Here is a 48,281-nt window from a genome sequence, read left to right as displayed (position 1 = left end):
CATCTCAACAAATTGATTTAGTCAAAAGCGCGTAGAATATCACATAAAATCAATAACTTTTAGACGCCAGGGTAATAATAAAACAAATACGAATATAACAGGATTTTCTAAAGTCTTATCTTTTTTAAATAAAAATTATAAAGAAATCGAACCTTTTTTAACAGATACACAGAAGGAGCGATGTCTCGAAATTCAAGTAGAACTAGATAAATCAATATATGAAAATTCAAAGGGATCTAATGTACAACGATTTAAAAGCCTTTTGTCTCATATCAGAAAAGAAAAAGAAGAAGTACCAGTAGAATTACCATCTTTTGAAAAAAAGTGAACTGGATAAAGCCTATCCAAAAAACACTTTATTATGACGAACAGTTTTACCCTATGGTATAAGCGTTTAAAGAAGGTAACTGAATCAGGGTAATAGGTCACGGGTGTGGGTAGAAAAATTCAAAAATTTTTGACTGGAAAATAAGAAGTTAATATCCGAGAAATCGCATCAAAAACACTTATAGAAAACCCGTGTTACGCTGCGTTTCAACCCAGGCTGCATTAACTATTCAATGACTTCCTTTTTCTCTTCAGGGTTACGTGAGAGCCCTAATTTCTCTTTCAAACGAGCTACAACATCAGGATCATATTGTCGGGTCGCTTTATTTTTCACCGTTACCGCGGTAGCCCTAACGGGTGGCGTTGGTGCATTTAAGGTATTGTAATTTGAGGAACGTACAGGATAAGTAGGGAAGTGGTCTTCAGGAGGTAGGGATGGTTGGCTTGTTTTCGGGAAACTTGTATTTTGCTGACTTGAAGCGGGTTGGTTTGTAGTTTTTTCTGTCAGGATTTTGCGCGCATTTCTGACGCTTTTCTCAACACGTTTTTTAATCTTAGCAGTAGCGTGTTCTGCTTCTTCTGCACTTACTTCACCCACTTCATTACCATGCAAATCAATACGCATTTCTCGTTGCTTGAGGCATGCCAAATAATCAAGACGGCGTGTGAATAAAACCACAGCTTCTCTTAATTTACTTTTGGAAATACCTATTTCTGCAGCGCGCTCTGCATGAAGCAAAATATCATCCATAATCCCAATTTTTAATGGACGGATTCGTAATGAATTATCAAATGCCTCTGGGAAGTGTGCAGCGAGCCACAATAATGCATCGGTTCGTGCTTTTTTAGACTTATTTTTTTGAGCTTTATTTATAACAGCGGTGCGTGGGTGCAGCTCCTGTTTTCTCATTAGAGTACCTTTGTTAGATATTAAAATGTCATATCCAGAAAATAAAATCATTTGCATTTAAGAATGAGCGCACAATGTACAATGTTTAATGATTGTTTGCAAGTACCCTTAATCATGTTCAGTTACTGTGCATAAAAATAGAAACCAAGCTAGAAAAATAAATGATGATGACCCTATAATAAAACAGGTCTTTTTTTGCATTTGGCCATCGTTTTTTGGCCTACGCATTTATATGATACCATTAACGGGCTGATTTACCGTATCGATTGAGACTTATGGGAGCAGTATATGATAGGCTTCATACAAAAAACGTTTATATTCCTTCTTGCTTTATTCTTTCCATGGATCGTTTTCCTTATGAATGATAATCCTGGAGGCGCCTTTGTTGCCTTAGCCTTACAAGCAACAGTGATTGGATGGCCTTTTGCAACCATTTGGGCTTTGCGAACACACTATCCCCCACCCAAAAAAGAAAAATCATAACTCATTTCGTGAGGAGAACTATGTTAACGCGTGTTATTGTTAATGGGGCCAATGGTAAAATGGGCTCTTTAGCTTGTGAGACTCTAGATAATCACAAGGAATTTGAATTAGTTGCGCAACTCGGCAAAAAAGATGATTTAGCACAAGCGATTCAAGATACTAAAGCACAAATTGTTGTTGATCTCACTCGTGCAGATTGTGTTTACCGCAATACCCTTACTATTATAAATCATGGCGCACACCCGATTATTGGAACATCAGGACTCCTTCCTGATCAAATTAAAGAATTAACTTCATTATGTGAAAGCCGCCGCCTGGGTGGAATCATTGTACCTAATTTTTCGATAAGTGCCGTCTTGATGATGCTCTTTGCAGCTAAGGCTGCCGAATACTTGCCTGAGGTAGAAATTATTGAGGTACATCATCAACAAAAACTTGATGCGCCATCAGGAACTGCGTTAAAAACTGCTGAAATGATTGCTGCAGCAAGAAAAAATCCTAAAAATAAACTAAATCTCAAAGAATTAATCCCTGGCGCTCGTGGTGGAACACATTGTGACGTCAGTATCCATTCTTTACGTCTTCCAGGAGTTATTGCCCGCCAACAAGTCATTTTTGGTAGTGAAGGTGAAACATTAACCATTACCGATAACTGTATTGACCGACGTAGTTTTATGCCGGGGATTATCTTGTCCTGCCAAAAGGTGTCAGGATTATCTACATTAATTTATGGACTTGAGCATTTACTTTAACTTCTAGAATCTAAAGCCCGGATAACAAAATGAAACCGGGCTCTTTGAATTTAATTATGAACAGGTATCTCACTATGATGTGATTCTTTGGACTTATTAAACAAGCCGGCCCATTCTTCTACTGTCTCGTCTACCAATCCAGTATAATTGACGTGGTCTTTATTCGATTCTAAAAATGCGCGGAAACGCCCGTAAACAGACTTGGTTGCATCAGAGCGGCTTGAACCTGTTGGAGGTCTATCTAATACAATTTGCAATATTTTTTCGATCCGCACAAGATTATCTTTTCCAGAACTAGGGCTTAACATGAGGTCGGAAATCTGCTCTATTCCTTCAGGAGTTGTTGGCGACGTGTCAGGAAAAAACAGTGCAGACCATGAACTTGATTCTACTGGAGCAAATAAACTTTTCTCGTTGATTAAAGGATGGAGGGCATCGTAAAGTCGATTGCAATTTGCATTACCTAATTGCCGAGCAACCAAACGACATTGCAATGTGTCTTTTGGTAATAAATATTCTTTTACTTTTTTATGGCCACCAATAAAAATATTCTTTACCTCATTATTCGTTGCGACCCGATCCTCTTCTTTAAGGGCTCTATCATTATCTAGACGCTTTTTAATTTCAGTGGCAATATCCTCTGGTAAATACCAATCAGGAGTTTTGCAGGCCTCAGATCCTGGCGCATTCTGTCCGGCATGTTCCTGTTGATGGCGACTCATATAAAGATCGGCTACTAGCGAAACAAAACGAATGCGATCTTTAGCTTGAGGTTCATCGAATATGGGCCAGCATCCATAAAGTTCTTTATAAAGAATCATCGCATCAGTATGGATAAGCTCTATGGCTTTTCTATCCTTACCGCTCACACAAGAACCATAAGGATGTCCGTCAATGGCCAAAATAATTAACTGTTCCAAAGAGCTCAAAAACAATTCTCTGCCAGCATAATCAAAAACCGTTGCAGAACCTGCTTTCGACTCCAGAACACTTTTGTATTGATCCAGAAGTGTCTGTAATCCTGGTGTCGAGGAAGCGTATTTCTTTGCGACAGCCAATAAACTTAAACTGTCTTTATCATTTGACTGGGTATAATACAGCCGTTTTGCTAAATTATAAGGATGATTATTCTGCTGGATGGATTGAATCTTTGCCCGCCGCTCTACCGCAGCACGCGCTAATTTGTACAACTCCAAATCTGGAGGTAATGTTGGTAAATAATCTGTAATCCAAGTCGGTACATAGTCTACAGCATGAATTGGACTAATCAGCGTTTGTAATAGTGCAAGTTGTCCAGATTGCGCGTGCTCCATCACTTTAGCCAAATTCGAATCGCTATGCCGTTGTTGCACTGCTGCTGGCCACTCCAACCCATCCCGGGTTGCAATGTGGCTGGAACGATATCGCTTTTTTGAGAGCTCACGGATTACTTTTCCATTGTGACTTATTCCCAATAAACTATGAGCTGCATAATTTGCAGGCAAAGGTAAAGTACGATGACGGCTGGATAAAAAAGTAACCGCATCTTCTACTTTATCAACACCTTTTAGTACATGCTCCAAAAAAAACTGTTGGTGATGCGGCAATACCCAATACCATTGTGGCAAGCTTGAGATGTGTGCCAGCGTATCAGCACTCTCTTTCTTAAAACTCTCAGAGATAATCAGCTTTTTAAATTGTTTTAGATTTTCGTCCAGGTTAACCGGATCAGCTGCCAAAACGCGGATCATTTCTTGCAAATGAGGTTTCAGCTGCTTAAACCATTCAGGAAGCACAGAATTAGCTGCAATTTGTTGCAGTTCCATACTTAAGCTCAGCGGACTCAGCGCTTTCTTATTTATTGATGACCAAGTAAGTAAAAAATTATTAAAATCCTGAACCACTTCAGTAGGACTGCTAATCTTTCGATCCAGATTGCAAAAATAGGCTTGTTGATATTCATTAAGGTTGGACAGCCAGAGTGGAGTTTTCGGATATTTCTTGGCTTTTATTTGTTTTAATTCATTAACTAATTGCTCGTAGTAAGGAGGAAGTGATTCGTCGAATTGGATAACATAGTCTATATCCTCTCCCAGCTTCATAGGCATTAATGTTGCTAGATCATGACGACCATGCCCCATTAATTCATATTGTTCCGCCTCATTTAACAGCTCAATCGCTTCTTTGTTAGAAGTACCCCAAACTAAAGCAATTACCTCAATTAATTTGGCAGTATATTTTTCTAATTCTTTATGTAACTCATCTGTTGAACCTTTTGCATCTAAAGCAGAATCTTTACACTCATCGACATAATCATGGAGTGTTTCCTTAGTTAAAAAACTGCTCTTTAAAGGTAATGGATAAGCATCAAGAAGGAATTTGAACGCTTTGTTAAGGCTATTAACCCGACGTCCAAAACTGCGACGATAATCAGGTTTCTGATGGTAAGTTTCTAGTACATAGCCAGGAAAGCGAACTTCTAATGCTTGAAGTAATTCTGGTGATAATTCGGTACCATAAGGTACACGTAAAGTAATTCCTTTTCCCATAGATTAATTTCCTTAACTACTTACCTCAGTTCAAAATAACTCCAATGAGCGATTCAAAAAGAGGTTATTTTAGTCCTAATCTCTTCGTTATTATTGTATAAATAATTCCATGAAACAATTACAATAATCACTTAATTTGATAAAAAATAATAAAAAGGAGTTTACTAATGAGCTACATTGTACAACATTATATTGGTGGCCAATTAATCAGTGAAACGAATACTACAGCTCACTCTATCTATAATCCGGCTTTAGGAGAAGTGATTGGTCAGGTTCATTTTGCGTCGAAATCGCTTTGCGATAAAGCAATTGCTGCTGCTAAAGAAGCAGGGATATTATGGGCACAAACTCCTGCCATAAAAAGAGCACGAATACTTTTTAAGTTCCGAGAACTATTAGAAAAAAACCAACTGGATCTGGCACGCATCATTACTCGTGAACATGGAAAGACTTTGGATGATGCCAAAGGTTCTGTGGCACGTGCTATAGAAGTAGTGGAATTACATTGCGGTCTGGTCAATCAACTTCAAGGCGATTTTTCTGCCGATGTAACCAATGGGATTGATTGTCATACATTAAGACAACCCATAGGAGTGTGCGCGGGAGTCTCTCCTTTTAATTTCCCAGTCATGGTTCCCGTGTGGATGATGATTCCAGCAATTGCTTGTGGCAATACGTTCATCTTAAAACCTTCCGAACAAGACCCTTCTGCTCCTGTCCGCTTATTGGAGTTATTAAGTGATGCAGGATTACCAGCTGGCGTTGCCAATTGTGTCCATGGTGATAAATCAACCGTAGACTATTTACTGGCACATCCGGACATAGCTGCCTTTACTGCAGTTGCTTCTACACCGGTCGCCCAACATATTTATTCTACGGCAACATCTCATGGAAAACGTGCCCATACTTTTGGTGGTGCTAAAAACCATTGCATTGTGATGCCTGATGCTGATCTGGATCAAGCCGCTTCTGCGATTGTAGGGGCAGCTTATGGTTCTGCTGGTGAACGATGCATGGCTATATCTGTTGCTGTGACTGTGGGTGAACACACAGCGGATGCTTTAATTGAAAAAATGATGCCGCAAATCAAAGCGACTCGCATCAACGCTGGGGATCTGCCTAACACAGATATGGGACCGTTAGTTAGTGGACCCCATAGAGAAAAAGTCCTGGCCGCGGTAGATAAAGGGATAAGCGAAGGCGCCAAATTAATCATTGATGGCAGAGCATTTAAACATCCTGAACATCCACAAGGTTTCTTCATGGGTCCATGTCTGTTTGATCATGTGCATGAAAACATGTCCATCTATCAAAATGAAATTTTTGGCCCCGTTCTGGTCATTGTTCGTACCAATAATTTCGAAGAAGCGCTCGCTTTGGTCAATAGAAATCAATACGGTAACGGCACTGCAATCTTCACACGGGATGGATTTAGTGCTCGCGAATACAGCCAACGCGTACAAGTTGGGATGGTTGGGATTAACATCCCTATCCCTGTTCCTATTGCCAATCATCCCTTTGGAGGCTGGAAACATTCTTCTTTTGGTGACACCAATATGCATGGACAAGAAAGCATCAATTTCTATACTCGACGCAAAACGGTCACCAGTAAATGGCCAGTCACTGAAATTAAAGAAAGTGCTTTTATTATGCCAACGCATGATTAATACAATAGAATAATCAATGTAGCCTGGGTGGAGGCGTAGCCGTAACCCGGGAAATTTATTATTAAAAAAATAACCCGGGTTACGGCTACGCCTCCACCCAGGCTACATTACTACATTTTTGTACATTACATGGAGAACTCAATGGCAAAAATAGGATTTGTGGGACTTGGACATATGGGCTTACCCATGGCCATTAATCTCGTTAAAGCAGGACATGAAGTAACCGGTTATGACTTACAACAAACCGCCTTGCAGCATTTTTCCCAAGCAGGTGGGCTGATCGCGCAAAACACACATGAAGTCGCCAAAGAAAAAGATGTATTGATTACGATGCTGCAAAACGGCCAACAAGTATTGAACGTTTGTCATGGCAATAATGGCTTATTCCAAGCAGCAAAAAAAGGCGCTTTATTTATTGATTGCTCGACTATTGATGTCAACAGTTCGCGCGAGGTGCATCATCTAGCCAAACAATACCATCTCCAAGTTGTCGATGCCCCGGTATCTGGTGGCGTCGCTGGAGCAGGAGCAGCCACATTAACCTTCATGGTGGGTGGTGAAGAAAAAGCGTTCCATGCTGCCCAACCTATTTTGGCAACTATGGGACAAAAAATCATTCACACTGGCGGTGCAGGAAGCGGACAAGCAGCGAAAATATGTAATAACATGATCCTAGGAATCTCCATGATTGCAATTTCAGAGGCATTTACCCTCGCAGAACAACTGCAATTATCACCCCAAAAACTTTTTGAAGTTGTCAGTAATGCATCAGGACAATGCTGGGCAATGACCAAATATGCACCAGTTCCCGGGGTTTTAGAAAACGTTCCAGCCAATAATGATTACAAACCTGGATTTGCAGCAGCAATGATGCTCAAGGACTTACTGCTTAGTCAGGACTCAGCTCAGTCAGTCAATGTAAACACTCCTTTAGGCGCAAAAGCAACCATGATTTATCAGCATTTCATCGATAAAGGTCTAGGTAATTCTGATTTTTCTGCAATTATTAAACTGATTTCCCAAGGCGAAGAGGTATAACATGCATGCTCGTTTGCGTAATCCAATATTAACTCCAACAGAAGATTCAATCAGTGAGTTTTGGTCTGAAGTGGCCCAACAAACTGTAGATTGGCTTCAACCTTGGGATACCGTACTCGCTGGTGGATTAAAACATGGTGATGTCACCTGGTTCAAAGGTGGAAAATTGAATGTCAGCATGAATTGCTTGGATCGGCATTTACCTTACAAAGCGAATCAGCCAGCAATTATTTGGGAAGGCGATGAGCCAACCCAAAGTAGAACCCTAAGCTTTGCTGAGTTACATGCTGAGGTGTGCCGCATGAGTAATGTGCTCAAACACTTAAAGGTAAAAAAGGGAGATAAAGTAGCGATTTATTTACCCATGATCCCTGAAGCAGCAATTGCCATGCTTGCTTGCACACGTATTGGCGCCGTGCATACGGTCATATTTGCCGGTTTTTCTGCCCATGCATTAAGGCAACGCATACTTGCTTCTGAATGTTCTTGTCTGATCACTGCAAATCATTTTAATCGGGGTGGTAAATTAATTACTCTTAAGGAACAGGTTGATGAAGCATGCCATGATCTGCCCTTACAAAGGCTTCTGGTCAAAACAAGTGATACTCCTACTCCTTTTGATAAAAATAAAGATCATTGGTGGCATGAGCTCAAAGAAAAAGTAAGCACGCACTGTGATCCCGAACCCATGGATGCGGAAGATCCTCTATTCATATTGTATACCTCTGGAAGTACTGGCCAACCAAAAGGAGTGGTTCATACAACAGGAGGTTATTTAGTACAAACCGCTTACACCCATCAACTCATCTTTAATTGTCAAAAAGATGAAGTTTTTTGGTGTACCGCTGATATAGGCTGGGTTACAGGACATAGTTATGTAGTATACGGTCCGCTTTGTAACGGAATTACAACCCTAATTTACGAAGGAATTCCTACTTGGCCTGATTTTTCTAGGAATTGGCACATCGTAGATAAGCATCAAGTCAATGTATTTTATACTGCGCCCACAGCCATACGTGCCTTAATGCGTGCCGGCGATGAATGGTTAGACTCCAGCTCTCGGCGTTCCTTACGATTACTTGGCTCTGTTGGCGAGCCTATTAATCCCGAAGCATGGCAGTGGTATTATCAAAAAGTAGGTCAAAACAGATGCCCTATCGTAGATACTTGGTGGCAAACTGAAACTGGGGCTGTGATGATTAGCCCTAGAGCGGATGAATCCATCCACAAACCAGGCTCAGCACGCCAACCTATTCCAGGCATCGTTCCTGTGTTACTCAATGAACATGGTCATGAAATCATGGGCGCCGGGGAGGGATTTTTAGCGATAAAATACCCCTGGCCTTCTATGGCAAGAACGATTGCCGGCGATCACCCACGTTATTGTATGACCTATTTACACCACGGTTATTACATTACGGGAGATGGTGCGAGACGAGATGAGGATGGTGATTATTGGATTACGGGACGAGTAGATGATGTGATTAATGTTTCAGGACATCGCTTAGGGACTGCAGAAATCGAAAGTGCCTTAGTGAGTCATCCTGCTGTTGCTGAAGCAGCGGTAGTAGGTATTCCCCATGATCTTAAAGGCCAAGGCATTTATGCCTATGTCATTTTAAAACAGGATTACGTGGCTGATGACAAATTAGAGACGGAATTAATCCAGCAGGTCAATAAAGAAATAAGCCCTATAGCCAAGCCTGATGTCATTCATGTTGTTAGTGATTTACCCAAAACCCGCTCAGGCAAAATCATGCGTCGTATCTTACGTAAGATTGCAGGCAAGGAAATAGAGAGTCTTGATGAATTGGGGGATATATCCACTTTGGCAAATCCAAAAATCGTGGAGAAATTGTGGAAGGAGTCAAATCAATCTTAATACATTCATTTCTTTATTAAATGTAGCCTGGGTGAAGGCGCAGCCGTAACCCGGGGCTTCGGAAATACAAATTAATTTCTTACCCCGGGTTCCGCTACGCTGCACCCAGGCTACAAAAATGTCACGCCTAAAATTTGTAAATTTTTGACCAGATTGTTAAGTAAATGCAAAAAATGTGTTGCTTTACATGCAAAAAAACATTAAAATTAGGCACGTTTTAGCCAAAGGTCAGATCCCCTAAAATGCAAGATGCCCCGGATTGTTTTGATTTCTCTCAGCTGTCCTTGGAGGAAATAGCTCATTTACTCCAACGTTTTAGCTTGCGCCTAACTCCCGATGAAGCCCTCACCATTCAGAATACCTTATTAAAAAGACCACCAACCTATGCTGAATGTGTCTTATGGTCAATTCAGGGCTCGGAACATTGTTCCTACAAAAGCAGTCGCAAACACCTTAACCAATTTAATACTAAAGCACCGCACGTTATTCTCGGTCCCAAAGAGGATGCAGGAATTGTGGCAGTCGCTACGGACAAACAAAATAGACGTTATGGTATTGTAGTAAGCCATGAATCACACAATCATCCCTCACAACTAGTACCTTTCGAAGGCGCAGCAACAGGAGTGGGTGGAAATGTACGTGACGTATGCTGTATGGGAGCAGAAGTCATTGCCGTTGCTGACAGTTTGCGCTTTGGAGATATTAATCGTCCAAAAACAAAGTGGATACATCAGGGAGTAGTGCAGGGAATTGCTGGCTATGCAAATCCACTTGGCATCCCTAATCTCGGTGGCGACACCTATTATGACGAAGCTTATAATGAAAATTGTTTGGTCACTGTAGTCACCTTAGGTGTAGTCCGAGAAGATCAAATTATCCATTCCTATGCACCCCCTAACGCAGAAGATTATCAGTTTATATTAGTCGGTAAACCCACAGACAACAGTGGTTTTGGTGGTGCAGCCTTTGCTTCGGCAACCCTTGTTGAAGAACAACAAGAGCAAAATAAAGGAGCAGTACAAGAGCCTAATGCGTTTTTGCAACGACATATTCTTAAAGCCAATTATGCTATGTTTGAATTCCTGCGTGAAGAAAATCTAATTGATCGCGTCGGCTTCAAAGATTTAGGTGCTGGCGGAATTGCTTGTGCCAGCGTTGAGTTGGCAGAGGCCAGCGGATATGGAGCAGAAATCAACCTTGATCTTGTGCCTACCAGTATGGACAATTTATTACCCGCTGTTGTCTTATGTTCTGAAACTCAAGAACGTTTTATGTGGGTTGTTCCTAAAGAATTGGTTGATACCTTCTTAAAACATTACAACGAACGTTTTGCGCTCCCAGAAATCTGTGATGGAGCACAAGCAACTGTTGTGGGCAAAATAAGAAATGATGGTTTATATGTCGTTAACGCTCAAGGGAAAAAAATTGTCTCTGCACGATCAGAAGACATTACTAAGGGAATTCTTTATGATCGCCCCTACAGTATAAAACAACAGACACATAGTGAGCCAAAGCACATCACTGTGAGTGATTTCAATGAACAATTATTGAGTTTACTTGCTCACGAAAACATAGCCTCGCGTGCTCCGATTTATGAAAGTTATGACAAGCAGGTTCAAGGTCGTTCTGTTGTGGAGCCAGGCTGGGCTGATGCTGGAGTGATTGCCCCGTTTAATGAGGATAAATACCCAGAAGAAATTCAGCGTACTGGCGTTGCTTTATCCGTCGATCATAACCCGCGTTATAATAAAATTGACGCCTATTGGGGCGCGGTGAATGCAGTCATCGAATCAGTGCGTAATATCGTAGCAGTAGGTGCCTGGCCTCTTGCTTTGACCGACTGTTTGTGTTTTGGTAATCCTGAAAATCCAGAACAAATGGGCGAATTTGTTGACTCAGTGCGCGGCATAGTCGATGCATGTCATGCGGTAAAAATGTTTGCCGATCGCAGTGTGAGCCTCCCTATTATTTCGGGTAATGTGTCGCTTTATAACGAATCAGCTCAAGGCGCCATTCCACCAAGCCCTATAATCAGTTGCATTGGCGCAATGAATGATTCATCTCAAACAATCACTTATGATTTCAAGCAACCTAATTCAGTGCTCTTGATGGTGGGTGCACGTAAAGATGAATGTGGTGGTAGTGTGTATTACCAGTTACACAACCAGTTGGGCAGTCAACTCCCTAAACCCGATCTTGCTGCATTTGCAGATGAAATCAGCGCCGTACATGCAGCAATGCAAGCAGGCCTGGTATTGTCAGCGCATGATATTTCCGAAGGAGGTATCGCAGTTGCCCTGGCAGAAATGAGTTTTAAAAATGAAATTGGAGTGAATGTTTTTATTTCCGGTGATTTACCCAATGATAAAAAACTGTTTTCAGAAAGCGGTGGATTTATCCTCGAAGTGTCCCCGAAAAACATAAGCATGCTGGAACAAATATTCCACAAATATTCTGTATCGTTTCAATCTATAGGTGAAACAACAGTAACCCCAACCTTGATAATGAATTCGGTTATCAATCTGTCAATCAGTGCAGCCAAAACTGCCTGGAAAAATGGTTTAGTTGAGAGGCTCATATAATGTCAATTATTGATTATAAAGCTGCAGGTGTAGACATAGAAGCAGGCAATGAAGCAGTTCGTAGTATTAAAAAATCGGTGGAAAGCACCTTTTCGCCGCAAGTACTTACTGGAATTGGCAGCTTTGGTGCCATGTACGATCTCAAAAACCTGCTGCAGGATTATGAGCATCCAGTTCTTGTGCAAAGCATTGATGGTGTGGGGACTAAAATGATGGTCGCCAAAATGATGCAAAAATTCGATACCATCGGGATTGATTTAGTCAGTGCCACGACCAATGACATTATTGTTTTAGGGGCAAAACCACTTACTCTGCTTGATTACATCGCAAACGATAAATTAAAACCAGAAATTGTTGAGCAGATCATTAAGGGTATGGTCAAAGCCTGTAAAGAAAACCACATTTCTTTAGTCGGTGGTGAAACTGCAGAAATGCCGGGAACTTATTTACCGGGCGAACTGGATTTGGTCGGAGTGATTACCGGGGTAGTTGAAAAAAATAAAGCAATTGAAGGCAAAGCAATCTGTGAAGGCGATCTGGTTGTTACCTTCCCTTCAAGTGGCTTGCATACCAATGGTTATTCATTAGCAAGAAAACTGCTCTTTGATGTTGCAGGCTATAAAGTAGAATCACAATTTCAAGATTTTTCCCATAGCATTGGCGAAGAACTTTTAACACCGCATATTAATTACACCAGACCGATTTTGAGTATTTTGGAAAAAAATATCCCCATTAAAGGAATGGCACATATCACAGGTGGCGGTTTACTGGAAAACATTCCCCGTATTTTACCGAAACATTGCGGTGTAGAAATTCATAAAAAACAAATTCCCGAGCTACCTATATTTAATTTATTACGTAAATTAGGTCATCTGGATGATGAGCATATGTATCGTACGTTTAATATGGGTGCAGGTTTGGTTCTTTTTATCGCACCAGAAACTTTATCTGCCGTACGCGAGGTACTCTGTGATTTTCCATCGTTCCCTCTTTATGAAATTGGCCATGTCGTAAGAGGAGATCAAAAGGTGCAACTGTTATGATACGCATTGGTTTAATTCAATTTCCAGGTTCCAATTGTGAACGAGAAACAGCGCTTGCTGTAAAACGCGTTGGCATGGAGCCCGTCGAGTTTCTGTGGAATGAGCCTTTAGAGAAACTACGTCAATTAGATGGTTATATCCTTATTGGGGGTTTTTCTTATGAAGATCGTTCCCGCGCAGGAATTATTGCAGCACTTGATCCAGTAATTCAAGAAATCAAGGCACAGAGTGAACAAGGCAAACCGGTATTAGGGATCTGCAATGGCGCACAAATACTGGTCGAGTCAGGTTTAGTACCCGGCTTTAATCCTGATGACATTAGTATGGCACTTACCGAGAATAAGCGCATTGCCAATGGAAAAATAGTAGGAACCGGTTTTTATAATGCCTGGGCACACATGCGATTATCAGAAAATCACCAACATAATGCCTTTACACGTCATCTTAAAACGACTGATATAATTCATCTTCCCATTGCCCATGCGCAAGGACGTTTTTTAATGCCCGATTCTTTGCTAAAGAAGATAGAACAGCATGGTTTAAATTTATTCCAGTATTGTGATGCAGAAGGCAATATTATTGATAATTTCCCGATTAATCCGAATGGCTCTGCAGGTAATATAGCTGCAGTGACCAACCAAGCAGGAAATGTCATGGCCATGATGCCACACCCTGAGCGCACGATAAATGGGGACCCTATTTTTGCGTCCATGCGTGATTATATAGAAGAACACAATGACTTTACCGCATTACCCCGGGTTACGGCTACGCCTGCACCCAGGCTACAAAATATGGCACATCAAAACCTCAGTAATTGTAGCCTGGGTGCAGGCGTAGCCATAACCCGGGATAGTATGGATCACAAACCCAAAAACTTTAGCAAAATTCCTAGTAGCCAAATTTGTCTTGTTAAGCTCATTATCACGGATAACCAAGCATTGACGGTACAAAAAACCTTAAGACGCTTAGGTTTTGCAGTCACTGTAACTCGTTTAGAGCACTGGGAAATTGATTGTGATTCTGCAGAGGATTTTGCACAACTCAAAAAAACAGGACTTTTGTATTCAGATCGCAAAGAACGTGAAGTTTCCTTAAATGAACTTCATTCTAAAAATTCTTTAGCGTTTCTCGTGCGTGCTAAAGAAGATTTAAAGGGACAGCAAACGCTGCAAACCCTTAATACCCACTATGAAGTACCAAAAATAAATAAAATAAATCACGGTGTTTTATGGCAGTTTACTAGCGAGGAAACTAATGTTTCTACGTTAATAGACCCTATTTTATTAACTCACATTATTGGGAACCCCTATGCTCATGAATGCTACCGCTACGACAACTCGTTATGACAATGAAATTCGAAAAGCTTTAGCTTATTGCTTGGATCAAACGAATTTGCCTGTAGGCAAAAAATATCAAGGGAAAGTAAGAGATTCATATGATCTGGGTGATTCCATCATGCTCGTTACTACCGATAGGCTTACCGCCTTTGACAGACACCTTGCCCTAATTCCTTATAAAGGTGCAGTACTTAATTTAACCAGTGCATGGTGGTTTGAACAAACCAAAAACCTTGTTCCTAACCACATCATTGCTGTACCCGATCCCAATGTAGTTATTGCCAAAAAGTGCACCGTTTTTCCAATTGAATTTGTAGTAAGAGGCTATATTAGTGGTACAACAAGCACTTCGCTTTGGACTCAATATCAAAGTGGGGTGCGTGAATATTGTGGGATTACTTTTCCTGAAGGATTAAGAAAAAATCAACAATTAGAACAACCTGTTTTGACACCAACGACTAAAGAAAAAATTCATGACCGCCCTATTGCACCGGCAGAAATTATTTCTGAGGGATGGATGGCTGAAGGGGATTGGCTAGAAGCCAGTGCTTTAGCGCTGAAACTTTTTCAACGCGGTTCTGAAATCGCTAAAAATCATGGCTTGATTTTAGTGGATACCAAATATGAGTTTGGCCGTGATGCCGATGGAAAGATTATTGTAGTTGACGAAATCCATACCCCTGACTCCAGTCGTTACTGGCTTGCCGACAGTTATCAAGCACGTATTGAAGCTGGATTAGAACCAGAAAATATTGATAAGGAATTCTTACGACTCTGGTTTGCAAAAAATTCAGATCCTTATCATGATGAGCAACTTCCGCAAGCACCACAAGAATTAATTGAAGAGCTCTCATCACGCTACATTCAGTTGTATGAACGAATCACGGGTAAAAAGTTCAGTTTTGCAGAGCATAAAGAACCTGCTGAGCAACGGATCATGCGTCATATTGCAAATTACTTGGGGTAACATAACCAATGTGTGGGATAGTAGGTATTTATAGTCATGAACCAGTAGCCTCTGAACTGTATGAGAGTCTCATCCATTTACAACACCGAGGACAGGATGCTGCTGGCATCCTGACTTGTGATCAGCGGTTCTACACAAAACATGGCTTAGGTTTGGTACGCGAAATTTTTACTCCTGATAATGTCTCACCACTCATGGGAAATATAGGCATTGGTCATGTTCGTTATCCTACCGCAGGTGGCTATACAGAAACGGATGTCCAACCCTTATGGATTGGTAGCCCACGTGGTATTGCGCTTGCACATAATGGCAATCTGTCGAATTACCAGGAACTGGCCGATGAGATTCGTATAAAACAACATCGACATCTTAATTCCTCCCTTGATTCTGAAGCACTATTACTGATGCTTGCGGATAATCTGGCCAGCAATGCCTCCAGTCATGAGGAAAACAATGACAGCTTTTTCGAATTGCTGACCCAAGCAGTCTCACATATTTTTGAGCGCATAGAAGGAGCCTATTCTATTGTTTCTGTGATTATTGGCAAAGGACTTGTTGCCTTTCGTGACCCCCATGGTATTCGCCCCTTAGTTTGGGGAACACGTGAAAATCCTGATGGAACTGTAGATACAATTTTTGCATCAGAAACGACCCCTTTTTATGCTTTAGGCTTTGAACCCAAAGGAGATATTTTACCCGGTGAAGTCGCTTTTATCGATTTAAACGGTACGATGCATCGTCGCGTTCTGAAGATGGAAGAATTCAGACCTTGCGTTTTTGAATACGTTTATTTTGCCCGTCCAGATGCAACGCTCAATAACGTCAGCGTATACCGTTCGCGTTTACGCATGGGCCAAAATTTGGCAGTCCAATGGAAGAAAAAACACCCTGATCTCATTCCGGATATTGTAATCCCTGCTCCGTTCACAGCGAATACCGCCGCTTTGTCTTTTGCCAGCGAATTAGGAGTCCGTTATTCTGAGGGACTGTATAAAAATCCTTTTATAGGCCGTACGTTCATTATGCCTAATCAAAAGGCAAGAAGTCGGAATATTCGTTACAAACTAACCCCACAACAAACTGAAATTAAAAATAAAATCGTCATGATTATCGATGACAGTATTGTTCGGGGCACAACCTCTCGCGAAATTGTCAAAATGGTAAGAGAATCTGGTGCAAAGCAAATTTATTTTGCCTCCACATCTCCAGCACTTAAAAATCCCTGTTTTAGTGGAATTGATATTCCATCCCGCAATGAGTTGATTGCTGCGAATCTAAGCGAAGATGAAATTGCCAATTATCTTGGTGTAGATGCATTATTATATCAAACACATGAAGACCTGATTGAAGCAGTAACGCGTCGTGGAGAGCATCAAATCAAGAAACCCTGCATGGCATGTATGGATGGTGATTACTTTTGTAAAAAATTAACTGCAGAAAAAATGAAGCAACTTGAACTGCAGCGCGAAACAAGTAGAAGTACCCCCCCAAAGAAAGAGGACATCATTGAATGAAAATTCTTGTTATCGGTTCTGGTGCGCGTGAACATGCACTCATCAAAGCACTACACCGTTCACCACAGCAAACCACGCTATTTTGTTATGGTACAGCAATTAATCCAGGCATCCATCAACTAACCGATGAATATTGCGCCGGGGATATCACGGATTGTGCTGCCGTAGTATCTATGGCAAAACTCTGGGGAATTGAATTAGCGATTATTGGCCCTGAAGCTCCTCTTGAAAAAGGCATGGCTGACGCGTTATGGCAAGCAGGAATCCCCACCATAGGACCGAAAAAAGAATTAGCACAAATTGAAACGTCTAAAGAGTTTGCTCGTGATTTAATGAAAAAACATCATATCGCAGGACTCCCACGTTACCAAAAATTTGCGACGCTTCATCACGTTGAAACATTTCTCACCGAACTTGGTGAAGGCAACTACGTCATTAAAGCAAATGGCTTAATGGGTGGAAAAGGAGTTAAAGTCGCTGGGGAACACCTGAACTCAATTGATGAAGCATTGAGTTTTTGTCAGGAAATTCTTAATAAAAAACAGACCATTCTCATTGAAGAAAAACTCATTGGTCAGGAATTTTCTTTCATGTGTTTTGCTGATGGCAAAAAGCTCATTCCCATGCCGTTAGTACAAGACCACAAACGTGCTTATAACGGCGACCGAGGTCCCAATACGGGGGGTATGGGCAGTTATTCAGATACGGATCATTGTTTGCCATTTTTAACTGCCAATGACGTACAAGAAGCCCTTTCGATCAACAACGCAGTCTTTCAGGCTTTGTCTTCTGAATATGGTGAACCGTATATTGGCATTTTGTATGGCAGCTTTATTGCGACCAAAAACGGAATTTATGTCATTGAATTTAACGCCCGTTTTGGCGATCCCGAATCATTAAACGTGTTATCAATTTTAGAGTCTGATTTTGTTGCCCTATGCCAGGCAATGATTCATGGTGACTTAAGTGAAGATAAGGTCAAATTTTCCAAACAGGCTACCGTGTGCAAATACACAGTCCCTGAAGGCTATCCAGACACCCCAAAGAAAAACTTTGTTGTTGATTTCTCAAAGGTAGTTTGCCAAGACCATTTATACCTTTCTTCAGTAAATCAGATTGATCTTCAAATCATTGCTGAAGGTTCGCGCACCGCAGCTTATGTAGGAATTGCTGACTCCATTTTTGCAGCAGAGGTAAAAGCTGAAGATGAAATTTCATTAATTGAAGGCCCTTTATTTCATCGTGAAGACATAGGTACAAAAGAATTAATTCAGCAACGCATTGATCATATGCAAAGGATACGCGCCTCATGATTCGCATCGCCGTACTTGGCTCAACTCGAGGGACTAATCTGAACGCTGTTGTTGCCGCAATAAAGCAACAGCGTTTACCTGCATCTATAGAACTGGTTCTAAGCAATAAAGCAGATGCTCCCATTTTGGAAAAAGCAGAAAATTTCGGGATCAAATCAATGTTTATTAATCCTCAAGGATTAAGTCGCAGCGATTTTGATAATTATTTATCCGAGATACTCACACAGCATCACATAGAACTGATTGTTTTAATTGGCTATATGCGTATCTTATCTGCTGAATTTGTCTTGAAGTGGGAAAATAAAATAATTAACATTCATCCTTCTTTATTGCCTGCTTATGCAGGATTAATGAATCTGGATGTACACCAAGCCGTTTTAGATGCCGCTGAAATCGAAACCGGTTGCACCGTGCACTTTGTTACTGAGCAGGTAGATGCAGGCCCGATTATTTTACAAAAGAAATGTCCTGTTTTAGCAGGTGATACTCCAGAATTGTTGAAAGCCAGAGTACAGGAACTGGAAGGAGAGGCCTTGATTGAAGCAATATACACCATTGCAACGTCGGACAAGGCGCCCTATAAATAATAGACTTTTTATCAAACTCTACTGAGGAAATGAATATGTCAAATATACTTGTATCAATACTGATGGGTTCAAAATCAGATTGGGCCATTATGGAAGAAGCCAGCTTAACTCTGGAAAAATTTAACATTCCTCATGAGGTACGCGCTTTATCAGCACACCGCACCCCCGATGCGTTATTTGATTACCTCAAATCTGCAGAACAACGTGGCGTGGAAGTCTTTATCGCTGCAGCAGGTGGCGCAGCGCATTTGCCTGGTGTTGTTGCTGCTAAAACCATAATACCTGTTTTAGGTGTGCCCATGCCCTCATCGACGTTCATTAATGGTCTTGATGCACTTTTATCCATAGTTCAAATGCCCGCAGGAATTCCCGTAGGGACTCTTGCTGTAGGTAAAGCAGGCGCAATCAATGCGGGTATCTTAGCTGTAACGATTCTAGGAAATAAATATCCAGAGTATCGGGACGCAATTAAAAATTATCGCGCAGAACAATCTAAAAAAGTATTAGAAAATGCAGAAATAAAAGGATAAGTTATTTTCCTGCTTTCCAAATTTTATGACTCTCATTAGATTGGGAAACAGATTCTTTACGAGGCGCGTAGATTGAGCCTATGAACTCAGTATTGTAAGGCTTATATCCATAGAACTTTATGATTTTAAGGCAGAAGAAGGGTTTCCTGGCTCTTCTTCGACTTCTTCGATTTGTGACTCGCTGCTTGTTACTATTTCTAACATTGGATTTTTAGTTAGTTCCTTAACTATTGCTTTTTCATGTGCTTCATCAAGCTCTTGAACAGTTCCTTTGAGCTCTTCAATCATATCTAAATAGAATTTTTTTTGGGCAACTTCGTATTCTTTTATTACTTGCTCTTCACTTGAAGATAATTTTAAGGGCAATCCTTTTGTTCGTATAAAAGAAGAAATATTATAGAATTTTTTTAGAACTCCCCTATACTCCTGTTGTAGTTCCTTGGTTAATATATCTTGATCTACATAAAGAGGGTTATGCTCTATAGATACATTCCATCCTTCTCGATTTATCCGACATAAAGCACATGAGCGATGGAAAGCGGGGGGTGTTGTTTCTTTTTCATAAGTATAATTAAGCTCATCGTCCCTAGTCGTATATCCTATGAAACCTGAATAATCTTGTCTCAGGAGATGTTTTTTAGGTATATTTCGTTCGTCTACAATAAAAACTTCATGCCCCTTACCTAAGAACGCAGAAAATGAAAGCCCTCTTCTGAATTTTTTTGTAAGAGATATTCCTGCAATATGACCTGATTGATGCTCCTCTAAAGTTTCTCTCACAACGTCAGGATCCTTATGTTGTAATAAGTGAGCTCTTCGTCCTACAAGACCTCCTAATGCTTTATTAATTGGCTCCTCATCACTTTCAGCTTTACTCATACCTCTAAATAAAAACTCATATATTGAATTATCCCAGAAGAGGGTACGGAAAGGGTTTCTGGTGAAGTCAAAAAAAGGAGCGCCTCGCACAGTAGAAGACTTAAAACAATTTGTTTGAAATACTATTTGCGTTGAATTTTTTTGAGAGTATTCTAGGCTTCTAGTCCATAACTGACGGCTTCCTAAATGTCTTCCTGCATGAGTTGGATTTCTAAAAAAGACTGAACCAAGACCACCTTTGCTACGCATAACTTCACTCTCATTTTAAATGATTATATATTTATTATAGTGCTGAAATTAGAAATATGATTAATATATAATCATAATGTATTTTTTATAAACATAAATTTCAATGAAATTATCTTTTTAAAGAAATGGTTTATTACGCCGTATTATTTATGCGCCCATGATTTCTAGCCCTGAAGTCACTATGAAATGAAATATGCGTGGTTTGTTTGCAAGTAAGGTGAATGTTGTTTTAATTTATGAGTTATATGAAGTAGAGTAAGAGAATTATTCCCTTTATTATAAAACTGCCTCTTAAAATCATCGAGGCCATAGACTACCTAAGACATTACTTAAGTCCTCCTTTCTTAATATCTTGAGTTTTTAAATTCGTCCCAAAATTATATAGGAGATAGAGATTTTTCCTTATGAATATCAGTACTGTAATCCTCATGAATGTCAATTCCAACATAATGAGCCGAATCTAAAAGCATTGGATTGGCATGAGAAACCTGATCCAAACGTAAAGAACTATTAAGGCCAATCATCGCCTCAACACTTCCATAACCCCATTCATTGCCTGTATAAGCAAAAGCATCAGAAGGGTTTATGACGCTAATGAAATATTTTTTTTGCTCTTCCTCAGTAAATTTTAATACATCACGGGTACTTCTGGAGACATCAACCGCACCCTCGGAGGTATCGAAAATATCATCAAATTGCATTTGTTGCGTTTCATCGAAAACAGGAAATTCAATTTTTGCTATCCAGGAATAAGAGTTTTCAGTAATCAATTTTTTAAATGCACGTACATAGTAAGGGAAAAGGATATGCTGGATGCTATAAGAACCATCGACCTTAGCAAAAAAACCCATACCTACAGCTGTTGCTTTTAAGAAAGCAGGCTTTCCAGCTTCTTTAGCCGATTCATTTATCGAGGTAAGGAGTAATGAGATGTCTTCCAACTGATGTTGAAAATAGGCGCTTGTTAAAAAAATAACTGCATTTGCCTTACCAAATGTAGGATAATAAAAACCAGATGAAGTACGGCCGAGTAAAGGAAATCCTACTCTTATACGGGTCATAGATGAATTTAAATCATAAGTTCCAAGCTCCTTTTTAGCGTCAGCAAAATCAACAGGAGTATTTTTATATAAATGGCTGAATGCGTTGGTTGTAATTTTAGGATTATAAGGATCCAGCATGAACAATCTACTATGAAGGTAGCTGTTTTCAAAAGCAGCACCTGCCAATGAAAAAATCGATGCTTTAAATGGAATTTTATATAAACTCAAGGGGTTAGTATGAGGATATCCTCCGCATCCCAATATCAGACTGTTAGAGGAAATAATTTTTTTTGCCGCTGTTAATCTTTTAGCAGGAGATAAAAATTCAGGGTGATCATCGGGGATTTGTGAAAAAAACTTAGGTCCATCCTCAACTCGCTCACCATTTTGCTTATAGACTTCTCGATCACCATCCACATTAATTGCGGGTATTTTTTTTAATGAATCCGAAACTTCAGACAGATTATTGAAGTATTTTCTATTATAGAAAACTTTGGCTGACGACTGAGTATCTACTAACGTTTTTGGTAGAAATTTTCCTTTTAAACCACTGAGATATAATTGTTGGTCAAACCACACTTTAGGATGAACGGGATTAGTTTTTGTACTCGAAAAAAAACGCATCGGTTTGGAACGCATGAAACATATCCTATGTAAAAATTAAAAAATATACTTAGCCATGAAAGAAACTTTTAATTTTTCGCGTCAAAAACAAATATTTCTCAGATTAAAAATTTATCATAACTTCTTTTACTCTTCTGTTTACACATTTCAGGGCTATTTAGCAATAGAGCTGTCAAAATATTGCTCAAAAACCAAAATAAGAAATTTCTATTACTTGAGAAAATTATTCACTTTGTTTCATTTTCGCGCATTTATTCCAATTAAGCCATTGATTTAACAAAGCAATTAATTCGTTAACCCCGTCTTTCTTCAATGAAGAAAAAGATTGAACTGTGATTAAATGCTCCGCCAACTCATAGTGCTTACGCACTTTAAGTACCGTATTCTTTACATCACTACGACTTAATTTATCTGACTTAGTCAGCAAAATATGGACTGGCAGCTCTCGATCTATAGCCCAATCGATCATCATCACGTCCAGATCTTTTAAAGGATGGCGAATGTCCATTAATAAAATCAACCCTTTTAAGCTTTTTCTGACTTCCAAATAATGCGCTAAATTTTTTTGCCAATCCATTTTCACTTGTAAGGCAACTTTGGCATAGCCATAACCCGGTAAATCAACAAGACGGCGCTCTTCATCGATCCCAAATAAATTAATTAACTGGGTACGTCCAGGTGTTTTACTGGTTCTTGCCAAATTTTTAATGCCCGTTAAACAATTTAATGCGCTGGATTTGCCTGCGTTCGAGCGGCCAGCAAAAGCAACTTCATATCCTGAGTCCTCAGGCAAATGAGATACACGTGCAGCACTTTTTAAGAATACTGCTTTAGAATAAGGATTTTCTGACATATGGGTTATAATATTTCGAATTTCAACCAAGGCAGTGTACCATTACTTCAAGAATTTATTATGAGAAATCGATGAAAAAATTTGTACTCACTTTTATTCTCTGCGTACCACTCATCCTTTTTGCCCAAGAAAACACTAGACTTCTTTCGAAACTCGCTGCAGAGAGACAAATTCCAGGGGGAACGGAGCACAGAACCGGAGTGTACACGTTAGTACATGAGGATTCGAGCACTGTACCGACAACGCAGTTGTCCTCAGTAGAGTTTCGAAAGAAGTCTACTGCAAATAAGGTAGCAGTTTGTACTGCATGTCATGGCCTACAGGGCAATAGTCCAAATCCTGACTGGCCTAATATCGCCGGACAACATCCCAAATACTTTATAAAACAACTTAAAGACATAAAAGAGGGTACCCAACGTGACGTGCCGACTATGCGTGCTCTGGTTGCCATGCTGAACGAGCAGGATATGGATGACTTGGCTGCATATTATGCTAAAATGCCTCTTGCGCAAGGCAGCACACCCGAAAAATTTCTTAAACGTGGTGAACAAATTTACCGTGGAGGAGATTTTACAAAAAGGATTACAGCGTGCATTGCCTGCCATGGCCCTAAAGGAACAGGTAATTCCCAAGCAGGTTTCCCTGTGCTTTCGGGTCAACATGCTGCTTATACCGTATTGCAATTAAATGCATTTAAAGACGGTAAACGGAAAAACGATTTAAACCATATCATGCAAGATATTAGCAGTAGAATGAGCCAGTATGATATGGAAGCAGTTGCACATTATATTGAAGGGTTACATTAGGAAAACTAAATTATGTTAAAAAAATTAATCGCTGTATTCTTGCTCTTACCCGCAATGGCCCTAGCGGCGTCATTTGTTGAAGGTAAGGATTATCAAGTTGTTAGCAATTCCCAAGCAACTAACAATAAGAATAAAACCCCCATCATTGAAGAGTTTTTTAGTTATGGCTGCCCCTGGTGTTACAAAATAGAAGCGCCGCTCGATGTATGGGTTAGCAAAATGGGTAATAACATTCAATTCGAACGCGTTCCTGTAGTCTTCAAACCCTCTTGGGAGCTTTATGCTAAAGCCTATTACACTGCAAAAACACTTGCTCTTTCTGATAAAATGGACCCCTTACTCTTTAAAGCCATACAAGAAGAGAGAAAATCCTTAGATTCAAAACAAGCGATGATCAATTTCTTTATTACCCAAGGTGTCGATAAGGAAATTGCAAAAAGTGCTTTTGAAAATTCGCCAACAATCGATATGCGTGTACAAAATGGCATGAGCCTCATGGGCACTTACCAAATTAATGCTGTTCCTGCTTTTGTAGTGAATAATAAATATAAAACAGACTTACAAATGGCTGGTAGTCCAGAGCGTTTATTGGAAATATTGAATTACCTTACACGGAAAGGGTAATTCACTTTACGTAAACGTATACGTGCCCATGAGCGTGCTCGAAAAAGCCGATGTTTAGATTATTGTGTTGATCAAAATGATCCAAGTATCCTGAGATCCAGCTTTAAAAGTAGGTCAGGCCTTGGCCCATAGCCGTCAGGCTAAGAAAAATATGCTTAAACCCCCTCACCCTAACCCTCTCCCCAAAGGGGCGAGGGGATAAAAAAACAAAATCAACTAAAAAATCCCCTCTCCCGCTTGCGGGAGAGGGCTAGGATGAGGGTGTGTTAAATGAGTTTTTCCTTAGCCTGACGGCTATGGGCCTTGGCCTGACAAAATCAAAGGTTATTCTCCAAAACGATGTTCCATTTGTAATATAGGCCCCGCTTCGGGCACGCATACGTTTACGTACATGAACGCGCTGTTGTATTTAAAGTGCATGAGCCACGGTTTTTCTCTGAGCTATCAATGCTTTTGTAGTGGATATACCCATCATTTCTCCTAACATATTCGTTAAAACATTTAATGTTTGCTTCAACGCTTTTGAGAGAGGACTTGATACAAAACTACTTAAAACGGGATTGTCACGTTCATGAAGATCATTTGCATTTTCCAGGTACTCGGATGCTTTTCCACATAACTCAACTAAATCTTCTATGCTTCTGCAAGCAAATAATTTTCCAAAGAGAGTTTTATATTCAGCTCTTAGCTTCTCTTCTTCCTTGCTTAAAGACACGCCTTGTTCTATAAAGAAATTTGCCTGATTTTTGGGATTAGTGAATTTTAAATAATCATTTAAATACCCTTCTAGAGTGGGTTTTACCTTATTTAATTGCTTGTAAATATATATTTGCTTAAGGATTCGGGTAAATGGTTCATCAATATTCACTTTTTTGAGAGCGGAAACTTCTAAATAATCGAGTCCCAATTCATTAGCAAAGTCCTTTGCTTGTTCAGCGGATATTGCTCGTCGTTGGTCCAAATCTGCTTTGCAACCAATGATTATCATAGGTGCATCTTTTTTAGTTGCTCTTAAATGCTCAACGTATTTTCTCGTATGCTGCAAAGTTTCTATTCGGGTTAGATCAAAACAAATCAAGGCGCCATCTACACTGCTAAAATAGGATCCTATTACTTTTTCTTGTAATTTTGGAGCTCCCGATGCGTCCCAGATACGTAATTGTATTTTTTTATTAAAGGCATTAACCTTTTTTATTTGCTGATCAACCCCCATTGTGTCCATATATTCATCAGAAAGGTGAAGGGTTCCACCACAGTAAGTAAGCATCAAACAGGATTTTCCAACCGCGTTGTCCCCTAGAAGGATAATTTTGAAGTGCTCATCATATTCTCTTTTAAATTCCATGTTAAATAACCTTAGATCAGCTTGAACAAATAATAGCGAATTATTCGCTTTAATTTAAGTGTTCTTTGAACTAACAATTATCGAGCGTGGATGCAGCGAAGCGAGACTCGGTATTTTAACTATACAGCGCTCGAGTTGAACGAAACATAAATAAAATTCTTACTACCCATCTTTACCCGAGTTTTCCAAACTTAAAATGCCGGGGTTAAAAATCAAGTATCCGTTTGCTTACAAACGGTATTAATACTTACAATCCTATTTGCAATAAACAGACGTGCTAATCGATGACTCAATGTACTCAGAAGGTAAAATATTAGGGATTTTCTTGAAAAAAAGGTGACTTTTAGATCTCATTTAAACTACACATTAAAGAAGATTCAAACCATGCGTTATTTTTCACTGTAGTGTTTTTGACTTATCCTCTTTAGACAATTCTTCACTCTCAGGCAAATCCGTTTCTTCTCTAACAATTTTGAAAAACTGATCCTTTAACTTCTTAAAAGAATCACTCTTATTATTCTTAGACAAATCTAGTCCATCACTCTCAGGCAAATCTGTTTCTTCTCTAACAATTTTGAAAAACTGATCCTTTAACTTCTTAAAAGGATTGAAACTTCTAACTTGTTCGGTTTTTTTAGGGTTCTCAGTATGATCTTTTTCTTTTAATGGTTGTAGCTCAGGTAATTCTGGGGATTCAGCACGTTCTTGATCTTTTTTTCCGGTCACAGAAGTATCAATTTCACTCTGCACCGGTTTTTTTGGTGTAATTTCATTTAGAATCTCATCAATCCTGTTATTAAGCTTTTCTTTAGACCTAGTAGAGAGCGTTGATGAATTACAATGATTCCGAAAATCTTCAAGTATCTGTTCAAAATTATTAGTTGTTGGAATTTGCTTATAAGCTTTTTCGAACCCTTCTTTAACTTCATCGATACCATTGTTATAAATGTAAAGAGTACTCATTAGCGAATCTAAATAATCGATACATTTATTTTTAACAGTAATCTCTTTGAACTTTTCAGATATATTATTTAATGTATCTTCAAGTTGTGAGGACTTGAAGATCTCTAATAAATCGATACTTTCACACATAGAACGAAGCTGAGAATATGCATTCTCTCGAGCTGCTATATAATATTTTGAAGGCCTCTCTCTTACTGATTCGACACTAATACTTGATTGTGTCCTTTCGAAATTATATTTTAATTCTTTTATTCTTTCTATATGGGTTACCATAGGATTTGAATTATCTGTTGATCTATTTTTTAATTCCGACAGAAGTTTATAAGAGTTAACTCCACCAAAAATGAGTATAGTAATGATATCCTTGTTATTTGAAGTTAACGCTATATTAACAATATCTTTGACGTAGTCAGGATCGCAGCCGTACAACAATAGCATATTTATTGCATTCAAATTACCGTTTTTAATGGCGATTTCAAGTGGAAATGGACGCAAATTAGGATCAGCCCCATTTTTCAATAATGCATCTGCAATTTCTAAATTTCCACTAGAAATAGCAATATAAAGCGGTACTTCTGTATCATCTGATGGATTTACAATATTCGGATCTGCTCCCTGTCGTAACAGATCAGAAACTCGTACAAGATCGCCTGCTCTGACTGCATCGATCAGATTAATTTCTATTTCAGATGTTGCAGGTTTTGGACTAAACGGATCATCTTTTACTCCTGCAATATCCGCTTGAATGCTACACGCTTCATGCTTTACGAACAAGTTATGTTTCCTACGAATCTCCTGAATATCTGAACCAGTAATGATAGCTCGCGTTCCATCTTTTACTCGGATCATTTCACCTAATGCAGAGACACCTCTTGGATGGAAAGGAGATCTTATACAATCACCAAAAAGCATCGTACGATCTCCATCTGGATGCTCAATCAGAGCTTGGTCGGAATACTGTCTATCTGGTGAAAATGCTGAAATACGCTGTTTTTCCGTTAGGTCTCCCCCTATTGGATCAAACTCTAAATTATCTACTGAAGTTCCATAAGCATGAGCAGCTAAATGTAGCGACCAATTTATGATTGCTTGCTCTCTTGCTTTCTTTTCTTCTTCACTCCCATGAGGCATATTAAATATTTTTTCAGGAATTTCACATGAAAAACCAAATGGGTATCTGTCTTTTTTGATCCCAAACCTCAGGTTGGTATTGAGTGCATACTCAGGTTCACTGTCTTTTTCCCATTCAAATTCATCTTGCAACAATTTTATATCTAAACGTTTGGGTTGTTGGCTCCAATCAGGTCTATCTTTAAATTTTAGCCTAATAACACAATAAAACTCGTTTGTGTGTGGAAAAGAATTAAACTGAATTTCTCTTTCGCCTTGTGCTTTTAAAGCAGGATTTAATTTTTTATTTATGATCTCTCTATTTTCACCCTCACAAATTAATAATGAATTAAAATTAATTTTTTCTGGAGTATTAGTTCCTGTTTGGATTGTACAGGTTGACTTTTGGTTATCGCCATACTCAATTGCTGATATGCTTGTATCATCTTTAAGTACTATTTCCATATTATCTGATTTGTTATTAGGGTCTTTAATATACTCTGCTAGAGCTTTTTGTATCGATTTAATAGAGAGCGAATGAAGCCCTCTTATGTCTGCAGGTGTTCTTAATATTCTTTGGATAATTTGTTCTCGATGCGTCAATGGCCTCTCTTTCTTTCCGTACTCATTGCTATCCTTTCTAACCAACTTTTCACCAGATATGCTATATACATTTGATGGATCAAATAACTCCAAGCACATAGCATTCCATGATGAATTATAAAAATTTAAATCAGAAATAATTTTCTGCGAACGATTAAAATCTTCATCGGGATTAATTTGCTTCTCGGGATCACTTCCTTGATCTTCAAGGGACGCGATTTTACGCTTCTCAATTAAAGTTATTTTATATTTTTTTTTAGGATCTCCATGTTCTTTGATATTTTTCATTAAATAAGCAACCGCAGATAGCCCCATTAATCCAGCGCCTACCACACATATCTCTTCAACTTCGCTTTCTGGCATTTACATCGCTCCAGTCACTTTATACTATAATTAGAGCATATATGGACAATTATAGATCAAATTGCGCATTATTTTTCGCAAGACTCCCGAAGATAAAGGTGAGAAGGATATGCCTTGATGAGACATCAAAACGACTTGAGAAATCCAGTACATTGGGTTTGGTCAAAAAACATGAATTCAAAGAAAACTCATGATAGATTTAAGTTGCGAGTCTATAAAAAACTTTAGCGACATTACCAAATAGATATTTTAGCTTGAGTGAAGTACAGCAGAAGCCGGGTTGCTGATATAAAATCGCCGAATATAAGTGAGGTTTTTATATTCCTTTACCCGGGTTTTCCAAACTTAAAATTCCGGTATTAAAATCATAAGCAAAAATCTCAGCATAACGTCCCCAGTCAATCATCGTGCGCAATACACGTTCGGCTTCTTTTTCACTCAAATAATCTTCAAGCTTACTCAAAAACCGTTCTTCGGAAACTCTGTGCCCTACTTTTTCATCTAAAATCCGTCGAATGTGGCGTGCAAGAGGTACTTTTTCCAATAGCCTTTGTGCAAATAATTGCTTACGCTCCTGGAGATCAGCGTCAGCAAATTGTTTGCCTAGATCACTTAATTGAATATCCCCTGCAGAAACTTTAGCAAAACCTAATATTTCCAAGGTTTCAAGAATAGGGAACAGATCATCAATATTCATCATCAGCTCATCAGCAAGCTCTGGCAAATCAATCCGCTCCTCAAAAGAAGTCATCGTCTCAATCAAGCCAGTCAATTCTGAAGGCTCTACATCAGGTAGGCGATATCCCAGACCGATTTGCCGTTCTCTTTGCGCACGTTTTGCCTTTTCTTTAGGACCAGTAGTCATCAAGGTATAAATTTTATCTACCAAGGCCCGGAACTCAGGAGATTCCGGATCGCGTGGCTGCGGCAAAGTGACAGGTAATTCAGCACGAATGTATCCGGGATCATTGCCAAAAATTACAATTCTATCGGCTAATGTAGCTGCTTCTTCAATATTATGCGTCACTAATAAAATTCCATTGGTATTGGTTTTCTTTTCTTTCCACAATTCCAACAAGTCTGATTTCAGGTTTTCTGCGGTAAGTACATCCAGTGCAGAAAAGGGCTCATCCATTAATAAAACATCCGGATTAATGACGAGCGCGCGCGCAAAACCAACGCGTTGACGCATTCCTCCAGAAAGTTCTTTGGGGAATGCGGATTCAAAACCATCAAGACCAATAATATCAATCGCTTCAATCGCTCGATGCCTGCGCTCCTCGCGACTTACTCCTTGCGCTTCAAGGCCGAGTTCCACATTTTCTAATACTGTGAGCCATGGCATCAGCGCAAAAGACTGGAATACCATTGCAATACCCGCAACAGGGCTGGTAACAGGTTTACCTCGATAGGTCACTGTTCCGCTTGTGGGCGCTATAAGCCCGGCAATAATACGTAGTAAAGTAGATTTCCCAGAACCGGATTTTCCTAATAAAGCGACTATTTCACCTTCTTGCAGCTTGAAATTCACATCCTCAAGTACGAGCAAATTTTGTTCTGCCGCTTTTTTAAAAGACTTTCGCAAGCTTTCTATAGCAATAATGGTTTCAGACATAAGTATCTTTTAATTAAAGTTAAAACGTTCTTCCGCCAGCCGATAGAGCGGACGCCAAATTAAATGATTAAAAGTGAGCACATATAGGCACATCATCGCAGTACCCAAAGCAATTTTCGGAAAATCTCCTGTTGCCGTACTGGCTTGAATGTACTCACCTAAACCGGTGGCTCTCAGTGTCGTATTCCCCCAACTCACAAACTCTGCCACAATACTGGCGTTCCATGCGCCACCTGCCGCCGTTATGGCGCCAGTAATATAGAAAGGGAAAATTCCGGGCAAAGCCAATCTTTTCCACCAAACCCATCCTTTCAAACCGAAATTGTCTGCAGCAAGATACAGCTCTCGAGGAATAGTAGAAGCCCCGGCAATTACATTAAATAAAATATACCATTGGGTTCCAAGAATCATGAGTGGGGTCACCCATATTTCTACATTTAAATGAAATGCTACAATAGCAATCACAAATAAAGGATAGAATAAATTTGCTGGAAACGCTGCAACAAATTGAATAACAGGTTGTATTTTTTGTGCGATTCTTGGTCTTAATCCAATCCACACGCCTACTGGAATCCAAACCAAAGAACTCATGAAAATCAAACAAAGAACCCGGGTACCTGTTGCTGCACCGAGCAAAAACACATGCAAGATATCACTCACTTTCAATTCTGCAAGGATAAAACGCAATAAGAACCACCCTCCAGAGCAAACACAAATGATAACCACGATGCTCCAAAATCGGTCTAGGCGCTTTTGTCTTTTAAAATCAATTTCCTTAATTGCTTTAGGCTCATTTATTCTAAGCCAGCGCGCATTAACAAAATGATCTGTAAAAATACTGATGATTTCAGCAAACTGCTTCATTAATCGACTTCCACGTATCCAATCCACTAACCAAGATTGATATTCAGCTTCATCATGGGAAGGCTCTGTTTTGAACTTTTCGGACCAAGCAATTAATGGTCGAAAAAATATCTGATCATATAAAAAAATAACGATCACCATGGCCAGAATGGCGTAGCCCACAGCATGTATGTCACGCTGCTGAATTGCTAAAGCGATATAAGACCCTACTCCAGGTAATCTGATGTCCTGATGCGCTACAGAAATTGCTTCAGATAAAACCACAAAGAACCAACTTGCAGACATGGAGACCATCATATTCCATAACAAGCTCGACATGGAAAAAGGAACTTCCAGTTTCCAGAAACGCTGCCATGCCGAAAGTCGGAACATCGAAGAAACTTCTTGTAAATCATGAGGCAGTGTTTTTAATGATTGATAAAAACCAAAAGTCATATTCCATACTTGTGCACAAAAAATTGCAAAAATGGAGGCACATTCAGGTCCCAATAAACTGTTGGGAAATAGGCGAATAAATCCAGTCACAGTAATAGACAAGAAACTAAGGACTGGTATGGATTGCAAAATATCAATAGCAGGGATAATGATTTGTTCCGCACGTCGATTTTTGGCTGCCCAAAGTCCTACAGTGAACGTAAAAATGATTGAAAAAAACAGTGCAATAAACATACGAAGCACCGTACGTAATGCATAAAAGGGTAGGTTGGAAGGATCTAAAGAAATGGGTATCTGTTGTCCTAATTGGTAGGGGGTCGCCATTTGTGAGCCAGCCCAACCCAAAAAAAATAATATTGAAAAAATAAGAATAAGGAGCAACAAATCCCAACGATTTATATATCGGCCAAATCTATCAGGATTAGCAAAGTAGAACCGACTTTCTCGCACCATGCCCCCCTTAATAACCTTGTCGACACCTAAATACACTCTGCAACTTTAATCACGCAGTACGTTTTTAATTGAAAAAAGCAGTGAAGTTCACCATAGCATCAATATAAGTCCTTGTATCTCAGACTGTGACACTGGATTAGTTGTATTGATGCGAGTTATCTAATGGCATCAACTTAAGGAAGTTTTCCTCTACCATGACGAGTTCAGCTGCTTGTTTAAGGATAATAAAATACCATAAAGACGGCATAATCGGTAGATTAAAGCGGTTGAATATAACGCTTTTCCATTTACAATATCGTTTTTAATTCAATAAAAATCACAGGGCCCTAATGTTTCAAGATAAAAAATTGAAAATGAAATAACGGATTAACTATTAAAATCCTTTAATATTCAGCAGGTTACTCTTTTATTTTATTTTTTATGATTTAAATTTGAATAATTTGATTAAAAGTTGAACTTTTTTGGAATTTCAGTGTCTAATATAGTGAGCATTTCCCCCGAATGCTTAGCTCCGCTTTACCCCCTCTTAAGCGGGGCAATGTTTGGATATAATTATCCAAACATCCAATTTGCCCCGGCGCAGCCGGGGATTTTTTTATATGCATTGAATGAGTTACACTTAAACCTACTTTTGGTAAAGGGACCATGCTTATGAACAAAAAATTAGCTTTTTTTCTACTATCGATTTTTTTCCAATTAAGCTACGCACAATCTGAACAGGCTGAGTTATCGGTTTGGGTCAATGAAGCCATTGTTGCTACATACACCTATAGCTATCAAACTTATCTTGAGGATCAAAAGAAAATAGCCAAATATTTTACTGCTGATGGATGGATTGCCTTCAGCAATGCTTTAAATGCGTCCAAATTGCCCGAAGCAGTGCAAAAAAATCTTTATCAAGTGAGTTCTGTAGCAACTGAACCCCCGGTCATCACTAATGTTGATCCAACACATTGGAAAGCGACTATGAGGTTGTTGGTGGTATATCAAAATCCTCAGTATCAGCAACGACAACATTTGAAAGTAGCCATTAATTTTATGGTCGCACCTTCAGGTCAAGGCGTACGTGGATTCAGCATTACCAATTTACAGGCCGTAGAAACGAAACCCTCTTGTAAATGCATTGTTGAAGAAGATATTGAACCAACGCCAGCAAGTACACCACCATCAAGTACTCCTGCTACAAATACACCATCCACGACTACACCGCCAGCAAAAACACCACCTGCAAGCCCACCTACCCCAAATAACGCCAAGCAATAAGGCCCAGGTGCACAACAATTAACATGCCAATCAAAATCAAAATAATATTTAATTTGATTGGCATGGTTACGTCTAAAGCAGATTGTTCAGGGTGATTAGGATTATAATAAACATCAATTTCCTCATTTTCTTGGAAAGCCACAGCTGCTTTATACGCTACCCCACGAGAATATTTACTATTAGGATTATTATGAGCCGTATCTAAAAACAAATATTCCCCTGTCAAATTCTGATCATTAACCTGATAAGTGTATTCAATTTTAGGCCAAACACTATGACCTACCTTCGTCCATTCACATGCGGTAATAAACCCTTTGACCTTTAGCCATGATTGAGCCTGCACCAAAATTTGTCTATCACGCCAAAAATGCCTAAAGATTATTAAAAGAAAGAGCAGCCATCCTAAATCCAGCATCCAACGCCAAACATTTAGCCCAATCATTAAAGTAGTCCTAAGAAATATGCAGTATGCAATATACAGTATATATCGCAATAGGTATAATCACCCACATCAAAGTGAATTGAAAAGGACGTACAATGATTGCTAGAACCCCTCTTCACGCCACACATCAAGCATGTGGCGCTAAAATGGTTGATTTTCATGGCTGGGAAATGCCTTTGCATTATGGATCTCAGATTAATGAACATCACTACGTTCGGAAAGATGCAGGCATGTTTGATGTCTCGCATATGACGATTGTTGACATACTTGGTGCTGGAGGCCGCCAGTTTTTACGTAAGCTGTTAACAAATGACGTGGATCAACTCGAGCACAATGGGAAAGCGCTTTACAGTTGCATGTGCAACGAACATGGCGGAATTCTTGACGATCTCATTGTTTATCAACGGGCTTCAGATAATTATAGAGTTGTCCTGAACTCAGCAACAAGACAAAATGATTTGGCCTGGATTCGCAAAAAAAGCGAAGGGTTTGCTGTTGGTCTACAAGAACGAAGAGAATTGGCGATGATTGCCATACAAGGACCTAATGCAATAGAAAAAACATTGAAAATTCTTAATCCTGCGCAAATTGATGCGGTATCTACGCTGACGCATTTTGAATGTGTTGATGTTGAACAATGGTTTTTTGCACGCACTGGATATACTGGAGAAGATGGATTTGAAATCATCGTTCCTCAAGAGTCCGTAGTGCAACTATGGAATAACTTAATACAGGCGGGGGTCCACCCCTGTGGATTGGGTGCACGAGATACGCTTCGACTGGAGGCGGGTATGCTTCTTTACGGCCAGGATATGGATACTGCTACCAGTCCCTTAGAATCTGGGCTTGCCTGGACCATTAAATGGGAGCCTACAGAACGTGATTTTATCGGAATGGGTGCCCTATTTTCCCAAAAACAAATGGGACTCAAGCGAAAAATGGTAGGACTTACCTTGTTAGACAAAGGGATTATGCGTCATGGACAAAGAGTAGTCGTTCCAGGTTGTGCAGATGGGATTATTACTAGCGGAAGCTACTCACCAACACTGGAAAAATCCATTGCTTTAGCAAGGGTTCCAGTTGAAACGGGTGATGAAGTTATGGTTGATATTCGCGGCAAATTAGTTCCAGCAAAAGTAGGCAAGCCACGTTTTGTTAAATCAGGAAAAGCACTTTAAAGCATTTGAATAGGGTTTATTTACATTTCGCTAGCTTGAGCCAAAATGGCCTGATTTTCGAGCACCGAAGCACAGCATACATAAAGTATGTGAGCATCGGAGCGCTGAAAATCAGGGTAGTTTGGCCAAGGTAGTAGAAATGGGCCATTTCGCTAGCTTGAGCCAAAATGGCCTGATTTTCGAGCACTGAAGCGCAGCATACATAAAGTATGTGAGCATCGGAGCGCAGAAAATCAGGATAGTTTGGCCAAGATAGTAGAAATGTAAAAAAACCTAAGTGGTTATATAATTAAATAAGGATAATACTAATGAATGAATTAAAATTCACAAATACCCATGAATGGCTTAAAGAAGAACAAAATGAAGTAACTATAGGTATTACTGATCATGCACAACAATTATTAGGTGACATGGTCTTTGTAGAGTTACCTGAAGTAGGTGATAAAGTGAGCGCTGGTGAAGAATTAGGTGTTGTCGAGTCAGTAAAAGCTGCCTCTGACTTCTATGCCCCCATAAGTGGTGTCGTTACTGCTGTCAATGAGGTAGTCGTCGAAAACCCCGCTCTTGTCAATTCCGACCCTTATGCTGCTGGCTGGCTTGTCAAGCTGAAGCCTAGCCATCCTGATGAAATTGATAGTTTATTAACTGCTGAACAATATCAAAATGAGATTGCTGAGGAACATTAATCATGCCTTATATCCCACACACTTCTGAAGACAGCAAGATGATGCTTGACGCCATTGGCGCGCAAGACACCCAAACTTTATTTGATGAAATTCCATTGTCTTTGCAATATGCAGGATTTCAAAATATACCTGCCGGCATCAATGAAATGGATATGTTAAAAGAAGCACAAAAACTGGCGAATAAAAACCGTAATGGAATCTGCTTCATGGGCGCAGGATGTTATGAGCATCATATCCCTGCAGCAGTGTGGGATATTGCTTCTCGCGGTGAATTCTTAACAGCATATACTCCTTATCAAGCCGAGGCCAGTCAAGGCACTTTGCAATTGCTATACGAATACCAAACCATGATCTGTGAATTAACAGGAATGGAAGTATCGAACGCATCGATGTACGATGGCGCTACAGCACTCGCTGAAGCTATTTTAATGGCAGTACGTATCAATAAACACAGTAAAACAAATCGCGTATTGATCACTGGGACAATTCATCCCTTCTACCGTGAAACCATTGAGACAATTCTAAGAAACCAACACATCGAAGTGATTACCTTACCTTTTGATGAAAAACAAGGCATTACTCCTCTTGCTGCATTGGAACAATATGCAGGAGAAGATATTACGGCTCTGGTTATTGCTCAACCTAATTTTTTTGGTTGCCTTGAAAAAGTAGATGAACTCAGTGATTGGGCTCATCAAAACAAAACCGTCAGTGTTGCCTGCGTCAACCCGGTATCACTGGCCTTATTAAAACCACCAGGAGCCTGGGGCAAACATGGTGTAGACATTGCCTGTGGTGAGGGGCAGCCTTTAGGTTCACCTATGGCATCAGGCGGCCCTTATTTTGGTTTTTTAAGTGCTCGTATGGCTCATGTACGCCAGATGCCTGGACGAATTATCGGATGTACTTTGGATAAAGATGGAAGAAGAGGGTTTACCTTAACCTTACAGGCACGTGAACAACACATTCGTCGTGCCAAAGCAACCTCAAATATTTGTACTAACCAGGGCTTATTAGTGACCGCAGCCACGATTCATATGAGCCTTTTGGGCGCAGAAGGATTACGCCAGGTTGCGAGCCAGTGCCACCACAATACTCATGAATTAGTAGAAGCCCTAGAGCAAATTGATGGTGTAGAACAGGTTTTTACTGCTCCTTATTTTCACGAAGCATTGCTCAAACTCAATCAACCCGTAGAACAGGTTTTAAAACAATTAGCGGATGCAGGTATAACCGGAGGCTATCCTTTAGAAGTTCATTACCCTCAATTGACCAATACTCTTTTAATTTGTGCCACAGAAATGCGTACTGAAGAGGAAATAGCGTTTTATGCAAAAACGCTGAAATCCATCATGTCTCAACGAGGTGACTCATGTTTGTAATCCAGTTAACCTATTTAGTTCCTCTTAGTGAAGTAGATAAGTACCTACAAGCACATAGAGAATTCCTTGATTACTACTATAAACAAGGTTTATTGCTGGTTTCCGGTCCTATGAAGCCACGTACTGGTGGCATCATCATTGCAGCTACAAATGATCGAGCTTATCTTGAATCCATATTCGCAAAAGATCCATATCATCTGGCGGAGATCGCAGAGTATCAATTTATTGAATTTACTCCAGTCCTTCATCGAGCTGAACTTAAAGAATTTATTCAAAAAATGGAAGGCAAATTATGTTGATTTTTGAATTATCTAAAAAAGACCGTCAGGCTGCTGCCCAAGCGCCCAAAATTTCGACCAGTAAATACGCCATTCCTGCTGAATTGCAGCGAAAAACGCCCCCGAAAATGCCTGCTTGCTCTGAATTGCAAGTGGTAAGGCATTTTACTCGCTTATCCCATAAAAATTTCTCGATTGACAGCAATTTTTATCCTCTGGGTTCATGTACCATGAAATACAACCCTCGAGGTGTACACAAAGCAGCGTCCATGCCGAATTTTCTTAACCGTCACCCTCTAGCAACAGAAGAAAATAGCCAGGGTTTTTTGGAACCATTATATTTCTTGCAAGAACATATTGCTGAAATTACAGGTATGGCAGGTGTTTCTTTGACACCCATGGCGGGTTCACAAGGCGAATTTGCTGGGGTTGCTATGATTAAAGCCTATCATCAATCTCGAGGCGACACAGCACGTGATGAAATGCTGATTCCTGATGCAGCTCATGGTACAAACCCTGCTTCCGCAGTCATGTGTGGTTTTAAGATTGTTGAAATATCGACTGCAGCAGATGGTGATATTGATCTTGAAGAATTAAAAAGCAAACTGGGTCCAAGAACAGCAGGCATTATGCTTACCAATCCCTCTACTTTGGGCTTATTTATGCGCCAAATTAAAGAAATCGCAGCGCTTGTTCACCAGGCAGGTGGTTTATTATATTACGATGGAGCCAATCTAAACGCTATTCTGGGAAAAGTAAGACCTGGAGACATGGGTTTTGATGTCATGCACTTAAACTTACATAAAACATTCGCCACACCTCATGGTGGAGGTGGCCCCGGTGCTGGCCCTGTAGCCGTAGGCAAGCGATTGCTTCCCTTCATGCCATTGCCGGTGGTCAAAAAAACGGATTCCGGATATCAATGGGCAACTCGCCAAGATTATCCACAAAGTATTGGCCGTTTGTCCTGTTTCATGGGAAATGCCGGCATTTTACTGCGTGCCTATTTCTATATGCGCGTACTCGGTAAAGAAGGTTTGCTCCGAGTCTCGGAATATGCCACATTGAATGCGAATTATCTGCTCAAAGAGCTCACTAAAGCAGGTTTTACTGCAGCCTATCCAAGCCGACGTGCTTCTCATGAATTTATTCTCACTTTAAGTCCAGAGAAGAAAATGTATGGTGTTACCGCAATGGATTTTGCTAAACGATTATTGGATTATGGAGTGCATGCGCCAACGACTTATTTTCCGTTGCTCATTCCAGAATGTCTGCTAATTGAGCCTACAGAGACTGAAAGTAAAGAAGAATTAGATCAATTTGTACACGTAATGAAGACCATTAGAGAGGAAGCTGCATCAAATCCTAATTTGGTTAAAGATGCACCGCACACCCTACCGGTCAAAAGGCTGGATGATGTAAAGGCAGCTCGCGAGTTGGATTTAAATTATTTTGCACATAAAGAATCCTAAGAGAACTATTAATCATTCAGACTCAGCATAATGGAGTTTCCCTTCTCCCTTTTGGGGAGAAGGTGCCCGTCAGGGCGGATGAGGGTATTGATTGTCGCCAATAACTCTCACCCCTACCCCTCTCCCATATAGGTGGGAGAGGGGATTCTTTTTAATTTAACACTCATTTATAAAGCACTTAGAGTATGTCTTGTAAATCAATCTTATTAGGTCTATAACTATAAGATAGAATTAACAATTTAAGCTCCATCTGCTATCCAGATTTATGTGCTCTACAATGTTGTTAAATTACAATGTATATTTAAGGAGTGGTATAAAGTGCCCCAAAAGAACCTTACAGTTCTCCACTTTCTTTTGCAGGATGTACAGGTCTGTATGGATCTTCACTACATCGAGAAAATTCTGCCCTTGCCTATGCTTGAAATAGTTCCGTCTTGTCCGATTTATTTTGTAGGGCTAATGAATCTTAAAAATAAATGCATTCCTGTACTTGACCTGGCAATGTGTACTGGCTTGACACGAAATGAAATATATCCTTTAAATATACCCATTCTACTTTGCTCCGATGGGGCGCATCAAGTTGGTCTAATTGTTGACAAAGTGCTTGGATTGAGTGATATCGATGAAAAACAAATCGAAGTACATGAAGAATTTACAAATAACAACTCACCTTTTTTTGGCGCTGTCACTCTAGAAACAGGCGTTTCACTATTGATCGACATCGATTGGGTTTTTGCTCTAAAGTTAGCGCAAGAAATCAACCAATCGGGTACAAATCATGAGTAATAACATGGGTAATAATATGTTGAATGACATAAAAAAACTTGAACCTGCATTTATGGAGTTAATCCATAATCGCTATGGGCTAGTAATCCATGTGAATCAAGCTCAAGAATTAACGAAAACCATTGCAGCAACATGCAATAAATTCAATTATCAACCCCAAGAATACTTGGAACAATTAAATAACTGTTCCAGTAACTCATCTTTATTAGCCGATTTAGTCGCAGCAATTACAGTAGGAGAAAGTTATTTTTTTCGTGATAAAAGTCAAATGCATTTACTTGAAAGCAAACTTTTACCGGATTTGATAAAACAAAAGTCACGAGATTTTACTTTAAAAATTTGGAGCGCCGGTTGCTCTTCAGGCGAAGAAATATATACCATCGCCATGCTATTGGCAGAGCTCATACCCAATATTAATATATGGGATCTCTATTTATTAGGCACTGATATCAATACAAATGCACTTCAAAAAGCAACGGCAGCTACTTATGGACAATGGTCCATGCGTTCAATTCCTGAGCAATACTTACAACGTTATTTCCTGAAAAATGGTCGTACTTATACTCTTTCTCCCGAGATTCGCAATTTAGTACAATTTAAATACCTTAACTTATGTGATAACAGCTATCCCTCTGTAATTAATGGAGTATTTGAGGTGGATTTAATCTTATGCCGCAATGTGCTTATTTATTTTGATAATGAGCTTGCAGCAAAAATTATGAAAAAGCTAAGTGCTTGTATGGCGGAAAACGCTTATCTTATACTGGGTGCATCAGATCCTATTGTAACAACTGGGACAAATCTTGTTTTTCATCATGATGGTGCAATCTATTTCTCACTGGATAGCCATAGTGAACTAAAGGATTTTGAATGATGATTAATGAACAAAAAAATGCTTCAACATTGATGCCCAAAAGTAAGGCCGCAATCCAAATTCTGCAAGCAAGAGCAAAACAACTCGCAAAACAGGAAGTTGATGTCAGCAAAAATCATGGCATTTCTTTTGTTCATTTCAGGCTTGGCCAAAATGAAAGTTATGGAGTTTCCTATCAATATGTTCAAGAAATTTTGCATAATGTCACTATGGAGCTACCTCCCTTTGTACCCAATTTTATCTCTGGGGTATTCAACTGGCGAGGAGCATTGATTACAGTAGTTGATCTCATCAAATTTTTTCATCCTCATCATGCGGAGCATCATTCAAAACAAGATAATGAATTTATTATCGTTATCCACGCAAACAATATAACTCTTGGTTTGCTTGCTAATCGTGTTGAAGGCAGTGAGGTTTATCAACCCGATCAATTAGCGACTCCATTATCCGCTGCGAATGTTGCTAACCCAGAATACATTCTAGGATTACATCAAGCAGTCACTGCAATTCTTAACGTCGAAACAATCATATCAAGCTTAAACAAAGAAATTAAAATGCGTTTATACAAGTCAGGAGAGTCTCATGGAAACTAATGGTAATAAACGACGCTTTGTTATTACGATACGCGCACGATTACTTATTGGCTTTATGACTCTTGGCTTGCCTTTATTAATATTAATCATGTTTTTGATACCCAAGGTAGACACAGTGGTCTTTCTAAGTCAAAAAATTCGTAGTGAAAACTTACACCAAATTCTTGATAGTCAAATTTTTCAAGCTCAAGATCTAGTGGAGCATTGGGCTATGACAGGGGATCTAGACGCTAGAGAACATTTTGCACGTTTGTGGGATCAAATCAATGATATTAGAAGCCAGTGGGATCACGCCATACACACACTTGGTAATAAAAAAATGCAGGAAGAGTGGGATAAATTACAAGAGTTATATCGCCCACTTTATGACGTTCAATCATCAATAATAAATGCTCATCGAGACCCCAACGATCCAAATAATGTAGAAAACAGCAGAAATAAGACAAGAGCCATTGAAAATGCAATGATTGATATTATTTTAGGGACCTATTCTCCAGAATCAGGTGAAAGAAGTAACGGATTATATATCCTTTTAAAGGATGAAATTGAAAAAAATACAAATAAAATCAATAGAAGCTTAATCTCTTTAAAGACATCCGCTTATTGGCTATTAAGTATTACTATTATTTTAACAATTTTAGTTCCTTATTTAACGCAGCGATCCATTGCAGTTCCTGTAGACAAAGCAATTAACATAGCAGAACGAATTGCTGCTGGTGAACGTGATGTAGTCATCCAAATTCAATCGGCGGATAAATTAGGAAAATTGCTTTTATCTTTAAAAACCATGCAGGAAGCAATTAGAAAAAATGAAGAAATCCTCCGCAAAAAGGAAGAAGAGTCGCGGGAGCTATTTGATAAACTTGTTAATTCATCGAAAAAATTTAGGCTGCATAGCAGTAAAGTTGCGGCAGGAGATCTCAGGGAACGTCTTGAAATTGATAAAGAAGATATATTGCAGGATCTGGGTAAAGATTTAAATTTGATGACGGATGGCTTGGCATCAATTACAAAAAAAATTACTACGGTCAGTAATGACATCGTCACTATGGTTGGGACTGTACTCACTTCCGCAAATGAACAAGCAGAAGGAATTACATCTCAAGCATCTGCTATCAATGAAATCAGCGCATCATTAGAAGAAATTGATAAGAGCTCAAAACAAACCATGACGAAAGCACAAGTGCTGCGGGAAGTAGCTAAAAATACATACGAACAAGGGAAACTCGGCACTGAATCTATCGAACAAAGTATTAATGGCATTAAAGCCTCTGAAGAAAAAATGAAGCTTATAGCGCAAACCATTCTTGATTTAAGTAATCACACACAACAAATTGGTGACATTACCTCAGTAGTAAATACTCTAGCGCAACAATCAAAGATGTTGGCATTAAATGCATCGATTGAGGCATCAAAAGCCGGGGAAGCCGGAAAAGGTTTTGCCGCAGTAGCTACGGAAGTAAGAAATCTTGCAGAACAATCAGAACAGTCAACGGTGCAGGTACAAAAAATTCTTGAGGATATTCGACGTACCACTGAAAAAGCGGTCACCGTGACAGAAGAAGGGACGAAGACTCTTGATTCAGGTACAAAGCTCATCGAGAAAGCAGGCCAAGTCATTCAAACTCTAAGTAAAATGCTTAATGAAGCTTCGATTTCAAGTCAGCACATTGAGGTGGCGATTCGTCAAGAAGCAGTTGGTATTGAGCAAATCGTTGAGAGTATGAATGAAATAAATCGGACTACATCGACTTTTTCAAGTGGAATAAAAGAGATGATGGCATTTATTCACAATTTGGATAACATCGCCAAACATCTAAAGGACGATGTGAATATTTATAAAGTTTAGGAGCACCAATGACTCCAGACGATCATTTACTAAAAGAGTTGCTTGAAACATTCAGCACGGAGCTTGAATCATTACTGACTGTCATCACTGATAATTTAAAAAAAATTGAAGGTGGTGAATCAATGGATGATTTAAGCCATATGATGGAAGAAATTTCTCGAGCCGGACGCAATATTAAAGTTTCAGCACTTTCTGTGGGTATTAATGACCTGGGGAACATGGCAGAACTCGTTGAAAAGCTGTTTGCACCTTCTCAGAAAGCATCATCGGAAGTCATTAATTTAACGTTTCGCGCTGTAGATGGGATGCGTGAAATCCTTCATGACTTTATAGAAAAAAGGCCCCTTTCAACAGCACATGATGAATTGTTACATCAATTACAATATGCTCTCATTTATAAAGAAAAAGAAGAATCGCCAATCTCCGAGGAAAAACCTGCACTGCCTATGGAAGACATGGCCTCCGAGATTGCTCCCTCTTCAGATAATGAATTTATAAAAAAAATTGTTGAAACATTTAAGACAGAACTTCAGGAAAATTTAATTACGATTACTGATGGTTTGCTCCAGCTCGAAAAGGGAACAAAATCAGAACAAGATTTCCAGGATGTGCTTGAAGAAATTTTTCGAGTTGCCCATAACATTAAGGGCTCTTCGCGTGGTATAGGCGCTCATGATGTCGGTGAAATTGCACACCATTTAGAAACATTATTTGCAGCAATTCAGAAAAAAAGTATTAAAATTTCCTCGGAACTCATTAATCTTTGCCTGCAATCGATCGATTACATGAATGAAGCAATGCAATGTTACAGTGAGCGAAAACCGCTATCCTTCGATTTAAAAAAGCACTTGGCGCAACTAAAACAATACACCGAACTGGCTACCCAAGAAATATCATCAATACCAGAACTGTATGAGCAACAAATATCAGGGCCTCAAAAGGTCCCTAGTACCCAAGAAATTCAAGCTAAAATAAGTGAATTTGAATCAATCCGCGTCTCTTTGCAAAATTTGGATAGTGTTTCATTTTATACAGATGAAATTCAAACCATTAAAATCTCTATTGAAGAATATTATTTCAATTTGACTAAAATGAATTTCAAAATCGATGATCTGCTTCTTTCATGGAAAAAAAATAGAGCCTATTTTAAAACACTTGCTGAAGATAAAAGCGAACCTATCGATTATCTCTTTTCTACAAATTACGCTGAATTAGCCGAAATCAATAATTCAATTCACTTAATGCAAAGGGAATTGTATCTATCGATTAATGAGTTATCCCTCTTGTTAAATGCATTACAAGATGAAATCCGCACCTTGCGCCTTATTCCAGTATCCACACAATTACGTTATTTACCACGAGTTGTACGTGATTTGGCGCATGAACTCAACAAGCAAGTCAATCTTGAAATAAACAGTAATGATGTAAAAATTGATAAGATAATATTGGATGGCTTAAAAGACCCCATTATGCATCTTTTGCGTAATGCAATTGATCACGGCATAGAAACAACCGAGATTCGTAAAGCAACGGGTAAGTCACCGCAAGGAAATATTTATATCAAAGTCAATCAAGAAGATAATCACATTGTGTTCAAGATAATTGATGATGGCGCCGGGATTAGAACAGAAGATGTAATTCGTATTGCACTACAAAAAAACTTGATTACTCAATCTGAACCAGGAAATATGAAGAAAGAAGATATCTACGAGCTCATTTTTCGACCTGGTTTCTCTACCCGTGAAATTGCTACAGATATTTCAGGTCGGGGCATAGGCCTGGATGCGGTGCGCTCCAATTTGCTCCGTTTAAAAGGCCAGGTCAGTGTCGAAAGCCAACTAGGTAAGGGGACGACCTTTTATCTCAAAGTCCCACTTACTTTAGCTACTGAGCGCGGATTGATTATCTCAAGTTGCAACCGAACATTTGTACTTCTTACCAACTCGGTAGAAAGTGTCATCCTGTTAAAAAAACAAGACATTATCAACGTGGAAGGAATCCCTTCCGTTCTTGTCAAAGAACAACCAGTTTTGTTATGCTCTTTGTCTAAAGCACTGCATCTTGATGAAAAGAAAAATAATTTAAAAGAACATATCTCTGTTGTTGTAATAAAAAATAATGGAGAGCAAATTGCGTTGCTAGTCGATGAAATTATTGGTGAAAGAGAAATTGTACTCAAACCATTACAAGAACCATTAACTAATATACCTTGCATCATCGGAGCTACCTTAACAGGCAGCAATCAAATTAATTTCGTATTAAACTCTTCAGAGATAATTAAACGAATGTTGCTATAGTGAACTACTGCCTATGATAAAAATTCTAATTGTTGACGACTCACCAACAGAAGCTGCATTAATTCAACACATCATAGAATCTGAAAAAGATATGAATGTCATTGGCATCGCAAAAAATGGCCAAGAAGCAATTGAATTAACTGCAAAATTAAAACCCGATCTCATCACTATGGATATTCAAATGCCCATCATGGATGGGCTTGAGGCCACGCGCATTATTATGGACAAAAATCCGACACCAATTATCGTGATAAGCTCCATGGTTAATGATGAGTCAATTCATGCTACGTTCCATATTCTTGAAGCGGGTGCGCTAACTGCTTTAGCAAAACCTGTGAATGTATTTTCTCCTTCTTTTGAAGAAAGTCGACAACACATCGCGGATGTCCTACGCAGCCTTGCTGATATTCGTGTTGTAAAAATACCCTTGAAAAAACATTTGAATCTTGATGAAAGCAAAAGACATAAAATAGAACATGTCAAAGAATCTCATTACGAAATTATAGCGATGGGGGCTTCAGTTGGCGGACCGATGGCATTGAGGACTATTCTGTCGCAATTAACTCCTAATTTCCCTTTACCTATTATGGTTGTTCAACATATGGGCAGCGGTTTTATCCGAGGATTTGCGAAATGGCTTGGAGAAAATGTACGCATTCAAGTGAAAAATGCAGTGGATCATGAGGCATTACAAAAGGGCACGGTGTATATAGCTCCTGAAGACAAACATATGATAGTTGAGCGTGTTCATGAACAATTAATCTGTAAGTTAGTTGATGGCCCCCCAGTTTCCGGTTTTCGTCCTTCAATTACACGTTTGTTGCAATCAATCGCTAAGGTCTCCGGAAAAAAGGCTATTGGAATCCTGTTAACCGGGATGAGTAATGATGGCGCAGAGGGTTTACTGGAATTAAAAGAGGCTCATGGACATACTTTGGTTCAAGACCAAGAGAGTTCCATAGTTTTTGGAATGGGAGCAGTTGCTCAGTCCATGAATGCTGTAGATCAAGTCATCGGATTGGGACATATTGCAAGTTATCTAACAAGAATTTGTGCCACTGAAAATGAGTGACTCTTTTATGGAAAAAGAAAACCCGGTAATTTTGGTTGTGGATGATAGCGCCACCATGCGTTTAATCACCAGTAATGCACTAATCAAAGAGGGTTTTAGTGTCATTCAGGCAGAAAACGGCGAAGCTGCTTTATCAGTGCTTAAAACTTCGAAACCTGATGCAATTTTGCTGGATGTAGAAATGCCAGGCTTGAACGGGTTTGAAGTATGTGCAGAAATTCGAAAATTACCCGATTGGCGCTATCTTCCAATTATGATGGTCACCGGCTTAGAAGATTATGAATCAATTAATAAAGCGTTCCGGGCTGGTGCTACAGATTTTACTACCAAACCAATTAACCCGACTCTATTAGGATATCGGGTGCGTTATATGGTTCGCACTAATTCTTATTTTCAAGAATTACAAATTGCCGAACAAAAAGTCCGGGTGCTCAATAATGAACTCATCGATAAATTAGTCGAAATCCAGCAAAATGCAATTGCAGTAGCACGCTTTGTGCCCCAAGATTTCCTTAAGGTGTTGAATCGTAAAAATATTGCCGACATCAAACTCGGCGACTGCGTTGAAAAAAACATGACCGTTCTTTTTTTAGATATAAAATCATTTACTGCTATGGCTGAACAGTTATCTCCGGTGGAGATTTTCAATCTTTTTAATACGCTTATGAGTTATTTGGATCCTGCCATCCTTAAAAATTCCGGTCTTATTGATAAATATATTGGTGATGCCATTATGGCATTATTTAATAATGCTGATGATGCGGTTGCCGCTGCATTGGATATGTTAGAAGCATTAAAGGCTTTTAATGCCACACGAGTACACGATAATCTCCCTCCTATTAATGTAGGAATTGGCATAAATACAGGCACCTTGATCGTGGGTACAGTTGGTTTTGAGGCACGCATGGATTGTAGTGTGCTTAGTGATGCGGTCAATATTGCTTCTCGACTTGAGACTTTAACTCGAAATTTTAATATCGAGCTCATGATTGGCGAAGAAACCTATGAAGAGTTAAAACAAAAAGAAAAATACGATTTACGTTTCTTAGGTTTAACAACAGTAAAAGGTAAAAGCTTGCCTATTAAAGTTTATGAAGTTTTTAATCATAATGTGCCAACTGATGTGCAATTGAAAAAGAGTTCTGCCCTTATTTTTGCTGAAGCGTTAGATTATTATGAGGCGAAACAATTTGATAAAGCGTCAAACCTTTTTGAGCAAATCACGACAAGTAATCCAAATGATTCACCCGCAAAATATTTTTTGCAGAAGTGCAAAGAAAAAAAGTAGGTTGGACCTTGGGCCCAACCTGCACATTTAACCCGCCTTAATTTGATCAACGACTTGTTGATTGAGATGAGTCACAATTAAACTAACTAGTTTAACTGCTTGATCATAATCACGCTTATCAAATACTCCAGCTTGTTGATGCGCATAGCGAATAGGCACACCGATATTGATACTGGGAACGCCTGAACCAGAGCCTTGTACTTTTGATCCATCTTGTCCGTAACCTATTTCAGATTCCAACTGTACCTGAATGTTATTTTTTTGGGCTAGGTCTAAAATCCAATTCAGCAGTTCTTGATGAGGAATCATGGAGCGATCGTATACAAATAGAGTAGGTCCTTTACCTAAAGCAATGCGACCTTTACGTTTTGCAACTAAAGCAGGGTAATCATCAGCAATACCGACTTCAACATTAATTGTAATGTCTGGATGTGTACTCTGATAAACAGTACTTGCGCCGCGCAAACCAACTTCTTCTTGTACTGTTGCAGCAGCGTAGAGTTGATTTGGTCGGTTCTGGTTTTTTATGGAA

General features: G+C 39.4%; 39 protein-coding genes (1 of these 39 cut by a window edge). 28 read left to right on the top strand and 11 right to left on the bottom strand.

Annotated elements, in window-relative coordinates; genetic code table 11:
• Positions 1 to 553 precede the first annotated feature (553 nt).
• On the bottom strand, positions 554 to 1,237 hold the full coding sequence (locus Lstg_RS04300) for a ProQ/FINO family protein (RefSeq protein ID WP_058476432.1): 684 nt from the start codon (positions 1,235 to 1,237) through the stop codon (positions 554 to 556).
• 288 nt (positions 1,238 to 1,525) lie between these two features.
• Between Lstg_RS04300 and Lstg_RS04295 the strand changes: the two genes are divergently transcribed.
• Entirely contained in the window at positions 1,526 to 1,720 is a 195-nt protein-coding gene (locus Lstg_RS04295; RefSeq protein WP_058476431.1) for a hypothetical protein, read from the top strand.
• A 20-nt stretch (positions 1,721 to 1,740) separates the two neighbouring features.
• Positions 1,741 to 2,472, top strand: coding sequence for a 4-hydroxy-tetrahydrodipicolinate reductase (dapB, locus tag Lstg_RS04290; protein ID WP_058476430.1), 732 nt, complete (start codon positions 1,741 to 1,743; stop codon positions 2,470 to 2,472).
• 50 nt (positions 2,473 to 2,522) lie between these two features.
• Here the strand turns inward: dapB and Lstg_RS04285 are convergent, their stop codons facing one another.
• On the bottom strand, positions 2,523 to 5,000 hold the full coding sequence (locus Lstg_RS04285) for a hypothetical protein (RefSeq protein ID WP_058476429.1): 2,478 nt from the start codon (positions 4,998 to 5,000) through the stop codon (positions 2,523 to 2,525).
• 167 nt (positions 5,001 to 5,167) lie between these two features.
• Between Lstg_RS04285 and Lstg_RS04280 the strand changes: the two genes are divergently transcribed.
• The 11 genes from Lstg_RS04280 to purE all read left to right on the top strand — a co-directional run bounded on the left by Lstg_RS04280 (position 5,168) and on the right by purE (position 19,460).
• Complete coding sequence (locus Lstg_RS04280) at positions 5,168 to 6,667, top strand: CoA-acylating methylmalonate-semialdehyde dehydrogenase (protein ID WP_058476428.1); 1,500 nt, start codon at positions 5,168 to 5,170, stop codon at positions 6,665 to 6,667.
• A 141-nt stretch (positions 6,668 to 6,808) separates the two neighbouring features.
• Positions 6,809 to 7,705 carry a 3-hydroxyisobutyrate dehydrogenase gene (gene mmsB / locus Lstg_RS04275; protein ID WP_058476427.1) on the top strand — a complete coding sequence of 299 codons (897 nt, stop codon included), beginning with the start codon at positions 6,809 to 6,811 and terminating at the stop codon, positions 7,703 to 7,705.
• Between the two features lies 1 nt (position 7,706).
• Complete coding sequence (acs, locus tag Lstg_RS04270; protein ID WP_058476426.1) at positions 7,707 to 9,587, top strand: acetate--CoA ligase; 1,881 nt, start codon at positions 7,707 to 7,709, stop codon at positions 9,585 to 9,587.
• A 242-nt stretch (positions 9,588 to 9,829) separates the two neighbouring features.
• The gene (gene purL, locus Lstg_RS04265; RefSeq protein ID WP_058476425.1) at positions 9,830 to 12,169 is read left to right on the top strand and encodes a phosphoribosylformylglycinamidine synthase subunit PurL; all 2,340 of its coding nucleotides are present in this window, start codon (positions 9,830 to 9,832) and stop codon (positions 12,167 to 12,169) included.
• A complete protein-coding gene (gene purM, locus Lstg_RS04260) occupies positions 12,169 to 13,212 on the top strand; it encodes a phosphoribosylformylglycinamidine cyclo-ligase (RefSeq protein WP_058476424.1) in 1,044 nt (347 codons plus the stop codon). The genes purL and purM overlap by 1 nt, the downstream gene beginning before the upstream one ends.
• A complete protein-coding gene (gene purQ, locus Lstg_RS04255) occupies positions 13,209 to 14,558 on the top strand; it encodes a phosphoribosylformylglycinamidine synthase I (protein ID WP_058476423.1) in 1,350 nt (449 codons plus the stop codon). The genes purM and purQ overlap by 4 nt, the downstream gene beginning before the upstream one ends.
• A complete protein-coding gene (locus Lstg_RS04250) occupies positions 14,521 to 15,516 on the top strand; it encodes a phosphoribosylaminoimidazolesuccinocarboxamide synthase (RefSeq protein WP_058476422.1) in 996 nt (331 codons plus the stop codon). Before purQ ends, Lstg_RS04250 begins: the two co-directional genes overlap by 38 nt.
• 8 nt (positions 15,517 to 15,524) lie before the next feature.
• Positions 15,525 to 17,030 carry an amidophosphoribosyltransferase gene (purF, locus tag Lstg_RS04245; protein ID WP_058476421.1) on the top strand — a complete coding sequence of 502 codons (1,506 nt, stop codon included), beginning with the start codon at positions 15,525 to 15,527 and terminating at the stop codon, positions 17,028 to 17,030.
• Positions 17,027 to 18,343 carry a phosphoribosylamine--glycine ligase gene (gene purD / locus Lstg_RS04240; protein WP_058476420.1) on the top strand — a complete coding sequence of 439 codons (1,317 nt, stop codon included), beginning with the start codon at positions 17,027 to 17,029 and terminating at the stop codon, positions 18,341 to 18,343. The genes purF and purD overlap by 4 nt, the downstream gene beginning before the upstream one ends.
• The gene (gene purN / locus Lstg_RS04235; protein WP_058476419.1) at positions 18,340 to 18,930 is read left to right on the top strand and encodes a phosphoribosylglycinamide formyltransferase; all 591 of its coding nucleotides are present in this window, start codon (positions 18,340 to 18,342) and stop codon (positions 18,928 to 18,930) included. The genes purD and purN overlap by 4 nt, the downstream gene beginning before the upstream one ends.
• A 35-nt stretch (positions 18,931 to 18,965) precedes the next feature.
• Positions 18,966 to 19,460 (top strand): 5-(carboxyamino)imidazole ribonucleotide mutase, encoded by a 495-nt coding sequence (purE, locus tag Lstg_RS04230; protein ID WP_058476418.1) that lies wholly within the window; start codon positions 18,966 to 18,968, stop codon positions 19,458 to 19,460.
• 117 nt (positions 19,461 to 19,577) lie between these two features.
• Here the strand turns inward: purE and Lstg_RS04225 are convergent, their stop codons facing one another.
• The 3 genes from Lstg_RS04225 to yihA form a co-directional block, all read right to left on the bottom strand.
• On the bottom strand, positions 19,578 to 20,588 hold the full coding sequence (locus tag Lstg_RS04225) for a hypothetical protein (protein ID WP_058476417.1): 1,011 nt from the start codon (positions 20,586 to 20,588) through the stop codon (positions 19,578 to 19,580).
• Positions 20,589 to 20,965: 377 nt separating this feature from the next.
• Positions 20,966 to 22,270 (bottom strand): hypothetical protein, encoded by a 1,305-nt coding sequence (locus tag Lstg_RS04220; RefSeq protein WP_058476416.1) that lies wholly within the window; start codon positions 22,268 to 22,270, stop codon positions 20,966 to 20,968.
• A 208-nt stretch (positions 22,271 to 22,478) separates the two neighbouring features.
• On the bottom strand, positions 22,479 to 23,108 hold the full coding sequence (yihA, locus tag Lstg_RS04215) for a ribosome biogenesis GTP-binding protein YihA/YsxC (RefSeq protein WP_058476441.1): 630 nt from the start codon (positions 23,106 to 23,108) through the stop codon (positions 22,479 to 22,481).
• 71 nt (positions 23,109 to 23,179) lie between these two features.
• Here yihA and Lstg_RS04210 point away from each other — a divergent pair, with 71 nt between their 5' ends.
• Both Lstg_RS04210 and Lstg_RS04205 read left to right on the top strand, forming a co-directional pair.
• Positions 23,180 to 23,914, top strand: a complete 735-nt coding sequence (locus Lstg_RS04210) for a c-type cytochrome (protein ID WP_058476415.1) — start codon at positions 23,180 to 23,182, stop codon at positions 23,912 to 23,914.
• A gap of 12 nt (positions 23,915 to 23,926) precedes the next feature.
• Positions 23,927 to 24,538 (top strand): thiol:disulfide interchange protein DsbA/DsbL, encoded by a 612-nt coding sequence (locus Lstg_RS04205; RefSeq protein ID WP_058476414.1) that lies wholly within the window; start codon positions 23,927 to 23,929, stop codon positions 24,536 to 24,538.
• Positions 24,539 to 24,947: 409 nt separating this feature from the next.
• On the opposite strand, the gene Lstg_RS04200 is transcribed toward Lstg_RS04205, so the two are convergent.
• The 4 genes from Lstg_RS04200 to Lstg_RS04185 form a co-directional block, all read right to left on the bottom strand.
• On the bottom strand, positions 24,948 to 25,883 hold the full coding sequence (locus tag Lstg_RS04200; protein ID WP_058476413.1) for a Rab family GTPase: 936 nt from the start codon (positions 25,881 to 25,883) through the stop codon (positions 24,948 to 24,950).
• Between the two features lie 396 nt (positions 25,884 to 26,279).
• Positions 26,280 to 28,922 (bottom strand): ankyrin repeat domain-containing protein, encoded by a 2,643-nt coding sequence (locus Lstg_RS04195; protein ID WP_058476412.1) that lies wholly within the window; start codon positions 28,920 to 28,922, stop codon positions 26,280 to 26,282.
• A 316-nt stretch (positions 28,923 to 29,238) separates the two neighbouring features.
• Positions 29,239 to 30,537, bottom strand: coding sequence for an ABC transporter ATP-binding protein (locus tag Lstg_RS04190; protein WP_058476411.1), 1,299 nt, complete (start codon positions 30,535 to 30,537; stop codon positions 29,239 to 29,241).
• Positions 30,538 to 30,546: 9 nt separating this feature from the next.
• Entirely contained in the window at positions 30,547 to 32,286 is a 1,740-nt protein-coding gene (locus tag Lstg_RS04185; RefSeq protein WP_115324598.1) for an ABC transporter permease, read from the bottom strand.
• A gap of 654 nt (positions 32,287 to 32,940) precedes the next feature.
• On the opposite strand from Lstg_RS04185, the gene Lstg_RS04180 reads away from it, so the two are divergent.
• Positions 32,941 to 33,552 carry a DotI/IcmL family type IV secretion protein gene (locus tag Lstg_RS04180; RefSeq protein WP_058476409.1) on the top strand — a complete coding sequence of 204 codons (612 nt, stop codon included), beginning with the start codon at positions 32,941 to 32,943 and terminating at the stop codon, positions 33,550 to 33,552.
• On the opposite strand, the gene Lstg_RS04175 is transcribed toward Lstg_RS04180, so the two are convergent.
• Positions 33,527 to 33,994 (bottom strand): DUF3592 domain-containing protein, encoded by a 468-nt coding sequence (locus tag Lstg_RS04175; RefSeq protein WP_058476408.1) that lies wholly within the window; start codon positions 33,992 to 33,994, stop codon positions 33,527 to 33,529. The two genes, Lstg_RS04180 and Lstg_RS04175, sit on opposite strands and share 26 nt — an antisense overlap.
• 95 nt (positions 33,995 to 34,089) lie before the next feature.
• Here Lstg_RS04175 and gcvT point away from each other — a divergent pair, with 95 nt between their 5' ends.
• From gcvT to Lstg_RS04115, 12 genes are all read left to right on the top strand, one after another.
• Complete coding sequence (gene gcvT / locus Lstg_RS04170) at positions 34,090 to 35,172, top strand: glycine cleavage system aminomethyltransferase GcvT (protein ID WP_058476407.1); 1,083 nt, start codon at positions 34,090 to 34,092, stop codon at positions 35,170 to 35,172.
• A gap of 308 nt (positions 35,173 to 35,480) precedes the next feature.
• On the top strand, positions 35,481 to 35,858 hold the full coding sequence (gcvH, locus tag Lstg_RS04165; protein ID WP_058476406.1) for a glycine cleavage system protein GcvH: 378 nt from the start codon (positions 35,481 to 35,483) through the stop codon (positions 35,856 to 35,858).
• 2 nt (positions 35,859 to 35,860) lie between these two features.
• Entirely contained in the window at positions 35,861 to 37,240 is a 1,380-nt protein-coding gene (gcvPA, locus tag Lstg_RS04160; protein WP_058476405.1) for an aminomethyl-transferring glycine dehydrogenase subunit GcvPA, read from the top strand.
• Positions 37,231 to 37,539, top strand: a complete 309-nt coding sequence (locus Lstg_RS04155) for a YciI family protein (RefSeq protein WP_058476404.1) — start codon at positions 37,231 to 37,233, stop codon at positions 37,537 to 37,539. The genes gcvPA and Lstg_RS04155 overlap by 10 nt, the downstream gene beginning before the upstream one ends.
• Positions 37,533 to 38,990, top strand: a complete 1,458-nt coding sequence (gene gcvPB / locus Lstg_RS04150) for an aminomethyl-transferring glycine dehydrogenase subunit GcvPB (RefSeq protein ID WP_058476403.1) — start codon at positions 37,533 to 37,535, stop codon at positions 38,988 to 38,990. The genes Lstg_RS04155 and gcvPB overlap by 7 nt, the downstream gene beginning before the upstream one ends.
• Positions 38,991 to 39,308: 318 nt before the next feature.
• On the top strand, positions 39,309 to 39,776 hold the full coding sequence (locus Lstg_RS04145) for a CheW domain-containing protein (RefSeq protein ID WP_115324580.1): 468 nt from the start codon (positions 39,309 to 39,311) through the stop codon (positions 39,774 to 39,776).
• The gene (locus Lstg_RS04140; RefSeq protein WP_238585368.1) at positions 39,769 to 40,650 is read left to right on the top strand and encodes a CheR family methyltransferase; all 882 of its coding nucleotides are present in this window, start codon (positions 39,769 to 39,771) and stop codon (positions 40,648 to 40,650) included. Before Lstg_RS04145 ends, Lstg_RS04140 begins: the two co-directional genes overlap by 8 nt.
• Complete coding sequence (locus tag Lstg_RS04135) at positions 40,647 to 41,243, top strand: chemotaxis protein CheW (RefSeq protein WP_058476400.1); 597 nt, start codon at positions 40,647 to 40,649, stop codon at positions 41,241 to 41,243. Before Lstg_RS04140 ends, Lstg_RS04135 begins: the two co-directional genes overlap by 4 nt.
• Positions 41,233 to 43,092, top strand: a complete 1,860-nt coding sequence (locus Lstg_RS04130; RefSeq protein WP_058476399.1) for a methyl-accepting chemotaxis protein — start codon at positions 41,233 to 41,235, stop codon at positions 43,090 to 43,092. The genes Lstg_RS04135 and Lstg_RS04130 overlap by 11 nt, the downstream gene beginning before the upstream one ends.
• An 8-nt stretch (positions 43,093 to 43,100) precedes the next feature.
• Entirely contained in the window at positions 43,101 to 45,389 is a 2,289-nt protein-coding gene (locus tag Lstg_RS04125; protein WP_058476398.1) for a chemotaxis protein CheA, read from the top strand.
• A 13-nt stretch (positions 45,390 to 45,402) separates the two neighbouring features.
• Positions 45,403 to 46,461, top strand: coding sequence for a chemotaxis-specific protein-glutamate methyltransferase CheB (gene cheB, locus Lstg_RS04120; RefSeq protein WP_058476397.1), 1,059 nt, complete (start codon positions 45,403 to 45,405; stop codon positions 46,459 to 46,461).
• A gap of 7 nt (positions 46,462 to 46,468) precedes the next feature.
• A complete protein-coding gene (locus tag Lstg_RS04115) occupies positions 46,469 to 47,749 on the top strand; it encodes a response regulator (protein ID WP_058476396.1) in 1,281 nt (426 codons plus the stop codon).
• Positions 47,750 to 47,776: 27 nt separating this feature from the next.
• Here the strand turns inward: Lstg_RS04115 and Lstg_RS04110 are convergent, their stop codons facing one another.
• On the bottom strand, positions 47,777 to 48,281 hold the end of the coding sequence (locus Lstg_RS04110; RefSeq protein ID WP_238585369.1) for a M42 family metallopeptidase. Its footprint extends 608 nt past the window's final position; the window shows 505 of its 1,113 coding nt (coding positions 609–1,113); its start codon lies off the right edge, out of view — the gene reads right to left on this strand; it ends in the stop codon at positions 47,777 to 47,779.

This window comes from Legionella steigerwaltii, from assembly GCF_001468065.1.
Taxonomy (GTDB): Bacteria; Pseudomonadota; Gammaproteobacteria; order Legionellales; family Legionellaceae; genus Legionella; species Legionella steigerwaltii.
Note: the sequence above shows the minus strand (reverse complement) of the source record. Positions and strands in the feature narration are given on the sequence as shown.

What these genes read in the sequence shown, in the direction of transcription:
- Lstg_RS04130 (WP_058476399.1), top strand. Translation starts at nt 41,233, where the DNA reads ATGGAAACTAATGGTAATAAACGACGCTTTGTTATTACGATACGCGCA.
- gcvT (WP_058476407.1), top strand. Translation starts at nt 34,090, where the DNA reads ATGATTGCTAGAACCCCTCTTCACGCCACACATCAAGCATGTGGCGCT.
- Lstg_RS04205 (WP_058476414.1), top strand. Translation starts at nt 23,927, where the DNA reads ATGTTAAAAAAATTAATCGCTGTATTCTTGCTCTTACCCGCAATGGCC.
- Lstg_RS04125 (WP_058476398.1), top strand. Translation starts at nt 43,101, where the DNA reads ATGACTCCAGACGATCATTTACTAAAAGAGTTGCTTGAAACATTCAGC.
- Lstg_RS04135 (WP_058476400.1), top strand. Translation starts at nt 40,647, where the DNA reads ATGATGATTAATGAACAAAAAAATGCTTCAACATTGATGCCCAAAAGT.
- Lstg_RS04295 (WP_058476431.1), top strand. Translation starts at nt 1,526, where the DNA reads ATGATAGGCTTCATACAAAAAACGTTTATATTCCTTCTTGCTTTATTC.
- Lstg_RS04175 (WP_058476408.1), bottom strand. Translation starts at nt 33,994, where the DNA reads ATGATTGGGCTAAATGTTTGGCGTTGGATGCTGGATTTAGGATGGCTG.
- purM (WP_058476424.1), top strand. Translation starts at nt 12,169, where the DNA reads ATGTCAATTATTGATTATAAAGCTGCAGGTGTAGACATAGAAGCAGGC.
- Lstg_RS04195 (WP_058476412.1), bottom strand. Translation starts at nt 28,922, where the DNA reads ATGCCAGAAAGCGAAGTTGAAGAGATATGTGTGGTAGGCGCTGGATTA.
- Lstg_RS04225 (WP_058476417.1), bottom strand. Translation starts at nt 20,588, where the DNA reads ATGCGTAGCAAAGGTGGTCTTGGTTCAGTCTTTTTTAGAAATCCAACT.
- Lstg_RS04190 (WP_058476411.1), bottom strand. Translation starts at nt 30,537, where the DNA reads ATGTCTGAAACCATTATTGCTATAGAAAGCTTGCGAAAGTCTTTTAAA.
- purN (WP_058476419.1), top strand. Translation starts at nt 18,340, where the DNA reads ATGATTCGCATCGCCGTACTTGGCTCAACTCGAGGGACTAATCTGAAC.
- acs (WP_058476426.1), top strand. Translation starts at nt 7,707, where the DNA reads ATGCATGCTCGTTTGCGTAATCCAATATTAACTCCAACAGAAGATTCA.
- purE (WP_058476418.1), top strand. Translation starts at nt 18,966, where the DNA reads ATGTCAAATATACTTGTATCAATACTGATGGGTTCAAAATCAGATTGG.
- Lstg_RS04250 (WP_058476422.1), top strand. Translation starts at nt 14,521, where the DNA reads ATGCTCATGAATGCTACCGCTACGACAACTCGTTATGACAATGAAATT.
- Lstg_RS04220 (WP_058476416.1), bottom strand. Translation starts at nt 22,270, where the DNA reads ATGCGTTCCAAACCGATGCGTTTTTTTTCGAGTACAAAAACTAATCCC.
- gcvPA (WP_058476405.1), top strand. Translation starts at nt 35,861, where the DNA reads ATGCCTTATATCCCACACACTTCTGAAGACAGCAAGATGATGCTTGAC.
- purF (WP_058476421.1), top strand. Translation starts at nt 15,525, where the DNA reads ATGTGTGGGATAGTAGGTATTTATAGTCATGAACCAGTAGCCTCTGAA.
- dapB (WP_058476430.1), top strand. Translation starts at nt 1,741, where the DNA reads ATGTTAACGCGTGTTATTGTTAATGGGGCCAATGGTAAAATGGGCTCT.
- gcvPB (WP_058476403.1), top strand. Translation starts at nt 37,533, where the DNA reads ATGTTGATTTTTGAATTATCTAAAAAAGACCGTCAGGCTGCTGCCCAA.
- Lstg_RS04115 (WP_058476396.1), top strand. Translation starts at nt 46,469, where the DNA reads ATGGAAAAAGAAAACCCGGTAATTTTGGTTGTGGATGATAGCGCCACC.
- cheB (WP_058476397.1), top strand. Translation starts at nt 45,403, where the DNA reads ATGATAAAAATTCTAATTGTTGACGACTCACCAACAGAAGCTGCATTA.
- gcvH (WP_058476406.1), top strand. Translation starts at nt 35,481, where the DNA reads ATGAATGAATTAAAATTCACAAATACCCATGAATGGCTTAAAGAAGAA.
- Lstg_RS04180 (WP_058476409.1), top strand. Translation starts at nt 32,941, where the DNA reads ATGAACAAAAAATTAGCTTTTTTTCTACTATCGATTTTTTTCCAATTA.
- purL (WP_058476425.1), top strand. Translation starts at nt 9,830, where the DNA reads ATGCAAGATGCCCCGGATTGTTTTGATTTCTCTCAGCTGTCCTTGGAG.
- Lstg_RS04280 (WP_058476428.1), top strand. Translation starts at nt 5,168, where the DNA reads ATGAGCTACATTGTACAACATTATATTGGTGGCCAATTAATCAGTGAA.
- Lstg_RS04200 (WP_058476413.1), bottom strand. Translation starts at nt 25,883, where the DNA reads ATGGAATTTAAAAGAGAATATGATGAGCACTTCAAAATTATCCTTCTA.
- purQ (WP_058476423.1), top strand. Translation starts at nt 13,209, where the DNA reads ATGATACGCATTGGTTTAATTCAATTTCCAGGTTCCAATTGTGAACGA.
- purD (WP_058476420.1), top strand. Translation starts at nt 17,027, where the DNA reads ATGAAAATTCTTGTTATCGGTTCTGGTGCGCGTGAACATGCACTCATC.
- Lstg_RS04300 (WP_058476432.1), bottom strand. Translation starts at nt 1,237, where the DNA reads ATGAGAAAACAGGAGCTGCACCCACGCACCGCTGTTATAAATAAAGCT.
- Lstg_RS04140 (WP_238585368.1), top strand. Translation starts at nt 39,769, where the DNA reads ATGAGTAATAACATGGGTAATAATATGTTGAATGACATAAAAAAACTT.
- Lstg_RS04210 (WP_058476415.1), top strand. Translation starts at nt 23,180, where the DNA reads ATGAAAAAATTTGTACTCACTTTTATTCTCTGCGTACCACTCATCCTT.
- mmsB (WP_058476427.1), top strand. Translation starts at nt 6,809, where the DNA reads ATGGCAAAAATAGGATTTGTGGGACTTGGACATATGGGCTTACCCATG.
- Lstg_RS04285 (WP_058476429.1), bottom strand. Translation starts at nt 5,000, where the DNA reads ATGGGAAAAGGAATTACTTTACGTGTACCTTATGGTACCGAATTATCA.
- Lstg_RS04155 (WP_058476404.1), top strand. Translation starts at nt 37,231, where the DNA reads ATGTTTGTAATCCAGTTAACCTATTTAGTTCCTCTTAGTGAAGTAGAT.
- yihA (WP_058476441.1), bottom strand. Translation starts at nt 23,108, where the DNA reads ATGTCAGAAAATCCTTATTCTAAAGCAGTATTCTTAAAAAGTGCTGCA.